Source organism: Pararoseomonas baculiformis (genome assembly GCF_017813395.1).
In the GTDB taxonomy this organism is placed as follows: Bacteria; Pseudomonadota; Alphaproteobacteria; order Acetobacterales; family Acetobacteraceae; genus Roseomonas; species Roseomonas baculiformis.
Map to the genome: position 1 here is coordinate 169,718 of NZ_JAGIZB010000003.1, position 57,671 is coordinate 227,388.

Here is a 57,671-nt window from a genome sequence, read left to right on the forward strand (position 1 = left end):
GCGCCAGCTCGATCGTCCCGCCCCGCGTGTAGGAGACGAGGCGGTAGGGGCCGGTGCCATTGGCGGCGCGGCCCTCGTTGAAATCCTGCGCCGTGGGCCAGCTTCCCTGCACGCCGCATTGCTGGTTGGCCTGGAAGTCCAGCTGCCCGGCCGGAACGATGCGCCGGGACGTGATGGCGATATTGGTCAGGTCGCTCGGCAGGAGCGGCGCGGGATCGCGGGTGACGATCCGTACCGTCATCGCATCCGGCGTTTCCACCCGGGCAAAGCCGCGGACATAGCGGGAGAAGGACTGGGTGACCTCCCCCTCGTTGTTGCGGGTCCGGCAGAAGCTGGCGACCACGTCCTCGGCGGTGAACGGGGTGCCGTCATGGAAGGTCACGCCGGGGCGGAGATGGAACAGCCAGCTCGTGTCGCTCTCGCGCTCCCATCGCGTGGCGAGGCCGGGGACGATGGACAGATCCGGCCCCGTCTCGGTCAGCGCATCGAACAGATGGGCGCGCAGCGTCGTGTTGGGCGTCAGCCCGTACTGGTGCGGATCGGCGGAGGTGGTCTCCCCCGCCATGGCGATCCGGAGATTCTGGGCGGCGGCGGGTGCCGTCCCCCCGGCCCAGGCGGCCGAGGCAGCGAACAGGGCGAGGGCGAGACGGCGCATCGGATACCTCAATCGAAGCCCATAAAGCCGGGCATGGAGGAGATCGGCGGCGCCTTCGCGAGGGCCGCGATATCGGGGATGGGGCGGCTGAGCAGCGCGTCACCGGCCACGGCCGCCTCGATGGCCGCCGCCGCACGGAGCACCAGCGCGTCGCCGCCGCGGGGACCGACGATCTGCAAACCGAAGGGCATGCCCTTCGCGTCCCGTCCCATGGGGATGGAGATGGCCGGGTGGCCCGTGAGGGTCACGATGTAGGCCATGGCCAGCCAGTGGAAATAGGTGCGGGTCTTCTCCCCATCGATCTCGGAGGGGAAGAGCTCGGACCAGGGGCGCGGCGAGATGGTGATCGCCGGGGTGATGATCAGGTCCGTGCCGGCCGCGAAGAAAGCCTGCCAGCGGTGGTAGAGCTGGGTCTGCAGCACAGAGCCGCGGGCGACATCGGCGGCGGAGTAGCCAAAACCCTCCGCCACATTGGCCCGCACATTCGGCCCGACCATGTCCGGGGTCTTCGCCACCTTCTCCGCATGGGCAGCGATGAAGTTCAGCGCGCGGAGGATCTCGAAGGCCTCGTTCGCGCCGGTGCAGTCCGGCGTCTTCTCCTCAACGCGGGCGAAGAGCGGCTCCAGCTTCGCCACTCGCTCGCGGAAGGCCTCGCGCACGGTCCGCTCGACCAGGGCGAGGCCGAAATCCTCGGTGGACGCGACGCGGAGGCTGGAGAGATCGAGCGGCTGAAGCGGCATGTAGCGCTCCGGCTTCGCCCGGACCGCCTCGCCCGGGAGGGTATAGGACAGCGGGTCCAGCTCATGGTCGCCCGCCATGGCGGCGAGCAGCAGGGCCGCATCGGGCGTGTTGTTCGCCATCGGGCCGAGCACCGGCAGGTTCTGCCAGCCCAGGAGGCGCCGCTCCGAGGAGACGAGGCCCGGGCTGGGCCGGAAGCCGACGATGCCGTTGAAGGCAGCCGGGTTGCGCAGCGAGCCACCCGTATCCGAGCCCGAGCAGATGGCGAACATGCCCGCGGCCAGGGCCGCGCCCGATCCGCCGGAGGAACCGGCCGCCGAGCGGGTCGGGTCATGCGGGTTGCCCGTCGCGCCATAGACCGCGTTCCGGGTATTCGCGCCCGCGCCGAATTCGGGTGTGTTCGTCTTGGCCGTGATCACCGCGCCCGCCGCGCGGATGCGCGCGACGGAGCTGAGATCGGCCTTCGGCACATGGTCCTTGAAGAGCGGGCTGCCGAAGGTGGTGACGAGCCCCTCCGTTTCCTCCAGGTCCTTGATTCCGATCGGAAGCCCGTGGAGGAGTCCGAGCTTGTCCCCCCGCATGACCGCTTCCTCCGCCCGGCGGGCGGCCTCGCGGGCACGCGGGTCGATCGCGACGACGGCGTTGATGGCCGGGTTCACCGCCTCGATCCGCTTCAGGCACGAATCGAGCAGCTCCACGGGGGAGAGCCGCTTCGTGCCGATCAGGCGTCGCGCTTCAAGGGCGGTGAGGTCGCAAGGCTCGGTCATCAACGCTTCCTGTCAGACGGTGGAAATGGAGGTTGGGCCTCAGTAGCCCATCGCGCAGCCATCCTTGCGCGGGTCGGACCCGCCGACGAGGATCCCGCGCTCGCGGTCGATCAGGATGGCCTGCCCGCCGCCATGCGGCTTCTTGATGAGCTTCGGCTGATGGCCGAGCGCGGCGAGCTGCGCCTTCAGCTCGGGCGGCAGGCCGGTCTCGATCTCCACGTCTCGGTGGTTGGCACCCACGCTCGGGAAGACGCGGGTCAGGTCCAGCGCCTCCTGCACGTCCAGGCCGAACTGGAAGTGGTTGGTGAGGAACCAGGTCTGGCCCATGGGCTGGTAGTGCCCGCCCATCACGCCATAGGGCATGATCGCCTTGCCGTCCTTCATCACCATGCCCGGGATGATGGTGTGCATCGGCCGCTTGCGCGGGGCGATGCAGTTCGGATGGCCCTCCTGCAGCCGGAAGCCGAAGCCGCGGTTCTGCAGCATCACGCCCGAGCCCTCGGCGAGGATGCCGGAGCCGAAACCCTCGAAAAGGGAGTTGATGAAGGAGCAGGCGTTCCCGTCCTTGTCGACGACGGTCAGGTAGACCGTGTCCTTGTGCTTCTGCCAGTCCACGTCGCCCGCCGGCGGCAGCTGCTCCATGGCCTTGTCGTCGCGGATCATGCCGCGGAGCTTGTCCAGGTAGCCGTCGGAGAGCAGCTTCTCGACCGGAACCTCCACCTGGGAGGGGTCGGCCAGGAAGGCGTCACGGTCACGATAGACGAGGCGCGCTGCCTCCATGTGGCGGTGGACGCGGGTGGCGTCGAGCGGGCCGGCCGGGTCGGGGAAGCCCTCCAGAATGCCCAGCAGCATCAGCACCAGCAGGCCGGAGCCGTTGGGCGGGCACTGGAACACCTCCATGTCCCGCCACTTGCGGGAGATCGGGTCCACGAAGTTGGCCACGTTCTGCCCCTCGGCGAAGTCCTCCTCCGTGTGGAGGCCGCCGGCGGCGCGCAGGGCGGCCACCATGTCGGCGGCGATCGCGCCGGTGTAGAAGGCGCGGGCACCGTCCTTCGCGATGGCGCGGAGGGTCTTGCCCAGTTCCGGCTGGGTGAAGCGGTCACCGAAGGCGTAGGGCTTGCCATCCTTCAGGAACCGGCGGGCCGTCTGCGGCTGGAGGGAGAGCTTGCCGACGCTGTCCTCCCAATCCGCCGAAACGCGGGAGGAGACGGCGAAGCCTTCCTCGGCATAGCGGATGGCGGGCTGCAGGATCTGGTCCAGCCCGACCTTGCCATGGGTCTTGTTCAGAAGTTCCCAGGCCGAGATGGCGCCGGGGACGGTCACGGAATGGACGGAGGTATTGACCATCTCGGTCAGCCCCGCGGCCCGCAGGGCCTCCGGCGTGGCGGCGGCCGGGGCACGGCCGGAACCGTTGATGGCGACCACCCCGCCCGAAGCCGGGGCGTAGAGGCACCAGCAATCGCCGCCGATGCCCGTGGACTGCGGCTCCACCACGGCCAGCACGGCGGCGGCGGCGATGGCGCCGTCCAGGGCATTGCCCCCGGCCCGCATGATATCGAGCGCGGCAAGCGTCGCGACGGGCATGGAGGTGGCCGCCATCGCGTTGAGGGCCATGGCCGGGCTGCGCCCGGGAAGATGGAGGTCGCGCATCTGAGGTTCCGTTCTCCCCTGGGGTCACTCCCCGCCACCGCGGGGGGCATCGGCTCGTTCCGTGGGCCGGCTCCCGCAATACGCCCCGACTCCCGGTCGCGAAAGACCATCGAGGGAGAGAATCGGCGCCGCACCCGCCGCCGCGGGACACCACATTGCCCATTCGGCATCTTTCCGGGGCGCGCCGCTTCCGGTATCGCGCCGTGATGGACGCCGCGCCCCCCGCCACCATCGCTGAATTCGACCGGATCGACATCCGCGCCGGCACCGTGATCGCCGCCGAGCCCTTCCCCGAGGCGCGCAAGCCCTCGGTCAAGCTGACCATCGATTTCGGGGAGGGCATCGGCATCCGCCGCTCCTCCGCCCAGGTCACGGTGCATTACGCGCCGGAGACGCTGATCGGGCGGCAGGTCATGGCGGTGGTGAACTTCGCCCCCCGCCGGATCGCCGGCTTCCCGAGCGAGGTGCTGGTCCTCGGCGTGCCCGACGAGGCGGGCGCGGTGGTGCTGCTGCGCCCGGACCAGGCGGTGCCGAATGGCGCCCGGATGTTCTGAACCGGAAGTTTACAAGGACCGCCTCATGGCCCCGCGCTACTACACCGTCACCTGGGACCAGCTTCACCGGGACGCCAAGGCCCTCGCCTGGCGCCTGGTCGGGAAGGGCCCGGAGAATGGCGGCTTCAAGGGCATCGTCGCCATCACCCGCGGCGGGCTGATCCCCGCCGCGATCGTCGCGCGCGAGCTGGATTGCCGCCTGATCGAGAGCGTCTCCGTCATCACCTATGACGAGGAAAAGAAGGGCGAGCCGCGCGTGGCCAAGGCGCCGGATGCCGCCGGGGATGGCACGGGCTGGCTGGTGCTGGACGACCTCGTGGATACCGGCACCACGGCGAAGGTGGTGCGGGGCATGCTGCCCGGCGCCCATTTCGCCACCATCTACGCCAAGCCGGCCGGGCGCCCGCTCGTGGACAGCTTCGTCACCGAGGTGAGCCAGGACACCTGGATCCTCTTCCCCTGGGACACCGAGCCCCAGTTCGTGGCCCCGATCGCCCGGACGGCCGGCGCCGGGGGTGCCTGATCTCATTCCCCCTCCATCCGGAGGGGGCGCCCATCCTTCCGCCGTGGCAAGGACCATCCCATGATGCGGGGCGCTCCGGCCCCGCCGGACGGGAGACAGCCACGCCATGAACGCCACGCCGCGCCCCATCGCCGCCATCCTGGACAGCCGCGCCTTCGGCGTGCTGATGCGGATCGTGCTGACCCTTCCCTACTGGGCGAGCGGCCTGGCCAAGCTGACCGATTTCAGCGGCGCCCAGGCGGAGATGAGCATGTTCGGCCTGCAGCCTGCGGCGCCCATCGCCATCGCCGTGATTGTCACCCAGCTCGTCGGCGCGGCGCTGGTCATCCATGGGCGGCATGCCTGGCTGGGTGCCGGGGCGCTCGCCATCTTCACCATCCTGACCATCTTCCTCGTCCACTCCTTCTGGACCATGTCGGGCCCGGACGCGGTGAAGGCCATGCATGTGGCGGTGGAGCATATCGGCATGTGCGGCGGCCTGGCCCTCGCCTCCATCCAGGCCCACTGGGCCCGCCGGGGCTGACCCGGATGGAGGTCCAGCGGATCGCCGCCTTCTCGGATGGCGAGTCGGGCGGCAACCCGGCCGGGGTGGTCATCGCCCCTGCCCTGCCGGATGCCGCCACCATGCAGGCCCTGGCGGCGGAGATCGGCTATTCCGAAACTGTATTCGCCGCGCCCGAGGCGGAGGCTTGGAGGGTGCGGTACTTCGCCCCCGCGATGGAGGTGCCGTTCTGCGGCCACGCGACCATCGCCCTCGGCGCCGCGCTGGCTCTGCGCCGGGGCGATGGGCGTTACGCGCTGCGGCTGAACGTCGGAACCATCAGCGTGGAAGGCTGGCGCGAGGCGGGCGGGCTGCGGGCGGCCCTGCAATCGCCACCCACCCGCAGCGCCCCGGCCGATGCCGCCCTGGTCGCCGGGACCCTTGCCCTGTTCGGGCTGGACGGATCGGCGCTGGACCATCGGATTCCGCCGGCCCTGGCCGAGGCGGGGGCGAGGCATCTCGTCCTGGCCCTGCGGGACCGGGCAGATCTGGCGGCCATGCGCTACGACCTGGCGTCCGGCCGAGCCCTGATGGAGCAGGCCGGGCTGGTCACGATCGCCCTTGTCCACGCCGCGGGCCCGGCCCTGTTCCAGGCGCGCAACGCCTTCGCCGCGGGCGGGGTGCTGGAGGACCCGGCCACCGGGGCCGCGGCGGCGGCGCTGGCCGGCTATCTGCGCGATATCGGCTGGCCGCATGGCGGTGCCATCGCCATTCACCAAGGCGACGATATGGGCATGCCCTCCCGCCTCCACGCGGCGATCACGACCGGCGCAGGGGAATCGATCCGGGTTTCGGGCCAGGCCCGGGTGATGCGCCCGGGCCCGGGCTGATCAGGCCGAGACGACCTCGTCCTTGGCAGCCAGCACCTTGTCCACGCGCCGGCCATCCATGTCCACGATCTCGAATCGCCAGCCGCCGAAGACGATGCGATCCCCTTCCTGCGGCACGCGCCGGAGCAGGGCGAGCATCAGCCCGGCCACGGTGTGATAGGTTCCGGGCTGCGGCAGGGCGGGCAGGTCGAGCCGGGCGCGCAGCTCATCGCTGGGCATCATGCCGTCCAGCAGAAGGCTGCCATCGTAACGCTCCACCGCCGGGCCCGATTCGGCCGGGATGGCAGGGGCGCCCAGCTCGCCCACGATGGCTTCCAGCAGGTCGGCGGCGGTGACCACCCCCTCGAAGGAGCCGTATTCGTCCATGACCAGGGCGAGGCCGAGCGGGTCCTGGCGGATCCGCTCCAGCGCATCAAGGGCCGAAAGATTGTCCGGCAGCACCATGGGCTGGCGCAGCACGCCCGCCACGGACATGGGCAGGCCGGAGAGAACCTGATCCAGCAGGTCCTTCGCGGCGGCCACGCCGACAACATTGTCCACGCGCCCGTCGGCGACGATGAAGCGGTTGACCGTCTCGCCCTTCAGCTTTTCGGAAACCTCCTCCGGGGTGGCGTTCCGGTCCAGCCAGGCGATTTCCGTGCGGGGGGTCATCAGGGCGCGCACGGGCTTGTCGGCCAGGCGCAGCACCCGCTCGATCATGTGGCGCTCCTCCGTTTCCAGCGCCCCGGCCTCGGCCCCCTCGGCAACCACCGCCTTTACCTCCTCTTCCGTCACGGACTGCTCGATCGTCGTGTTCGCGCCGAGAAGGCGCAGAACCAGGGCCGAGGAGTTGGAGAGCAGCCAGACGATCGGGGAGGAAACGCGGGAGAGGGCCAGCATCGGCCGGGCCACCAGGATGGCCAGCCGCTCAGGGTCCCGCAGGGCCAGCTGCTTCGGCACCAGCTCACCCAGGATGAGGGAGAGATAGGTGATCAGCATGACCACCAGGATCAGCGCCGCCTCGGTGCCATAGGGTGCCACGCCGGGGATGCGGTCCAGCACCGGGCCGAGGGTCGCGGAGAGCCGCGCGCCGCCGAAGGTGCCGGCGACCACACCCACCAAGGTGATCCCGACCTGCACCGTGGGCAGGAAGCGCTGCGGGTCCTCGGCCAGGGCCAGCGCCGCGCGCGCGCCGGTGGAGCCCGACCGCTCCAGCGCCGTGAGCCTCGCCCGGCGGGAGGAGACGATCGCCAGCTCACTCATCGCGAAGACGCCGTTCAGCAGCACCAGCAAGATGATGATGCCGATCTCCAGGAGCGCTGACATGACCGGAAAGGGGATCCTTCTGTTCGTGGATGGGCTGGCGGCGGAGAGGCCATCCTGGCCGCCCCATGATAACGCCTTGGGCCGCGGACGCCTAAGCCGGACCTGGGCAGGTGCCCCGGATGTTCTTGCTGCGCCGCAATGTTGCCCAGATTGGGCCGGATGCGCGCCGCAGCCAGGGGGGCTGATGGCACCGAGCGCAGGGGGCGCCCGAATCATGTCAGCCCGGATCGGCCGGGCGGTGATCGGGTGCCCCGCGCCGGAGCCCTTCACGCGATGAACGCGCACGCCGCACCGCGCCCCACCCGCAGCCCCGAAGCCGTCTCGGTCCCCAGCCATTCCCCGCGCGGCCTGGCCCGGCACCGCACGACCCTGGTCGTGCTGGCGCTGGTGGCCCTGGCCCATCTCGCGGCCTGGTGGACGCTGAACCGCCCCGTTCCCATGCCGGACTTCCGCGGCCAGGTGAACGGCCTGGCCTTCGCCCCCTACCAGCGCGGCCAGAGCGCCGAGGGGAACAACTGGCCAACCGCCGAGCAGATCGAGGGCGACCTTCGCCGCGTCGCGCCGCTGACCCGCCATATCCGCACCTATGCGGCCCATGGCGGGATCGAGCGGATCCCCGAACTGGCCTGGAATTCGGGCCTGGACCTCAGGATCACCCTGGGTTCCTGGCTGGACCGGCGCCTGGACCGCAACGCGGCCGAGCTGCGCCGGCTGGTGCAGGTGGCGCGGGAGAGCCGCAACGTCGAGCGCGTGCTGGTCGGCAACGAGGCGGTGCTGCGCGGCGACGTCACCCCGGCCCAGATGGTCGGCTATATCGAGCAGGTCCGCCGTCAGGTCCGCCAGCCCGTCTCCACCGCCGAGCCCTGGCATGTGTGGATGGACCATCCCGAGCTGGGCAATGCGGTGGACTACATCACCATCCACCTCCTTCCCTACTGGGAGGGGCTGCCGATTGACGACGCGCTGCGCTTCATCATGGAGAAGTTTGACGCCGTGCAGGCGCGCTTCCCCGGCAAGAAGGTCGTGATCGGCGAGGTGGGCTGGCCCTCGGACGGCGTGGCCCAGGGCGCGGCCCGCGCCACCCGCGTGAACCAGGCGCTGTTCATGCGCAGCTTCTTCAACATCGCCGAGCAGCGCGGCCTCGACTACTTCGTGATGGAAGCCTTCGACCAGCCCTGGAAGGTGTCATTCGAAGGCCGTGCCGCCGGCCACTGGGGCATGTACGACCTCGACCGCCATCAGAAGTGGCCCCTGACCGGCCCCGTGCAGGAGACGCCGGGCTGGTTCGGCTGGGCACTGGGCGCGAGCCTCCTGTCCTTCCTTGCCGCCTTCTTCTTCCTCTCCCGCCGGCCGGATATCCGCTGGCAGGGCAAGGTGCTGCTGGCCGGGCTTTCCCAGGCCTTCGTGGCGCTCGGCACCTGCGTGGTGCTGGCGATGAGCGAGACCTACATGTCCACCACCGCGGGCGTGGTCTGGTCCCTGCTGGTTGCCGGGCAGGTCCTGCTGCTCGGCCTCCTGCTCTCGGACAGCTTCGAGCTGGCGGAGACGCTGTTCGGCCGGCATGACAAGCGCCGTTGGCCCGCCCTTCCCGCCCCGGCCGGCGCGAAGCTGCCCAAGGTTTCCATCCACCTGCCCATCTGCAACGAGCCGCCGCACATGGTGCGCGACACGCTCGACGCCCTCGCCGCGCTGGACTACCCGGATTTCGAGGTGCTGGTGGTGGACAACAACACCACCGACCCTGCCCTCTGGGAGCCCGTGGCGGAGCATTGCGCGCGGCTGGGCGCCCGGTTCCGCTTCTTCCACCTGGGCAAGTGGCCCGGCTTCAAGGGCGGCGCCCTTAACTTCGCCCTGCGCGAGACAGCGCGGGATGCCGAGGTGATCGGCGTGATCGACAGCGACTACCTGGTCCGGCCGGATTGGCTGCGCCGGATGGTGCCCTTCTTCAACCGCCCGGAGGTGGGCTTCACTCAGAGCCCGCAGGACTACCGGGACGGCAACCAGGGCGTCTTCAAGCGGCTGATGTTCTGGGAGTATGCCGGTTTCTTCAAGGCGGGCATGGTCACGCGCAACGAGCGAAATGCCATCATCCAGCACGGCACCATGACCCTGATCCGCAAGTCGGCGCTGGAGCATGCGGGCGGCTGGGCCGAGTGGTGCATCTGCGAGGACAGCGAGCTCGGCCTGAAGCTGATGCGCCAGGGCTGGGAGGCCGTCTATGTGCCCGACAGCATGGGCCGCGGCGTGATGCCGGACGACTTCGCCGCCTATCGCAAGCAGCGCCACCGCTGGGCCTTCGGCGCCGTGCAGATCGTGAAGCACCACTGGAAGGCGCTGCTCAACCCGTTCGACCGCAGCCTGACCCAGGGCCAGCGCTTCCACTTCGTGATGGGCTGGTTCCCCTGGCTCGGCGATGCGCTGGGGCTGGCCTTCGTGGTCGGTGGCCTGGTCTGGTCGGTCGGCCTTACCCTGATCCCGCTGACGCGCCTTTATCCGGTCATCGACCTGTTCGGGCTGCAGATCGCCACGGAAGGGCTCCGCACGGCGCTGGTCTCCATCGGCCTGTCGGACGAGTTCCCGATCACCCTGTTCATGATCCCCAGCATCGGGCTGTTCCTCTTCAAGTTCGCCCAGATCTGGATGCTGTACCGTGCCCGCGTGGCCTGCGGCGCCTGGGACCGTCTCGGCGCGGCGCTGGGCGGGCTGGCGCTCTCCCACACCATCGGAAAGGCCGTCTGGCAGGGCTTCTTCAAGCGGCGGGCCCATTTCGCCCGGACGCCGAAGATGGAGAATGCGCCGGCGCTGGTGCAGGGGCTGATGACGGCGCGGCAGGAGGCGGTCTTCATGCTCCTCCTCTGGCTCGCCGCCGCCGGGATCACGCTGGCGCATCGCGGCGGCACCTGGGAAGCGGTCCTGTGGACCGTGATCCTCCTGGTGCAGTCCATTCCTTATCTCGCGGCCGTGTCGATGGCCCTTGTGGCCGCGGTGCCGGCGCAGCAGGCAGTGGCGCTGCCCGGCGCCGTGCCGGCCCAGTCCTCGGCCGGCCAGGCGGTGGCGCGCACCGAGATGCGGTGACGCGCTCCCCTCGGGGACGAAAGGCTACGGCCCGCCGCGGAAACCCGGCGGGCCGTTTCCATATCCGGGGGCGCGTCTCAAAATTGAACTTCGTTAACGCGGTTTGAAGATGCGCGGCCCGGATCGCTGGCGTTAAGCCTTCGGTCAGCTTTTCCGGAGTTTACCGCATGTCTGAAATCCTCCCCCTCACCCGCACCCCGCAGGACCGGCTGGAGACTGCGCTCCGGTTGCTCGCCATCGCGCAGGAGGAGCAGCGCGCGGCCGTGAACGACTTCCGCGAGAGCCTCTACACGCTGCGGGACAGCACCCAGCAGCTACAGGCCAGCCTGCATGGATGGCAGCGGCAACTTGCCGCGACCGGCCGCGACATCAACCAGGCGCGCGACGCCGTGCGCAAGCTGCAGGCCACGGCCGACGCCATGTGATCGGGCCTGCCGGTCAGAGCGGCCGTATGTGGGTGGCGGAGCGAAGCACAGCGGGCAGGAAGCCGCAGGCTTCGTAGAAGCGCCGCGCCGAGCCGGGCGAACGGACCCGGAGCGTGTTGAAGCCGTGGCTGGAAGCCGCCGCGGCGGTGGCTTCCACCAGGGCGCGCCCGACGCCTGCCCGGCGCTGGGAGGGCAGGACATAAAGGCGGCGGAGCCGGGCGATCCCGGGCTCCTCGGCATAGGGATCGCGGCTCAGGCCCAGCATCCCCGCCAGGTTGCCCGACTGCCAGGCGGCGAAGATGCCCTCGCCCGGCGCGTCGAAACGCAACGCCCCGCTCCGGAAGTCCTCCTCCAGCACGCGCAGAAGCCGCCAGCCCTCATCGAGGGCAGCGTCGCGCAGCGCCGGGAAGCCGGGGGGCAGGCCGGAGATGCGCTCCACGCGCATCGTCAGGCGCCGCGATGCACGACGTGCAGCTTGTTGCCCTCGGGGTCCCGCATATACGCGCCGTAGTAGTCGGGGGCGTAGCGCTCGCGCAAACCGGGCCGGCCCTCGTCGCTTCCGCCATGAGCGAGGGCGGCCGCATGGGCCGCATCCACCGCCGCACGGCTGGGGGCGAAGAAGGCCACCATGCAGCCATTGCCCGGGGTGGGCGGCTCACCGTCGAAGGGCTGCTGCACGTCGAAGGTGGGGTGCCGGGTGCCGGGAAGGCGGTAGCAGATGCCCCTGGGACCCGCGACCGAATCCGGGCCGCGTTCCAGGCCGAGCGGCAGCAGCACGGCGTCATAGAAGCGGGCCATCGCATCCAGGTCCCGCGCGCCGATCATCACATGGCTGAACATGACCTATCCCCAGCTCTGGTTCGCACCGGGGCGCAGGCGCAGGCCCGGGCGGAGGTTGCGGAAGGGCAGGGTCGCCGGATCGGCCACCACCGGGCCCGGCGCCGCCACGACCAGAACGCGTTCCGCGATGGGCTGGAAGTCCGCGCGGAAATGAACCGAGGACTTCACCACCACGATCTTCTCCTGCGCCGGCTCCACGCCGATATGGCGGAACAGGGCAAGGTCATAGGCCTGCATCTTCCGGCTGGTGACGATCACCCGGACGCCGCCGATCGCGATCAGGGCGCTGGGTCCGAGATCGGCGGGATTGCCGCCAGCCATGGCGCCCGTGCAGGTGAAGCGGCCATTGGAAAGGCGCAACACGCGGGCCGTGACCTCGAGCGGCGCGCCGTCGCTCTTGCCGCCGAGCCTGAGGGAGACGGTCGCCCCCTCACCCGCCCGGTGGCAGGCTGCCGCGCTCTCGGCATCGTTGATGGAACCGACCACGGCATGGCGCGCGCCCTGGCGCACGAGTTCCGCGAGCAGGCCGGTCGTGTCGCCATGGCCGCCGCCGCCCGGGTTGTCCTGTGTGTCCGCCATCACCACGGGGCGGGTGGCATTCACCTTCATCGCTTCAGCCACCGCGCGGTCGGCGGGCAGGATCTCGCCGGCAAAGTCGCGCTCGCGCCGGTTCAGCAAGGCCAGGAATTCATCGGCCGCCGCATCCGCCGCGGCTTGGTCGGCGGCATAGGCGGCGATCGCCATGCCGCAGCCCGGAAAGTCCGCGTAGGGAAAGCCGAAGCAGAAGGCCAGTTCGGACACCCCGTGCCTCGTCGCGATCCGCTCCCGCTCTGCATAGACCTCGCTCATGGGCGGAACCAGGGTGCACTGGCTGGTGATGGGCAGCCAGAAATCCACCTGGCGATAGGCGCGGGCGAAGGGCTTGCCGCGCCGGATGCGCTCCACCAGCAGCTTCAGCGCGCGCGCGCCGGCCTGTTTCATGTCCACATGCGGATAGGTCCGGAAAGGGGAGAGCGCGTCGGCGCGCTCCACCATGGCGGCCGTCAGGTTGCAATGCGGATCGAGGCTGCAGGTGATCGGCATGTCCGGCCCGGCCACCGCACGCAGGCGGCGGAGCAACTCACCCTCGGCGTCCGGGAACTCCTCAGCCACCATGGCGCCGTGCAGGTCGAGATAGATGCCGTCCAGCGGCCCCTCCGCCATGGCGGCGGTCAGGTCCGAGACGATCCAGGCCGCCACGCGCTCGAAGGCTTCCGCGGTGACCGGCCCGGCCGGATTGGCGAAGGCCCAGGAGAGCGGCGCTATCCGGAGCCCGCTGCGTTCCGCCGCATCGATCGCGCCGGCCGCGGGCACGCCCGTTGCCCGCAGGTTGTCCAGCAGGGTGGCCGGGCGCTGCGGCGCGGGCCAGCCGCCGGGTTCCGCGAAATCCTTCCAACCCGTCGCGACCGGCGCGAAGGAATGGCTTTCGTGCAGGAAGCCGCCGATGGCGATGCGCATGCTCAGGCCCTCACGATACCGGCAGTGGCGACGACCGCATCGGCCAGGACGAGCAAGCCCGCCTCGGCCCATTGCGGGGTGATACTCTCGGCCTCGTTGTGGCTAATGCCGCCATGGCAGGGGCTGAAGATCATCACGGTCGGCACCTGCCGCGCGACATAGACCGCGTCATGCCCGATGCCGGTGGGCATGTCGCGGAAGGAGATGCTGCGTGCGCGCGCCGCCTGGCGCAGGCGCTCGGCCAGCGCGGGATCGAAGGGCGTCTGCGGGAAGGCCCAGAAGGGCTTCACCTCGACCGAGACGCCGCGGGCGGCGGCGACGGCCACGGCACGCTCCCGCAGCGCGGCGGCCATGCCGTCCAGCGCGGCCTCGTCGCCATGGCGGAGATCGACGCTGAATCGCGCCACGGAGGGCACGACATTGCGGCTGGAGGGTTCGACCGCGATCCGCCCCACGGTCGCGCGCCCGTCGCCCCCCGCCTCATGCGCGATGGATTCCAGCGCCTGGACGAGGATGGAGGCCGCGACCAGCGCATCCTTGCGGTGCGACATCGCGCCGCCGGCATGCGACTCCTCGCCCGTCACCACGACATCGAACCATTGCTGCGCCAGGGCATGGGTGACCACGCCCAGATCGAGGCCCTCCCGCTCCAGGATCGGGCCCTGCTCGATATGCAGCTCGAAATAGGCTTCGAGATCCCGAAGCGCGGCCGGGTCTCCCTCGCCCTTCCAGCCGATCGCCTCCAGCGCCGCGCCGAAGCGCACGCCATCGGGATCGGTGGTGTCGAGCACCTGCTGCTCGGTGAAGGCGCCCATGGCGGCGCCGCTGCCCATCATGGGCGGCGAGAAGCGTGCGCCCTCCTCATTGGTCCAGTTGATCAGGAGGATGGGCGCCTCCGTCTCCGTGCCGGACTCGTGCAGGGCGCGCATCACCTCCAGCCCGGCGAGCACGCCCAGCACGCCGTCGAACTTCCCGCCGGTCGGCTGCGTGTCGAGATGACTGCCGATGGCGACGGGCTTGCGGGACGGATCGCGGCCGGGACGCAGCAGGGCCATGTTGCCCAGCCGGTCCGTGGTGAGGCTCAGCCCGATCTCCCTCCCCCAGCGCGCGAGCAGCGCCCTTCCCTCCGCGTCCAGGGGCGTGAGGGTCTGCCGGTTGCAGCCGCCCTTCGGCGTCGCGCCGATGCGGGCCATCTCCATCAGCGAGGCCCAGAGCCGCGCCCCGGAGAAGGGGATGTTACTCATGCCCTCTCCACTCCGCACCATTCGGCCATGAGAAGCGCGATGCTGCCGGTGATCGCGTGCATGGAGGCGAGGCCGACGCTCTCGTCGATACCGTGGATCTCCTGAGCGTCCGGCCCGAAGCAGGCCACCGGCGTATCCTGGTAGAGGGTGAAGAAGCGGCCATCGGTCAGTCCCGTGGCCGGGTATTCGCGCAGTTCGCCGCCCGAGATCTCGGCGTAGGAGCGGCGGGCGAGGCGGCAGATCTCGCTTTCCATGTCGAAGGCGCAGGGATCGGCCATGAAGCCTTTGAATTCCAGCTTCACCTGCGTGCCGCGCAGGGCGGGCTCGCCCGCCGCCTCGGCCACGATGCGCTCGATATCGGTCCTGGTCTGCGCGGCGCTGTAGCCCAGCATCACGCCCACCCGCAGCCCGATGCGGGCCCTGGTGGGCACGGAGGAGTTCCACTCCCCGCCCTCCACCGTGCCCAGATTGACGTTCACAGGGTGGTTCACGCCACGGAAGGCCGCGTGGATATTCTCGGCCCGGTTCCGCTCGTTCTCATAATCCTTGAAGCGGCGGGCAATTTGCATCGCGGCCTCGATCGCGTTGATGCCCGCATGCATGTCCCGGACATGGGTAGGGCGGCCGGTGACGGTCACCCAGGCCCAGACCACGCCGACCTCGGCCGAGTACATGGCCGCGAGCCCAGGGCCGGGTTCAGGGATCACGACCGCATCCGTCTTCGGAAGCGCAAGCATGGTGGCCAGCGCGCCGTTGCCGCTGCATTCCTCCTCGATCACCGCCTGCATCTGCACGGGGGCTGCCGGCTGGAGCCCGGCCAGCTTCAGCGCCTGGAAGGCCGTCAGGTATGACACGATGCCGGCCTTCATATCGCCGGCGCCGCGGCCATACATGCGGCCATCGCGGATAGATGGCTCATAGGGCGGGGTGATCCAGAGATCGGCCGCCCCCTCCGGCACCACATCCACATGGCCTTGCAGCGCCAGGCTGCGGCCGCGCTGCTCGCGCGGGGTGTGGAGAGCAGCGACATTGTCCCGCCCGGCATAGGAGATGAGCGGCGGCGAGAAGCCGGGATGATCCTTCAGTGCCTCCGGATCGGTCGGGATGCGGCGGGCCGCCAGGCCGAGCGACTCATAGTTCCGCGCCATCAGTTCCAGCGCGCCCGCCTCGTTCCCCAGGGTGGAGTCGCAGCGCACCAGCGCCGCGAGCCGGTCCACCGCCTCCCCTTCCAGTGCCGTCACGGCCTCTAGGATTGCGCGCTTGGCGCCGGGGTCGAGAGGGATCATCGGATTATCCTGGCGGTCGTCGAGGCGCGCAGGCTACTCGCTCGGCGCGCGCTGTCGAGGCACCGGCGCCGCCTGCGTGGACAAGCCATCGGACCACCCATAGGGTCCGGGCATGCAGGCTTTCGACCATCCGCTGGAATCGGCGCATGCGCCGCAGTTCTTCCTCATGCGCGGCGTGCTTCGCCCGAATTTCGAGGTGCCCGCCCGGGCGGCTTCCCTTCGGGAGGGGCTGAAGGCCCTCGGCATCGAGCCTGTCCTGCCCGCCCTGCCCGCCCGCGCCGCGCTGGAGCGCGTGCACGCGCCGGACTACCTGGACTGGCTGCGGGACGGCCCGGCCGAATGGGCCGCGATCCCCGGCGCGGGGGCCGAGATCGTGTCCAACATCCATCCCTCCCCCGAGATGCTCGCCCAGGGCGCCCGGCCTTCCACCAAGGCCGTTGGGAAGGCCGGTTGGTACACGGCGGACACGGCCTGCCCGGTGGGGCCCGGCACATGGCAGGCGGCCGAGGCCGCGGCGGGATGCGCCCTGGCCGCCGCCGGTATCGCCGCGAAGGGCGGCACGGCCTATGCGCTCTGCCGACCACCGGGCCATCATGCCTATGCGGCGCGGGCCGGGGGCCATTGCTACGTGAACAACGCCGCGATCGCGGCACAGGCCCTGCGCGACGCCGGCGCGACCCGGGTGGCGGTGCTGGATATCGACAGCCATCACGGCAACGGCACCCAGGGGATCTTCTGGAGCCGGGGCGACGTGCTCACCGTCTCCGTCCATGCCGACCCCGATTCCTACTATCCCTGGTTCGTCGGCCATGCGGCGGAAACCGGGGCCGGGGATGGCGCGGGCTTCAACCTGAACCTGCCGCAGCCCATGGGGACCGAGGATGCGGGCTGGCTGGAGGCGGTGGCCGCCGGCATTGCCCGCATCCGCGCCTTCGGAGCGGATGCGCTCGTGGTGTCGCTCGGCTTCGATGCGTCGGAGCACGAGCCGCTGGCGGCGCTCCGCGTCACCTCCGACGGCTTCGCCCGGGCCGGCGCGGCCGTCGCGGCGCTCGGGCTGCCCACGGCCATCATCCAGGAAGGCGGCTACAATGTGGAGGTCATCGGAGGCCTCCTCGCCCGCTTCCTGGGTGAGTGGCGCGGGTGAGCCTCGCCCGGGTCACCACCTTCTCCTTCCAGGGCGTCGAGGCGCTGCCGGTCGAGGTGCAGGTGCAGGTTTCGGCGGGGCTGCCGGCCTTCACCGTTGTCGGGCTGGCGAACAAGGCCGTGGGCGAGAGCCGGGAGCGCGTGCGCGCCGTTCTCTCCGGCCTCGGTCTCTCGCTGCCGCCGAAGCGCATCCTGGTGAACCTCGCCCCGGCCGACCTTCCGAAGGAGGGCAGCCATTTCGACCTGCCCATCGCCCTCGGGCTGCTGGCGGCCATGGGGGTGATCCCGGCGGATGAGCTGGCGCATTTCGCCGCCATGGGAGAACTCGCGCTGGACGGCTCCGTCCAGCCCGTCGCAGGCGTGCTGCCGGCGGCGCTGGCCTGCGGCGAGCGGGAACTTGGGCTGGTCTGCCCGGCCAGCCAGGGCGCCGAGGCGAGCTGGGCCGGCGCGACCGAGGCCGTGGCGGCGCCCGATCTCCGCGCGCTGATCGCTCATTTCCAGGGTCGGCAGATCCTCTCGCCGCCGACGCCGGCCGCACCCTCCGCCGATGCCGCGCGTGGCCCCTGCCTCTCGGAGGTTCGCGGACAGGAAAGCGCCAAGCGGGCCCTGGAGATCGCGGCGGCGGGCGCGCACCATCTCCTCATGATCGGTCCGCCGGGCTCGGGGAAATCCATGCTGGCCGCCCGGCTGCCGGGCCTGCTGCCTGATCTTTCCCCCGCCGAGGCGCTGGAGGTCAGCCTCATCCGCTCCGTCGCGGGCGGGTTGGAGGGCGGGCGGATCAGCCCGCGGCCGCCCTTCCGCGATCCACATCATTCAGCATCCCAGGCGGCGCTGACGGGCGGTGGGCCGAAGGCCCGGCCGGGCGAGATCAGCCTCGCGCATCGCGGCGTGCTGTTCCTGGACGAGCTGCCCGAGTTTCCCCGCCCTGCGCTGGAGGCGCTGCGCCAGCCCCTGGAAACCGGGCGGGTGATGGTGGCGCGCGCCGCGGCGCATGTGAGCTACCCGGCCCGCGTCCAGCTCGTCGCGGCAATGAACCCCTGCCGCTGCGGCTATCTCGGGGATGGCGGCCGGGAATGCGGCACGGCGCCGCGTTGCGGCGAGACCTACCAGTCCAAGCTCTCCGGCCCGCTGCTGGACCGCATCGACCTGACCATCGAGGTGCAGCCCATCCCGCCGCGCGAGCTGGCGCGGGCGCCCACGGGAGAGCCCAGTGCCGAGGTCGCCCAGCGGATCCGGGCAGCGCGGGCGCTGCAGCGCGCCCGGTATGACGGGCTGGGCATCGGCACCAATGCCGACGCACCGGTCGAGGCGATGCGCGAGGGCTTCGCGGCGGAGGCGCTGGCCATGGCGGAGAGCGCCGCGGAGCGCCTTGCCCTTTCCAGCCGCGGCTTCACCCGCACCCTGCGCGTGGCCCGCAGCATCGCCGACCTGGCCGGCGCGGCCATGGTGGCGCGGGCCCATGTCGCGGAGGCACTGGCTTTCCGGCTGCGCAAGCCGGTGGCGGGCTGAGCGGCGGGATCAGGCCGGGATCGGCCGGGTATCGTCCACCACCTTGCCGTCATTCGGCAGGCTTCCCGGCGGAACCAGCGCCACCTCGCCGCGCAGGCGGGTCACGCCGTGCAGCGCGGCCAGAAGCCGCTCGCGCAGCGCGGGATCATCGGGAGCCTCGGCGCGCAGCTCCATCCGGTCACGTCCCCCATCCTCGGAGACGACGAGGCGAAGCCGGCCCAGGCCGGGGACCTGCCGTGCCACCTCCGCGACCATCTCCGGTCGGACAAAGAGGCCGCGCACCTTGGTTGCCTGGTCCGCGCGGCCCATCCAGCCGCGGATACGCGCATTGGTCCGGCCACAGGGGCTGGCACCCGGCATGACAGCGGAAAGGTCGCCCGTGGCGAAGCGGAGCAGGGGATAGGCATCGTCGAAGACCGTGACGACCACCTCGCCCACCTCCCCATCCGGCACCGGGTCCCCTGTGCCGGGACGGACGATCTCGACGATCACCTCCTCGTCCAGGATCAGGCCTTCGCGGGCCTCGCTCTCATAGGCGATGACGCCGCATTCGGCGGTGGCATAGGACTGCAGCACCGTCAGGCCTCGATCGGCATAGAAGGCCCGCAGCGAGGGCAGATAGGCGCCGCCGGAAACATGGCCGAGGCGGAGCGACGACACGTCCAGCCCAAGCTCATCGGCCCGCTCCAGAATGGTTTTCAGGAAGTCGGGCGTGCCGGAATAGGCCCGGGGCCGAAGATGCGCCATCGCACGGGCCTGTGCCTCGGTGTTGCCCGTTCCCGCCGGGATCACGGGGCAGCCCAGGGCACGCGCACCGCCCTCCAGCATGAAGCCCGCCGGGGTGAAGTGATAGGCGAAGCAGTTCTGCATGATGTCGCCCGGGCGCAGCCCCGTGGCGTGCAGCGCGCGGGCGAAGCGGAAGGTATCCACCCCCTCCCCCTGCGGCTCGTGAATCGGCCCGGGCGAGACGAAGATGCGCGCGAGCTGCCCGACGGGGATGCCGTTCAGCCCGGCGAAGGGCGGATCGGCCGCCTGGGCGCCGATCAGGTCGGATTTGCGCGTCACGGGGAGTTGGGCGAGCGCCGCGCGTGAGGCGATCTCAGCGGGCGGCACGCCCTGCATCACCTGCCGCGCATGGGCGGAGCCGGCCACGGCACGCGCTAGGAAGCCAGGAAGCCTGGCCATGAGCTCGGCCTCGCGCCGCTCCGGCGGGCGTGCTTCCAGCGCGTCGAAGAACCCGGTCAAAGCCAGCGCTTCCGGCGCTTGTAGGATTTGAGGCCGCGGAAGGACTTCCGCTCCGCCCCGTGACCGCCGAGGTAGAACTCCTTCACGTCCTCGTTCGATGCCAGGGCATCCGCCGTTCCGTCCAGCACGACCTTGCCCTGCTCCATGACGTAGCCGTAATCGGCGACGGAGAGTGCCATCCGCGCATTCTGCTCAACCAGCAGGATCGTCACGCCCAACTCGGCATTGATCCGCCGGATGATACCGAACACCTCCTTCACCAGCAGCGGCGACAGGCCCATGGAGGGTTCGTCCATCAGGATCAGCTTCGGACGGGCCATGAGAGCACGGCCGATCGCCAGCATCTGCTGCTCCCCGCCGGAGAGATAACCGGCGAGGCCCGTGCGTTCCTTCAGGCGCGGGAAGAAGGAATAGACCATCTCGATGTCCTGCCGGATCTCCCCATCCCGGCGCGTGAAGGCGCCGAGGCGGAGATTTTCGAGGCAGGTCATGTCCGCCACGATGCGCCGGCCCTCCATCACCTGGAAGATGCCGCGCCGGACGATCTCATGCGGGTCGATGCCGTCGATCCGCTCGCCGGCGAAGCGCACCTCGCCGCGCGTCACCTCGCCCTCCTCTGTCTTGAGCAGACCGCTGATGGCCTTGAGCGTGGTGGACTTCCCGGCGCCGTTCGCGCCAAGAAGCGCCACGATCCCACCCTGCGGCACGGCCAGGGACAAACCGCGCAGCACCAGGATGACGTCGTTGTAGACGACCTCGATGTTCGAGACCTCCAGCAGAGGCGGCGCACCCTGCGCCGCCGCCGCCCGTCCCGGTTGCTGCACGGTGTCCAACATCACCAGCCCAGCAGCTCGCGCTTGCGCTCAAGCTCCACCGTGGCCACCGGCTCCAGGCGCATGGTTCCCGCGCGCATCAGCTCGGCGACCGAGCCCTGGGAGGTGTCGCCATTCACAACCGCCCGGTAGATGGCCACGCGCATCGTCCCACGGTGATCATCGGGGGTGAAGGTGGAGGGGGTGCAAACACCCTCGAAGCCCTTCGGCACCCAGTTCGTGCGCTCGTAGAAGCCCTTCTGGATGCGCTCGCCCGTGACCTGCCCGCCATTTGCGGCGGCACTGTCCATCGCCTCCACCATCAGCATCGCGGCGCAGGCGCCGGCAAGGTAGTGAACGGGGCGATAGGTGTTGCCCTGCGGGTCGGAGATGCGGCTGATCGCGCGGATCGCCTCCATCCCCGGCGCATCCTGGCCCCAGACGACCTGTGTGCGAACCGGGAAGACAACGCCATTCGCCGCGGCGCCCGCGGCCTTCATGGCGTTCTCATCCATGCCCCAGACATTGCCCATGAACTGCACCTGCACCCCCGCCGTCTGGCAGGCGCGCAGCACGGAGATGTTGGATCCGGCCGTATTGCCGAGATAGGCATAGTTCGCGCCCTGCTGCTTCAGCGTGAGGCATTGCGCGGTGTAGTCGCCGGGGGTGAGGGCGAACTGGATGGCCGGCAGGACTTCGAAGCCCAGTTCCCGCGCCATGGCCTCGCCCGCCTCCTTGGGCGAGTTCGGATAGGGGTGGTTGCCGCCCATATGGACGTATTTCGGCCGCCCCTGCCCGCCCTTCGCCTTCCAGTCATCGGCGGCCCAGCGCAGCATCCCGCGCAGGGCATCCGAGTAGGACGGGCCGAAGAAGAAGTTGTAGGGCGCCGCCTCCACGCCCTGCCGGCCGGACTTGCCGCCCGCATCGGTCAGCGCCGCGGAATAGGAGCCGGAAATGTAGGGGATACGGTCGCGGTTCACGAAGCGCACCAGCGCCTCGGTGTCCGCCGTGCCCCAGCCCTGGATCGCAACCACCCGTTCCCGCCCCGTCCAGGCCTGGTACTGGCTGACGGCGCGCGGGGCCTGGTAGCCATAGTCGAAGCCAAGCACGTTCATCTGGCGGCCGTTGATGCCGTTCCGGGTCTGGTTCACCCAGGCCAGCGTATCCGCCACGCCCTGCCCATAGGGCACGCCGACATCGGATGTGGCGCCGGAATTGTCCATCAGGTGCCCCACCGGGATGCGCTGCTGCGCCATGGCGGGAGCCGAGATGGCGAATGCCGCGGCCAGTGCGAGTGCTGCCTTCATCGTCCGTTTTCCTTCCTGTTCTTGCTTGGCGGCCGCTGTTGCGCGGCTCGTTTTCTCAATGCGAGTAGGGGTAGAGCTTCCAATACGCCTTGATCAGCCTCCATCGCCGTGCCAGCCCATCCGGCTCGAAGATGAGGAAGAGGATGATGGCGGCGCCGATGGCCATCTCCCGGAGAAAGGAGATGTTGCCGCCGATTTTCAGCATCCGGTCCAGCGCGCTGCCTGCCACCGCATCCGCGCCCGCCTGCACAACCTCCGGCAGGGCGACCATGAAGGCGGCGCCCATCAGGCTGCCCATGATGGAGCCGAGCCCGCCGATGATGACCATGCTGAGGAACTGGATGGAGAAGAGGATGTTGAACGCCTCCACGCTTACGAACAGGAGGTGGTGCGCGTAGAGGGCGCCGCCGATGCCGGCATAGAGGCTGGCGATGCCGAAGGAGAGCGTGCGGTAGTAGGCGAGGTTAATGCCCATGATCTCGGCTGAGAGATAATGGTCCCGCACCGCGACCAGGGCACGCCCGTCTCGCGTGCGCATCAGGTTCGCTGCGCCGACGAACATCAGGATGACGAAGCCGAGGACGAGGTAGAAATAGGTTTCCTCACGGTCCAGGGCAAAGCCGCCGATCGCGGGCGGCTCGGTCATCCGCCCGGCGACGCCGCCCGTGAACCACTGCGCACGGGCGAAAAAGTCCTCAAGGATGAACTGCGCCGCGAGGGTGGCGATGGCGAGATACAGCCCCTTCAGCCGCGCGGCGGGCGCACCGAAGATGAGACCAACCGCCGCGGTCATCACCCCCGCGATTGGGATGCAGAGCAGCACGGGGATGTGGAAGCTTTCATGCAGCCAGGCCGAGGAGAAGGCACCGAGGCCGAAAAAGGCCGCATGGCCGATGCTGATCTGCCCGGTGAACCCGACCAGGATGTTCAGCCCCAGTGCCGCAATCCCGAGCGTGCCGACATTGATCAGCAGGCTGAGCAGGTAGCGGTCCAGCACCAGCGGCGCGCAGCAGAGAAGCGCCAGCCCAACCCAGAGTGCGATGCGGCTTCCCTGGGTGGGGAAGATCGTCGTGTCGGCCCTGTAGCTCGTGCGGAAATCGCCCGCGGGGTTCATCACCGTCATGGGGTCAGATCCGCTCGATGTTCTTCGTGCCGAAAAGCCCGTAGGGCTTCACGAGCAGGATCAGGAGCAACGCGTAGAAGGGCGCGACCTGATACATGTTCCCCCAGTTCAGCCACTGGCTGTCGATATACTGCGCGAGGTTTTCCAGCACGCCGACGATCAGCCCGCCCAGCACCGCGCCGAGAACGGAATCCAGCCCGCCCAGGATCACCGCGGGGAACACCTTGATCCCATAGACCGAGAGCGCCGAGGACACGCCGTTGACGATGCCGACGGTCACGCCCGCCACAGCGGAAACCACGGCCGATATGGCCCAGGACATGGCAAAGACACGCGGCACGGAAATGCCGAGGGACTGCGCCACCTGCTGGTCGAAGGCCGTGGCCCGCATCGCCAGCCCGTGGCGCGAATAGCGGAAGAACCAGCCGAAGCCCGCCATGATGGCGATGGAGATGCCAAGCGAGAGCAGATAGGCCGTCTGCACCTCCAGCCCCAGCACCGCCACCCGCTCGCTGCTGAAGACCGGCGGGAAGGGCTTGGCGAACACGCCGAAGATCCACTTCATCAGGGCCTGGAAGAAGATGCCCAGGCCGATGGTGGCCATGATCACGCTGATCACGGGCTCACCGATCAACGGACGCAGCACCACCACCTGCAGGATGATGCCGAACAGCGTCATGAAGGCCAGGGTGAAGAGAAAGCCGATGGCGAAGGGGAGCTGCCATTCCGTCAGCAGCCACCAGCACACCCAGGCGCCGACGAGAAGGAACTCGCCCTGGGCGAAGTTCACCACCTGGCTCGCCTTGTAGATCAGCACGAAGGACATCGCGACGACGCCATAGAGCGCGCCGACGATCAGCCCGTTCAGCAGGAGCTGGAAGAGGAGCGTCGCGTCCATGCTCAGGCCGCCTCTCGCTGCCGCGCCGCGCCAGCCGAGGCCACCTGCAGGACGGTGCGGATCCGCTGCTTCGTGCCATCCTGGAAGGTGATGGTGGTGTCCACCGGGATGGCCTCCTCGCCCGCATAGATGGCGTCGATGATGGTTCCGTATTTCTCGTTGATCACGCCGCGGCGCACCTTCCGCGTGCGCGTCAGCTCCTCGTCATCCGCGTCCAGCTCCTTGTAGAGGAGCACGAAATCGCGGATGCGCTGCGCCGGCGGCAGGGAGGCGTTCACCTTCTCCACCTCGCCGCGAAGCAGCTCCATCACCTGCGGGCGTGCAGACAGGTCCGAATAGGTGGTGAAGGCGATCCGGTTCCGCTCCGCCCATTTGGAGACGATGGGGAAGCGGATGCAGATCAGCGCGACAAGATGCGGCCGGTCATGGCCGAGGATCACGGCCTCTGCCACATAGGGGCTGAACTTCAGCTTGTTCTCGATGAACTGCGGGCTGAACCGCTCACCGCGCGATGTGGTGGCGATGTCCTTGATGCGGTCGATCACCACGAGATGGCCGGCCTTGTCGAAATAACCTGCGTCGCCCGTGTGCAGCCAGCCATCATGCAGATCGGTTATGCCCTCCACGCCGTGATAGCCCTGGAACATGTTCGGGTGCCGCGTGATGATCTCGCCCACGCCATTCGTATCGGGCTCGTGCACGCGCAGCTCCACGCCCTTGAACGCGGTGCCCACCGTGTCGAAGTTCACGTCGCCCGGGCGGTGCAGCGTGTAGGCGCCGAGCAGCTCGGTCTGCCCGTAGAGCTGGCGCAACGGAACGCCCATGGCCTGAAAGAAGCGGAAGGTGTCCGGCCCCATGGCCGCGCCGCCCGTGGCGGCCGAGGTGAGGCGCGAGAAGCCCAGGCGATCCCGCAGGGCCCGGAAGAGCAGGATGTCCGCGAGGCGCGAGCGCCGCCCCTTCGCCTGCGCCGCGAGGCCGAGCCGCATGCCCCATTCATAGGCCCGGCGCTTGAGCGGCGAGGCATCCATCACCCGCGCTCGGACATCCGCGGCGAGCGAATCCCAGACGCGCGGAGCGAAGAGGACGAAGCTCGGGCCGATCTCGCGGAAATCCGCCATCATCGTCTCGGGCTCCTCCACGAAGGAAACCCGCATGCGCGCGACCAGGCCGAAGCCGAGCACATAGATCTGCTCCATGATCCAGGGCAGCGGCAGCACGGAGACATACTCGTCGCGCGGCCCCTTCGGATCTGCGGCGAGGTAGGTTTCGGCGTGGCGCACCAGCGCGCGGCCACAGAGCATGGCGAGCTTCGGCCGCGCGGTCGTGCCCGAGGTGGTGCAGAGGATCGCGACGCGCTCGCCATCCGTCGCATCCACCAGCCGGTCCCAGGCAGCGGGATCGGCGGCGTGGGCCGCCTCACCCCGGGCGACGAGATCCGCCAACTGTATCAGGCGGGGATCGTCATATTTCCGCATCCCGCGCGGATCGGAATAGATGATGTGCCGCAGCCCCGGTACCTGGTCCGCAATGTTGAGCAGCTTATCGACCTGCTCCTCATCCTCGGCGATCACGGCGGTGGCGCCGGCGAAGGCGAGGAGATAGCCGACTTCCTCCTCCAGCCCGTCCCGGTAAAGGCCGATGGAGCGGGCGCCGATCGCATGCGCCGCGATCTCGCCCATCACCCATTCCGGCCGGTTGTCGCCGATCAGCCCGACGACATCATCCCCATCCAGGCCCAGCGCCCGCAGGCCCAGGGCGATGGCGCGGGTGCGCGCCTCGTATTCGGCCCAGGTGAAGGAACGCCAGATCCCCAGGTCCTTCTCCCGCAGCGCCACCTCCCCGCCATGGGCGCGGGCATTGCGCCGCAGCAGGCGCGGCAGCGTGTCCTCGGCGCCGCTCATGCCGCCACCGCCTCCGCCTTCGTGGGGTCATCCTCCTCCCCCAGATAGGCCCGGCGCACATCGGGATGGGCCATGACCTCCTCGGGGCGGCCCTCCGTGAGCTTGCGCCCGAAATCCAGCACCATCACGCGGTGGGATATGTCCATAACCACTCCCATGTCGTGCTCGATCATCAGGATGGTCATGCCCCATTCCTCGTTGAGATCGAGGATGGTGCGCGCCATGTCCTCCTTCTCCTCGAGGTTCATGCCGGCCATGGGCTCGTCCAGAAGAATAAGCTTCGGGCGCAGCGCGACCGCGCGTGCCAGTTCCACGCGCTTTCGCAGGCCGTAGGAGAGCGTGCCGGCCTGTGCCTTGCGGATATGCTGGATCTCGAGGAAATCGATGATCTCCTCCACCTCACGCCGGTGTTCCAGCTCCTCGCGCTGTGCGCCGCCCATCCAGTAGGCCATGCCGCGCAGGAAGCCCGACTTCAGCAGGTGATGGCGGCCGACCATGATGTTGTCGAGCACGCTCATATGGCCGAACAGGGCGAGGTTCTGGAAGGTCCGGCCGATACCGAGCGCGGCGCGCCGGTTGGGCCGCATTCGCGTGATGTCTTGCCCATCGAACAGGACCCGCCCCTCGGTCGGGCGGTAGCGGCCGGAGACGCAGTTGACCATGGAGGTCTTGCCCGCGCCGTTCGGGCCGATGATCGAGAACACCTCGCCGCGGTTCACGGCGAAGGACACATCCGTCAGCGCCCTGATCCCGCCGAAGCGCAGGGACACGGATTCCGCCTGCAGGATTGGCGCATGCTCGCCCACCCAGACGCTCCCTCAATACTTATCGTTAAAGGGAGCATGGGGGCCCTACATCGCCCCGGCAAGGGCCTTCTGGGCGGGCGGCAGGCTGCGTGGTCCTAGCCGCGCATGGAAAGCGCCAGGACCGGGTCGTCCGTGGCCACCGCGTCCGGCGCCAGCGCAAGCATCCGCGCGATGCTGGCCTCGTGGTTCACGCCCCAGGCACCCACCCGGAGACCGGCACCGCGCAGGCTGCCCAGCAGGGCCCCGTCCATCGCGGACTCATGTGTCTCCACCATCGAGACCCCGGCCCGCCGCGCAACCGCCAGCACGCCCTCCAGGCCGATATAGCGGAGCATGGGCGGGGAGAAGAGCCAAGCCACGTTGCGCAGCCCACCGGCCTGCACGGCGGCGGCGGCAATCTCCGCCTCGAAGACGATGATCTCGGTGCGGGCGCGCAGGCCGAACCGATCCAGCGCGTCGAGCACCGCGGCGAGCAGCGCGGGATCTGGCCGGCCATGCCGGTCCGCCTTTAGCTCGACCTGCAGTCCAGCCCGGCTGGGCGCGACGAGCGCGAGAAGATCTGCCAGGCGCGGCGGCGCCTCGCCGCCAGCGCCGATCAGCCTCACCCCGGCCAGTTCGGCCGCGCTCCGCTCGGCCAGGGCGCCGCGGGCGTTGGTGGTGCGGTCCAGCGTGGCATCGTGCAGGACCATCGGCTCCCCATCCGCCGAGAGATGCACGTCGCACTCCAGGGCGTCCACCCCGGCCGCGATGGCTTGGCGGAACGCCATCATGCTGTTTTCGGGCCACAAAATGGCGCCGCCACGATGAGCGATGATCTCGGTCATTTCGGTTTCCGCTTGATCTGCACAAGGCGCGCTGAGATTGGTAGAAGGGTGCGCGGGCACCACCGGCCTTCTACGGCCAGGGCCGGTGCCCGGGAAGCCAGCAGCCATTTCCTGACGGACCCCAGCCATGACCTTATGCCTCGTCCTGCACGACCTGCCCGAGGGCGGCGCGGAGGCCATGGAGGCCTCCATCTGGGAGCTGAGCGAAAGCCACTGCATGGTGAAGGGCGCGATGCTGGTGGATACCAGCGTGTCGCCGAAATACCTGCTTTCCCATATCCGGGGCGCGCTCTCGCGGGCGGGCCTGGAGGGGAAGCTCCTGGTCACGCATGTAACGACGGACGTGCACATGTCCGGGCTCGACCGTGACATTGAAGGCTGGATCCAGGGCAGCCTGAAGGCCAATGCCGATTAGCGGTGGCCCTTAGGGCAGCCGCGCCAGGCGCTGCCCGAGAAGAGCGAAGAAACCATCTCCATCCAGGACCTCGGGCAGGGTCACGTCAGGGGATGTGGGCGTGCGGCTCCAGCGATCGATATGGGTCCGGCCGCGCCCGGGCCCGTCACCGCATTCCACCTCCACAGCCGCCTTCCCAGCATGGAAAAGGTCAGGCGCCACCAGCCAGCCGACGGCGCAGGGATCATGCAGTGGATGCCCCTCCCCGCCCATCCGGCGTGAGGGCGGCACGGCGGCCAGGATATCGCAGGCGGCCCGAAGGCAGGCGCCGCCGCCAAGGCCGCGCATCGCCGCGATCCGCGCGGGCGTGACCAGCGCCTGGGCCGTCAGCTCAAGCGTGACCAGGGTCACGGGGCATCCGGAGCGAAGGAGGATGTCCAGCGCCTCGGGATCGCTCGCCGCGTTGAACTCGGCCGAGGGCGTCCAGTTCCCCTCGCCCCAGGCTCCGGACATGAGGACGATTTCCGACACCCGGTCCGACAGCGCGGGTTCCGTCGCCAGAGCCAGGGCCAGGTTGGTCGCGGGCCCGATTCCGACCAGGGTGAAGCTTCCTGGCCGCGCCGTGCGGATCGCGTCGGCTGCCACGGCCTCCACGGGGGATGGACCCTGCGGCAGCACGATCCCTGCCAGCCCATCTGGCCCATGCACCACGCCATCACCCATGAAGCCGCCGCGCAGGGGCCGCTCAGCGCCGGGCACCACCGGCACCACCGCCCCGGCCAGCCCGACCACAGCGCAGGCGTTCTCCAGGGTGCGTGCCAGCCCGGCATTGCCGCCCGCCACCGTCACCATGCGCAGGTCGATCTCCGGCGAGGCGAGGGCCAGCCACAGGGCGAACGCGTCATCCGTGCCGGGGTCGCAATCCAGGATCACCGGGCGCCGCAGGCTTCCGCTCATGCCGCAAGCGCCGCCGCGGCCGGGCTGCAGAACCAGCCGGCGCCGCAGCCTGGGCGCGTCCGGCGCGCCTGCAGGCCGGGCCCGGGGTGAAGGTGCCGGTTCCCCAGCGAGGTCGGCATCCTCTCGGCCAATGGCTGCGGGGCCTGTGCGCGGGGCATGGGAAGGGCACTCCGTTGCGGGGGCGGCCGGCGAAGATGCCAGCCGCCACCCTTCTCGACCAGACGCCGCCAGGGCCGCAGACCCGCCTCATCTGCACTTGGCAGCGTAGCGGGCGCGTGGGCCGGAATTCTTGCCAAAGCGGGTCGCGGCGGCAGCCCGTTTCGTTCGCCGCAGCGGGATCCAGGCTCAACGAACGAATCAGAGTCGTCTCAATAATGGAGGCGGTTGCAGCGACTTGGGATCATGCCGTAAAGCGACACGACGGCTCTTCCCGTCCGATGCCGTCAGCTATGTTGCCGGAGCCCCCCTCAACAATGCCATCCGCCCTCGCAGGATCGTCGAAGCCTGTTTGCGGCGCGTCGAAGGGCCCGCGCCTTGATTCGAAGGCTTCCGCGCCGAGTGGAAGCCGCCGGATCTCATGAAGAACGCGGGCCAGCGGAGCCGATGGCGCATTCGGGAGGGTATTCCGGCAGCAGCGCCCGACGAGCATCTCCGGCGTGATAGGCGGAATGATCATCGCCGATCCGTTCCATGCCTGAACCAGTGTGAGGGCCTGTGGGCGGGGCGCAGAACGTTCCGGAGCCTCGGTGCCACTCTGTTACCGCCCCGCCTGCGCTCGCGCGCTCCTGCCGGGACACTCTCCTCCCCTCCGACGCGCCACCCCGCTCTCGACGGGGGCGGCCCATTGCTGAGATGCGGCTTTTTCATCGCGGTCCGCCCGGAATCTTTCGCGCATCGTCCCCCGGCGGATCGGGCATCTGGCGGCTCACGCAATCGCGATCTAAAGCCCGTTCAGGCAGTCACCTGGATGTCTGGGGAGGTTGCCGTGTGCCGCAGCGCCCCTGGCATGCGGCACACGGGATCACCGGCTTTGCGACACGGGCCATCAGGAAGCCCGGCAGGGGAGAACAGAGAATGGCGGGGGTGAGCGGCCCTGAGGGGCAGCCCGGCGGCCGATGCGCGGGGGCACGGTCCGCGCCATGATTTTCGCCTCTTTTGAGTTCCTCTGCCTGTTCCTGCCGCTGTTCTTCGCGGCGTACTTCCTCACGCCCTTCCGGCACCGGAACTGGACGATTCTGCTCCTCTCCTGGGCCTTTTACGCCTGGTGGCGGGTGGACTTCCTGTTCCTGCTGATCTTCTGCACGGTGTTCACCTTCTACACCGTGCGCTGGATGGATCAGGTCGGGCCCAAGACTAGATTGGGAACCGGGCTCTTCATCACGGGGCTCGTCGGCAATCTCGGCGTCCTCGCTTATTTCAAGTACGCGAATTTCGGGGTCTCCGTTTTCAACGACCTCCGCTCCGCGGCCGGTCTGGCGCCGATGCCCTGGGCCGAGATCATCCTGCCCATCGGCCTCTCCTTCTACGTGCTGCAATCGGTTTCCTACCTGACCGACATCTGGCGCGGCACCGTGCCTGTGACGCGGAAGCTGCTGGACTACGCCACCTACAAGGCGATCTTCAGCCAGCTCATCGCCGGTCCGATCGTCCGCTATGCGGAGATCAAGGACGAGCTGGTCTCCCGCCCCCACAGCCTCGCGCAGTTCGGCATGGGCGCCCGGCGCTTCATGACCGGCTTCGCCATGAAGGTCTGCCTCGCGGATACGGTGGCGCTGGTGGCGGATGCCGCCTTCGCCCTACCCAACCCAACCCTCGTCGATGCCTGGACCGGGGCGGTAGCCTACACGCTGCAGCTCTATTTCGACTTCGCGGGTTATTCCGCCATGGCGATCGGCCTGGCGCTGATGATCGGCTTCCACTTCCCCGAGAACTTCAACCATCCCTATCTGGCGGGGTCGATCCAGGGCTTCTGGCAGCGCTGGCACATGACCCTGTCGCGCTTCCTGCGCGACTATCTCTACATCTCGCTCGGCGGGAACCGGAAAGGCGCCTTCCGGACCTATCTGAACCTGTTCCTCACGATGGTGATCGGAGGCTTCTGGCACGGGGCCAACTGGACCTTCATCATCTGGGGCGCGTGGCATGGCGGCTTGCTGGCGCTGCATCGGCTCTGGCAGGGCGCCGGCAACAAGCCAATGCCCTACTGGCTGGGCAATGTGCTGACCATGCTGGCCGCCATTATCGGCTGGGTGGTGTTCCGGGCGCATGACGTCGGCAACGCCTTCACCATGTATGGCGGCATGATTGGGCTCAACGGCACGGGGCTGAGCGACGCCCTGGCCTGGCAGGTCACGCCGGACCAGTGGTGGACGATGCTCATCGCCGTGGTGATCGTGTACCTGCCGCTGCTGGGCTCCCGCCTGCCTTTCCTGCGGCCACCGGAAGCCATGGGGAGCGCGTGGCGGGTCCTGTGGGTGATCGGGCCCCTTGCGGCCTTCCTGCTCGGCGTTGTGCTGCTCTACAGCCGCGCTGCCGTGCCCTTCCTCTACTTCCAGTTCTGAGGCGCCCATGACCGAGAGCACCTGGAAGAACGCCCATGCCGCCGCCGTCCTGCAGGGCGCGGCGGCGGTGGTCCTGCTGGGGATCGGGGCATGGCAGGGTCTGTCGGCCCTATCGAGCCCGCAGGGATGGCAGCGCCTCGAATCCAACCTGACGCCGAGTGCCTTCCTCTCGGGCCGGCTGACCGGCGCCGTGAACCAGGTGCTGGCCCACCAGTTGCCAGCCGACCCGTTGCTGCGGGGCGCGGGGGCCGCCTTCCGCTACAATCTTTTCGGATCGGGTGGCCCGCAGGTGCGGGTGGGATGCGGCGAGACGCTGTTCCTGACCGAGGAACTGCGCCCCTGGCCCGGCGCGGAGCAGGCCATGGCGGAACGCGCCGACGGCGTCCTCCGGCTGCGCGAGGCCCTCGGCGCACGGGGCATCCAGCTCTCCGTGGCGGTGGTGCCGGACAAGGCGCGGGTCCAGGCGGCGGCGCTCTGCGGGGCGCCACGCTCCTCGCAATCCGCGGACCGGTACGACACCTTTGTCCAGCTGCTCCAGGGCCGCGGCGTGCAGCCGATCAGCCTCCTGCCGCCGCTCTCCGAGCAGGAGGCCCGTGGCAGCGCCTATTACCGGACCGACACCCACTGGAACCAGCAGGGTGCCCGCGCTGCAGCCGTCGCCATCGCGCGCTCGCTCGAAGCGGCGCCACTCAGCCGTGAAGACAGCTTCCGCACCACGGCCGCAGCGGAGCAGACCGAGGGCCCAGGCGACCTGTTGAGGCTGACGAGCCTTGACCAGGTGCCCGCGCCGCTGCGCCCACGCCCCGACCATCAGCACCTCGAGCGGACAGAAGCCGCCGGGGAGCAGGGCGGCGGACTTCTCGACGAGGCCCGTGCCCCGGAGGTTGCGCTGATCGGGTCCTCCTACTCGGTGAACGCAAATTTCCACGGCGCCCTCCAGGAGGCGTTGCGCAGTGCTGTCCTGAATGCGGCGACCGCTGGCGGCGGCTTCTCGGGCAGCGCGATCAGCTATTTCGCCGGGGAGTCCTTCCGCCAGTCAGCACCGCGTCTGGTCATCTGGGAAATTCCTGAGCGGGTGGTCGCCCAACCGATCACCGAGGCGGAGCGCCGTTTCATCCTGAGCCCTGGAGTGGAGGGTCGGTGAGCGACATGGCCCCTCCATACGGCGACAGGATGCCCGCCCCTGCGCTCCGGAACAGGTGGACGCCGCGGCTCATTCGCTGGTCTGCTGGGCTGGCTTCTCCTATATCTGAGACATTGAAGGAGCATGGCATGTCCGCTCGCAATTCTCGCCCGGCAGGGTCTTCGCGAGCCAGCGCTGCTCGGGTTTGCCTGGCATTGCGTGCCGGCCATCCAGCGCTTGCCGGGGGAGCTGCCCTCCTGCTCGGCGCCATCGGCCCCGCTCCTCTTATGGCCCAGTCCAGTCCGGCGGCGGTGACCCCCGCTCCGGCACCCGCCGCCGGGGCGGTGGTGAACACCTCCCCTAACGCGGCTGCGCCTGCGCCGCCGCCCCGTGCCTTCCTCATCCTGCTGGACCAGGCCAATTACTGGACGGCGCAGGGCCGCCCCGAACTCGCGCAGCAGGCACTCGACAGGCTGCTGCAACTCGATCCCAACAATCCGGACGTGCTGGCCGCATCGGCGGAAGTGGCCGCGCAGAATGGCGACCGGCCGACCGCGGAAACCTACCTCGCCCGCCTCAACCAGATCGCGCCCAACACGCCTGCGGCAATGCGCGCCGCTCAGGCCCTCAGGGCGGCGACGGTTGACCAAGCCATTCTCTCGGATGCGCGCCGGCTGTCCGAGGCCGGGCAGCGCGAGGCGGCCATGCAGCGCTACCGTGAGCTGTTCCCGAACGGGGACGTGCCGGTGCTTTTCGCGGCCGAATACTACCTGACCCTCGCCGGGACCTCGGAGCGGAATTTCGAGGAGGCGCGGCAGGGCCTGGAGCGGGCCGTGCAGCTTGCGCCCGACAATCTGGCTCTGCAGCTCTCCTACGCGCAGCTCCTCAGCTTCAACGAGGGGTACCGCATCGAGGCCGTGCGACGCCTCCGCACATTGGCCGATGCGCCTATGGCCTCGGCTGGTGCGCGGGCCACATGGCGGCAGACCCTGCTCTGGATGGGCTCGGATCCCGACACGGCGGAGATGATCGAGATCTATCTCCGAACGAATCCAGCCGACCCGGAGATTCAGGCCAAGTTCGAGGAGGCCAAGGCCACCCGCATTCCGCCCGGCGCCATCGAACGGCTCAACGCGTGGAACGGGCTCAGCGAACGGCGCTTCGATGATGCCGAGCGCGGCTTCGAGGCCGCGATCGCGTCCGACCCGACGGATGGCGAGGCCGTGTTCGGCCTGGCGATTATCCGAAAGATCCAGGAACGCTTCCCGGAGGCCCGCGAGCTGCTCGCCCGGGCCATTGAGCTCTCACCCTTGCGGCGCGAGGAATTCGAACAGCAGATCGGCGATCTGACCGCGCGGCCCGCGATTGCCACAGGCGGCGGATCGCGCGGCGGAGGCGGCCGTGGTTTCGTGGCGCCAGCGAGCGCGGCGACGCTTGCCTGGCAGAATCTCAGCCGGAACGCGCTGGACAGCGCGACGCGTCACGCGAATCAGGCCATCCGCGCCGGCGGCGCCGAACGTGCGCAGGGCGAGACGGTGCTCGGCATGGTCGCGATCCGTCAGCGCAATTACTCGGCGGCCGAGACGCGTTTCCGGAGTGCCCTCTCGATCAACCCCCGCTTTGCCGCGGCCCAGGCAGGGCTGTTCGAGGTGCTGCAGCGCCAGCGGCGCTTCGCCGAGGCGGACCGTCTCGTGTCGGAGACCGGCTACCGCCCTAACCAGGATACCCTGCTTCTGCGCGCCACCATCCTGCGCGAGGAAGCCGCGCGCACGGCGGATCCGGAGGCGAAGCTGGCCATCCTTCGCGGCGCATTGGCGGCTGATCCGAACAATGTCTGGGCCTCCTATGATGTGGCGCGCCTCCTGCGGGCGAAGGGACAGGTCGAGGAAGCCCGGCGCATTGAGCGGAGCCTCAGCGAACGCACGGCGCCCGACGCTCTGTTCGCCGCCGCCCTGCTGTCCAATGCGGATGGCCGCGTGTCAGAGACGGTGGATCGGCTCCAGTCGATCCCGCCGCGTGCCAGGACCGAGGACCCGCAGCGGCTGCTGGCCCAGAACCAGCAGGTGTTGGAGTTGCGCCGCCTTGAAAACGCGGCGCGCGGGAATCCACGTTCCGATGCCGCGCGGCGCCTCCTTGCCCTCGCGTCCCGCCCCGATCCGACCGGAGAGGTGCAGGCCGCCGTCATTCGGGCCTTCTCGCGCCTGAGCCAGACGGCGAACCTGGACCAGGCAGTCCGCCTCGCAACCTCGGCAACGGAAGGGGCTCCCCCTTCCGCGCGGCTCGCGGTGGCAGGGGCAATGCTGGAAGCCGGACGCGCGAACCAGGCCGAGACCCTGGCGGCGAGCGCCGAGCGGGATCCGGCCCTCACGGTTGATGCGCGCCGTCAGGCTGCCGCTGTCCGGAACAACTCCACCGCTGCGGCGGCGGATCGCCTGACCTATGACGGAAATCGTGGGGCCGCACTGCAACGGCTGGCGCCCGCACTGGAGCGTTCTCCGGAGAGCCCGGAAGTCCAGCTCTCCCTCGCGCGCATCTATGCCAGCACGGACCGGGCGGAGGAGGCGTCGCGAATCACCGATGGGCTGTTGCGGCAGAATCCGCGCGATGTCGCTGTGCGAAGCGTCGCGGGTGAGGCGGCAGTGGCGCAGGGTGCCTATGGACGTGCCGAGCAACTCCTGAGCGAGGGTCGCGCACTCGGCGCCGACCCGCTTCAGATGGCGCTGCTGGATGCGCGCATCGCGCGGGCACGCGGCGACGTGCTGCGTGCCCGACGCGCGCTGGAGGAAGCCGCGCGCCTGCGGGCAAGGCAGCTGCGGCCGGTCGAAGCCGATGTGAGCCTTTCTCAGCGCTGAAGAGCCCGGTCGGCTTACCGGAACGCAAAGGGGCTTCCGCAGCAGTACCAAGACTGCCGCGGAAGCCCCCTTACCTTCACCGCCGTCCGTAGAACCTCCCCCTTATGCAGGGGGAGGTTCAGTCGGTCAGCGACGCCAGGGTGTCGTGGTATCGCGCGTGACGAAGGACGTCAGCGCCTGTCCATCCGGGCGCATCAGCCAGATGCTGTACATGCCACCCGCCTCGGTGTTCTCCAGCGGAAAATTCGGCGCTGACGCCCCCTCCCCGCACCCGGCGAGGAGCTGTGCCGTCACCGGATTGACGCTGCGGCTCTTGGCCGTGCCGAATGCCACCTGGTCGAACACGGAAGGCCCCGGTGGCGCGATCTGGAGCGAAGCCGTGCCGCAGTTAGGCGCCAGATTGTAGAAGCTGAGCTTCGCGCGGGCGCGGTTGAAGTCCGCCAGGTCCACAACGGGGGTGCCGGTGATGGATCCGTCCGGCGCACGGTGCAGCAGGACCGTGTTGAAGCTGCCGGAGGCCGCGCGCAGGGTGATGCGCGCGTTGCGCCCCTGCGCACTGGCCTCGATCGTCAGTTCACGGGTTCCCACCTTCTCGGCCACGCTGTAGGGCGTAACTCGATCCTGCGTGCCCGTTCCGAGGCGCAGCGGCGGCATGAAGCCGGGGCGGACCGCCACCTCCTCGCCGAGACCGTTCACGAAGCGCACATAGGCCGAGTCTGGCGGCGGCTGAGGGTCATAGACCTGCGCCTGGCTCGGAGCGTTCTGGGCGGCAGCGGGCATCGCGGTGATCGCGACGCCCGCCAGAAGCAGCCCGAGGATCGGAAGCCGGCGCCGCATCACGCGCCGACGGCCCGGCGGAGATCGGCCAGGTACTGGTCCACCGAGATGGCGTTCTGACCCCAACCGCTGCTGGTCGGCAGGCCGGGCAGGTCGAATTCCAGCTGGACCCAGGTGATCAGCTTCGGGCGCTGCCGCTTGAAGCCCTCGCTCGCCAGATAGCTCAGGAGGATGTTGTAGGGACCGAAGTTGTTCGGCTTCCAGAAGAGCGAAACCGGCCTGTTCATCTGGTTGGAGAGCGAGGCGTGGAAGCCGTAGAGCGGCTGCGAGTAGCTGTTGCCGATCACCGCGACATCGGCGGAGTCATCAGCCACCAGCGCGGCCGCGCCGGTCGCCGCGACCGGCTCGCGGATCTGGTAGCGTTCCGGCCCGTAAGCCTGGCGCTGCGCCTCGGGCAGGTTGCGCACGAGGTCGCCGCGCCCCTGTGTCTTCACCATGGCCGGCTGCAGCTGCAGGCCGGGCCGGCTGCTGGCGGGCAGCACATTGGCCTGGGCAACAGCCTTGGCGGTTTCGGCGGCGGCCAGTTCGGCGCCCAGCGGTGTCCAGTGGGTGTCCGTCTTGAAGAAGAGCCCCTCGGCGTCGTTGGCGCGCGCGCGGAAGGCTGCGTCCAGATCGGGCACGATGGCGCCGGCCTTGCGCATTTCGGCCACGGCGGTTGCGTAGCGGCGGTCGATGTCGGCGGAGATCCGCGTGTTGTTCGGCAGGTACTGGCGGTAGGTCCGCGCCTTCGACGGCGCGAGCACATAGGCGGTCGCGATTCCCGCAGAGCGGAGGATCCCGGCGGTCTGTCCCATGACGTTCAGCGTCTGGGTCAGTTCCCGGGTATTGATCTGGTCGGTCTTGTCCCAGATCGGGAAGAGCCAGCCCTCCTTGCCGATCACCGCGGCGCCGGCGGTCTGGGCTCGCAGCCTGCCCGGAATGGCGGCGAGGCCGGCCGCACCCAAGAGGGCGCGGCGCGACACCGGCCAAGCGTTCGAACCATTGGATCCGCTCATGCGGAATGCTCCTTGGGAAGCGTCAGCGACGGGAAAGGGAACGGGGAGACGATTCGCCGAGGATCCGCGGCAACTTCGGTAAGCCCTGCGGCAGGGCCATGCGGCCCAGCATCATGGCCAACGCAACCGCGAGTATATGCCACCCCGACCCATGCCCCACCGAGAGGCTCGCTCTATACAAAATGGATGGACCGCCACTCAACCGGCTTCAAACGAATCCGTGATCGAAGGCGTCAATGCGCGCGCAGGTGATGCCGGAAAACATCCCATGGGCTGTGCATCATGGACCCATCAGGGCGTTGATGGTCGGGGCAAGGGCCGCGGAGAGCCGTGCATATCCTTCGGCGGTCAGGTGAAGGCGATCATGGGCGATCTGTTCGGAAAGGCGCCCCTGCTGATCGAGCAAGGCGTTCCCGACATCGACATAGAAGACCCAGCGCTGATCGGCGCAGCGGGAGACGAGTTCGTTCACCCGCTGATTGACGCGCCGCGCCGGGTCACTCGCATCCGCGCCCCGTGGCAGGATACCGATGATCAGCACCCTGGTGGCCGGGGAGCGCTGGCGAATGAGGCGCACGGTTTCCGCGATGCCGAGCGCGGTGTTCTCCGGCGGCGCGGAATAGGCCGCGTTGTTGGTGCCGATCAGCAGCACGGCGAGCTTGGGCTTCAGCGAGGCCGGCCACTGGCCGCCCTGGTTCAGCCGCCACAGCAGCCCCTGTGTGAAATCGCCCGCAACCCCGAAATTCACGCCGCCGCGGGATCCGTAATACTGCTCCCACACCGGCAGGTGCCAGACATGGGTGATCGAGTCCCCAAAGAAGATCATCCGCGCATAGGACATGTCGCGGCTGGCGACGCGGCTCAGCTCGGCGACGCGCGCGCGCCAGTAGGGATCCTCCAGCAATTCGGGCTTGGCCTCCCGCGGCAAGGGCTCGCGGGCCGGGATAGCCGGGCAGGCCTGCTCTCCCTGCGCCAGGGCTGGGGTCACGGCCGTGACGAGAAGCCCGCCGACGCAGAGCTTCAGAAGCGCCGAGCGCCAGCGGCGCCGATGCGCCTGCGGCCTTGGGGAACGCTGATTGGGCAGCAGGCGCGGCGGAAAAGGCATGAGGATCCCGGACATCCCGTGTCATGCCCGATCTGCCTCACCGCCGCGCAAAGTCAATGGCAGAGTGGCGCCTGTCCCCCTTGCCCTCAGGCCGCTTGGCGGAAGGGCTGCTCCTCCGGCGCATAGATACCCCGCAGGGCATCGAGGAATTCCTCCCGCCCGATCACGTCGCGCAGGCTGGAGGACAGCCGCTCGTGGTTCTCGGGCACCGCGCCCTCGAGCATCGCGCGGGTGAGGTCGGGAACGGAACCGGCGCGGAAATGCAGCCCGTCCACGCCGTCAAGCACCTTCTCGGCCATGCCGCCGATCCCCGACACCATCAGCGGCGTGCCCGCGCGACGGGCCTCCTGGATGACAACCGGGGAGTTCTCCCACCAGATCGAGGGCATGATCACCCAGCCGACCGAAGCCATCAGCGCGACCACATCGGCCGAGTCGTAGCGCCCGGCGAAGACGATCCGGTCGCCGGACGCCGTGATCGGGCGCTCCAGGCTCGGGAAGAAACGGAGCGTTTCCTCCTGCGTCGCGCCGTAGATCATCAGGCCCAGCTGCGGATCATCGGCCAGGGCGCCCGCAAAGGCGGGAATGAGAATGTCCAGCCCCTTGAACTCCGTGGGCTGGCCGAAGAAGGCGAAGCGCCCGGCCGTCCGCGCGCTGTCGCGCGAGCGGCGGGGCAGCGCCAGCAGGTCGTCGCCCAGATAGTTCTCCAGCACCGTCGCCTTGTCCGGGTTCAGCCCCCATGCGCGGTAGCGCTCGGCGATGAAGTGGCTGGGATACACATAATGATCGAAGGCACGCAGGCCGGAGATCATCATCGCCTTGCGCAGCCGCAGCCGCTCGAGCGTCTGGTCCGGGAAGCAGGTCAGGCAGCGCTGCGCCGTCTCCTTGCGGCAGAGCTCGCGGGAGCGCGTGCGGATCATCTGGCCGTGGTGGCTGCAGATGGCCAGCATCTCATGCAGGGTCACCACCATGCGCGCATCCGGCCGCGCCTCGGCCAGCTCGGCGACAAGGTCGAGCCCGACGCGCCAGTAATGATGGAAATGGTAGACGTCGCAGTTCAGCCCGGCGAGCAGCTTCACCAGCGCGCGGCGCTGCTCGGCGCTGCGCCACCACAGCCGGTCATCCTCCATGCCGCCGACAGCGTAGAGGTACTCGTTCTCGCCATAGCGGGCGACCGCCTCGCCACGATCCGCGGGCGACTGCCCGCCCGGCAGCTCGATGGCGGCGACGAAGCTCGCATCCCACCCATCGCCGGCCATGGTCTGGAACTGCCGGTAGGCCGCCGTCTCGCCGCCGCCCTTCGAGAAATCGGGATGGGCATGCGAGATCAAGCAAACGGACGATTTCTTCATCGCGGCGTCCCCGAAACCGGCACCATTTCCCAGAGCCCCTGCAGATGCTCGGCCACCAGCCCGCCCACGGCATCGGGCCGCTGGGTGGGCATGGGCAGGGCGGAGGGATCCGTGCCTCCCATCAGCGCGACCACGCGACGAAGCGTGTTCTCCATCTCACCCACTCCAGCCATGCCATGCAGCGCGACGATCATCGGCAGCCGGTCGGAAGGAAGGGCATTGGCCGTCAGCCGGGCGGGATTGCCCTCGATCGCGGCATCGACGAGCGATGCCGTGTCGATCGGGGCCACCGGGCCGGGATCGCGCGCGGCGGCTTCTAGCGCGGCGCGGGCACCGCCTTCCACCGAAACCTCCATGTGCCCCCGTCGCATCAGCCCCGCCGCGGCGCGGGAGGCCATGTCTCCGCTCAGGATTACGCGACCGAAGCGGGCCTCAAGCTGCGGGGCGATCAGGGAGATTACCCTGCTCGCGTAGTCGTCGTTGATGTCAAAGAGAAGCGCCGTTCCGCCGGGCACGGCAGGCGTGGCGGCAAGTGCCATCGCGGCCAGCTGGGCACGCAGGGTCTCCCCCCGGTCCGACAGCGCCTGGCGTACCCAGCCATGCAGCGCACCCTGGTCGGCGGCGGGAAGATCCACCCCGGAAAGGGAAAGGGCATCCAGGAATTCGGGCAGGGTACCGGGCGCCGCCTCCGCCCGGAACCACCAGCTCTGCTCGCCCCTGCGGATCTGGATCACGGCCTCGACCACCGCATCGGCGGGTGCGTCCACCACGCCGACCAGGGCGAACCCGGCCTCCAACGGCGCGCGGCGCTCGCCGATCAGCGGCAGCACATCCAGATTTCCGCCCCGGCGCCGCACCAGGGCGCAGCCCATGGTAGCCGCCCTTTCGCCGGGTTCATGGGGCAGGTTGAAGCCGCCCGAGACGACGATCTCCCCGCCGGGCAGCCGCAGGGCCGAGACACGCCGGAACTCCATGAACCAGTCGGCGCGCCCGCTCATGCGCGGCAGGCGGTCCAGCCAGGCCCGGAAGATCCCGGGCGGGCCACCTTCGGCCTCCAGCGTCTTGACCCGTTCCGGATTTCTCGCGGATCCATGAAGTAGCTGGTAGCTCGCCCCCCATTCCCGGTTGAGCGTCACCGCCTCGACATCAACGGGCAGGTCGTAGGCGAGGAGGTCGATCGCGACCTCCTGTCCGGCCAGCATCTCGCCCGAGGCGCCGATGATCAGCAGCCGCCCCGCCGCATGCCGCGGGATGTCGTGGACGAGACTGAAGCCGGAGACGGCCATTCCCTCCGGCGCCTCCACATCCCGCCGGGGATGGATGTCGAGGAGCAGGGTTTCAACCGGCTCTCCGGGGCTTCCCTCAACGCGCAGGTCCAGCACTTCCCCGGCACGATGCCGCACCCAGCCGAACACCGCGCCCTGGTCGGGCGTGATATCGCCGGCGCAGTCCAGGCCGGCCTGCAGCGCCTGTCCGAACTCGAAATACATCCGTCGCCCAGGTCCCGTGGAAGCGTGATTAGAAGGGCTGGGTTGCCCCGAAGCAAGCTTGGCCGCAACCCCCGGATGCGGCGCCCGGAACGCCACGCCTTGACCACGGGGCCCCTGCCAACCGATCCTTGGGCGAGCCCCGGGGCGCCCCCGACCATCCTTCCGAACCGACGCCCAGCGGACCAGAACGCCAGACCGATGCGCTGCCTCGTCATCTCTCCGACGCCCACGCATCCGCAGGATGCGGGCAACCGCCAGCGCATCCACGCCCTGCTCGCCGCCCTGCGCGGCTTCGGCCACCAAGTTGAATTCGCCTTCATCCAGCGTGAGGCCGTGGGGCAGGACGCCATGGAGGCAATGCGCGCCGCCTGGGATGCGCTGCACCTTATTCCGTATGACCGCACGGCAGAGAGCCCGAGCCTCGGCGAGACTTATGCCCTGGACGACTGGTTCCCGCCCTCCCTCGAGGAGGCTCTCGGCACCCTCGCCGCCGCCTCCGCCTACGACCTCGTGCTGGTCGAGTATGTCTTTCTCAGCCGCGCGCTCGAGCTCTTCCCGGCCGGCACGCTGAAGGTGCTGGACACCCATGACGTCTTCGCGGACCGCCATCTGCGGCTGCAGGCGCTCGGGCTGCCGGTCGGATTTTTTCACACGACGGTCACGGAAGAGGCGCGCGGCCTCGACCGCGCTGACCTCGTCCTCGCCATCCAGGATGACGAGCGGCAGCTTTTCGAAGAGATGACCGAGGCGCCCGTCGCCACCCTCGGCTTCATGCCGGCGGCCGATGAGCTGGAGCAGGCTCCCCATTCGGCGCTGCGCATCGGCTATTTCGGCAGCGGAAACCCGCTGAACGGGCACGCCCTCACCCGCTTCCTCGACGCGCTGGAGCCAGCAGGGCTGCCGGCGCTTGGGGCGGAGATGCGGGTCGCGGGGGGAGCCTCCCGCTATGCCGGGCCCGCCGCGCCCGGGCTGGTCCCGCTGGGCGGAGTGGGGAAGCCGGCAGATTTCTATGCGGGCATCGACCTGGTGGTGAACCCGCATGAGGGCGGGACGGGGCTGAAGATCAAAACGGTGGAAGCCCTGGCCTACGGGCTCCCGGTCATCGGGACGGCCGAGGCCTTCCGCGGACTGGGTGCCCGGGCCGGCTTCCATGCCGCGCCGGATGCCGCCGCCACCGCCGCGCTGGCCCGGCGCTGGGCGCTGGAGCCCCGCTTCCGCCAGGAGGTCGCCCGCGAAAGTGCCGCGCTCGCCGCGCGCTATGCGCGGGAGGTGCGGCGGCAGCTCGCACCCTTTCGCTCCCGCGCGGCGCTGGAGGCGCTGGTGCGGCGCCCGCGCGCCCTTCTGGTCACCGACATCCCGTTCTGGCGGGAAAGCCTGGGCAACCAGGCGCGCATCGCCGCCATGCTGCGTGCCGCCCGGGCGGAGATGGACCTGGACACCCTCTTCCTCGGGCCGCTGGAGGCCGAGGACGCCGATGCGGCCTCCGCCGTGCTGGGGCGCCGCGGGCGTCTTCTCGCTTCCCCGGGCAGCGGCGGGGATGACGTGCAGGCACCGCCACCGGCCGGCCTGCGCCTCACCCCTTTCGAGCGGCGCTCCTTCGACGCCGCGCATTTCACGGCGCTGGAAGGCGTGCTGGCCGCGGGGGGGCATGAGATCGTCATCCTCGAATACATCCGCCTCTCCTATCTGCGGCATGCCTCCCCCGCCCCGCCGATCCGCGTGCTGGACACCCATGACGTGATGTCCCTCCGCACCCGCAACTTCGAGCATTTCGGGCGGGAGCACTTCCTGCGCCTCTCCACCCTGGAGGAACTGGGCATCATGGACGGGTTCGAGCAGGTGCTCGCCATCCAGGAGGCCGAGCATGCCCTGCTGCGCGGCGCGCTGCCCGGGCGCTCGCTGCTGCTCCCGCATACCATCCCGGACCTGCCCTGCGCGGAGGCGCGCAAGGTGGTGCGGCGGATCGGGTTCCTCGGGGGCGACAGCCCCATGAACCGGGACGGCATCCGCTGGTTCATCGAGCAGGTCTGGCCGGCCATCGCCGATCTCGGTGCCGAGCTGCACGTCGCCGGGCGCGTGTGCGACGCGCTCACCACGCTGCGCGCACCCGGCCTGCGGCTGCATGGCGAGGTGGAGAGCCCGGCCGACTTCCTCGAGGACACCGATATCGGAATCAACCCCGTGTTCTATGGGGGTGGTCTGAAGATCAAGACGGTGGAGTATCTCTGCCGCGGGCTTCCCTCGGTGCTGACCGAGGAGGGCGCCTTCGGCCTCGGCGACGGGGAGGGAACCGCCTACCTCGTCGCGCGGTCCCGGGGTGAGTACGTGGCCCATCTGCGCGCCCTGATCCGGGACCCCCTGCGCCGCCGCCGCCTGGGCGAAGGCGCATTCCGCTTCGGCCGGGCGCGGTTCGGAACGCATGCTGCGCGCGCGGCGTGCCGCACCCTTGCCAGCCTCGCCATGGCCTTCCAGGAGACCACGCCGGGCCTGCATGCCGGGCACGGGCCCGCCGCGCGCGCGGCCTGATCCTTCCCAAGAGCCGCCCAGACCACCGGAGCCGACATGCCCATCGAAATCCCCAGCGACGGCCTGGACCTGCTCGCGATGCAGGAGGCCGGCGACGCGGTGGAGGCCGCCGCCGCACGGGTGCGCGCCGACGCGATTCGTGGGCGGCTGGCCCCTTCCCTTTCCGCCCTGCCCCCTCCGCTCCGCCACGCCATGGAGGCCATGATCGAGGAGGTCGCGCGTGCCTCGGCGGAGGCTGAGGCAGCGCGGCAGGCGGCGCTGGAGATGCGCCGCGAACGCGGGGAGTGGCTTCAGATCGACCCGCTGCGCCACATTCCGGAGGATCGCGGCGCCCAGCCGCCGGCAGCGCCCTCCGCCATCACCATCCATGCGGCGGATCCGGACTTCGTCGGCTTCGGCTGGCACAGCGCCGAGGGACGCGGGGACCAGAGCTGGCGCTGGAGCGGCGCGACCCCCGCGGCATCCGTGGTGGTGCCCGATCTGGGGCCGGGCACGTTGAGGGTCGAGCTCGACCTTGAGTTCCCCTTCCGCCAGGCGATCACCCCGGGCGCGCTGACCGTGCTGGCGAATGGAGAGCCGCTGGAACTCGATGTGCGCCTGCTGGAGCCGCACCGGGGAGTCTTCTCCGCCCTTTGGGCCGGCTACGGGGTGCCGGGCGCAAATCTGGGCCTTGTCCTGCTCGGCCCGCGCGCGACGGACCCGACCGGACGGGACCCGCGCGAGCTCGGCCTCGCCTTCCGCAGCGTGTCGGCCCGGCGGGTCGCCAGCAGCGCGGGCTGAGGCGGCTCAGGCCGGGGCGGGGCTTGCCCGGCCGGCGCGGGCGATCCCGACCTGGAAGTCGGTCGAGAGCTCGTTGAAGCCCCAGAAATTGCGGAGCGATGTGCGGAGGGCATTGGGCGGGCGGCGGAACCGCTCCCCGTCCGGACGGGTCACGGGGACCAACGGCGCCAGGACGCGGCGCCAGAAATCCGCGTCGGCCCAGGCATCCACCACACTCAGATGCTGGCCTGGCACGGCCTCCACGCGGCGCGCGGGGATGTCGAAGGGCGATTCATGCAGGAAGCGGGCTTCCTGCCCGAAATAGCGCGCCTCGATCAGCACGGAGGAGCTGACGCCCACCACCCGCCGGATGTCCTCCGACGCCATGAGCGCATAGACATTCTCATAGGTCAGCTGCATCCGCCGCAGCGAGAGCCCCGCCGAGAGCGCGCCGAAATCGGAATTGGCATAGGGGTGCGGCTTGAACACCACCGCGCCGTCGCCGGTGGCGGCATTCAGCTCCGCAGTGAAATCGGACAGGTTCACGATCCGCCCGCCCCGCACGAGGGACCGGTCGATCCGCGTCTGGCCGATCAGCAGCGTCTCGCCATTGATCCGGAGCTCGGGCCGGAACTTGAGCGCGGACGCCGCGAGCAGCCCGGCCGCGCCGATGAAGGCGCTTTCCTCCGCATGGTCCGCCAGCATCTCGTCGAACACGGCCGCGTCGTTCGTCTGCACGGCGAAGAACACGTCCTCAAGGAAGCGGACGGGATGGATGCCGAAATCGATGAAGGGAATGCCAAGAAGGCTGAGTATCCGCTTCATGGATTCGGCCAGCTCGAAGCCGATCACCACGGCCCCGCCGAATGCGCGCTCCATCTCCGCCAGCACCCCGTCCGGCGCGAAGGCGGAATCGAAGATCCGTGCCCAGCCGCGCCAGCTCTTCTCGGCGTCCCAGAGCTCATAGAGGCGCTCCGTATCGATGCCCCTGCCCCAGGCCACGACCTCCACCGGCAATCCCGTGGCCGCGCGCGCCTGAAGGCGGACGAGGCGGTGGAACCAGAGGATGTTCTCGGTCTGCGCGGGCCGGAAGCCCGCCTCCCCGGGGCGGAGCACATCCCCGGTGAACACGATCCGTGCGATCCCAGATGTCGCCATCGCCCCCCCTAGCCCAGCACCGGCTGCACAGGGACGGATTGCGCGAGGAAGCCGAGGAAGGCCGTTGCCGCGCGCTCCAGCGCCGGGAGGCCGTGGTTCAGCTCCGCATGCCGCCGCGCCCGGCGCCCGATGGCGCGGCGTAGCGGCTCCTCCCGCAGCAGGAGCTCAACGGCGTGGCGCAGCGTGTCGCGGCCCACCATGAAGCCATGCTGCCCCTCGGCGAAGCCGCCATGCACGGTGTCGCGATAAACGATCACGGGCAGGCCGCAGGCCATGGCCTCCACCACCGCGCGTGGGAGCCCGTCCATTTTCGACGTGTGGACCATCACGCGGCAGCGGCGGAGCAAGGCGATCACCTCCTCCTGCGGCAGGCGCCCGGTCATGGTGAGGTTCCGGGTATCCGCGACCGCCGCCTTCACCTCCGGCCGCGGCGTTCCGCCACCCACGAGCGCGACGCGCCAGGAATCGGTGAAGGGGACGACGTCCTCCTGGTTCTTCCGCTTGTCGTAGAGCCCGCCAACATTGACGATGTCATGGAGTGGCGCCTGCGCCGGCTTGGACGGCCGGCTTGCCTCCAGATCCACGTATTTCGGCATTACGAAGGCCCGGCCCGCCTCAACGAAGCGCGGGAAGTGCCGAGCCAGCTGCTCCTGGTACTCGCCGAACACGAAATCCGCCCGGTCCAGCAAGGGATCGGTGACGGAACCGCCCACGACGAAGCCGATCCGCGGCGGCGCGGCGGCGCCGGGCAGCAGCGCATCATGCAGGTCCTGGTTTACCCGGTAGCTCAGGCCTTTCAGCAGGATAGCGTCCGGGGCGAAAGCGCGCACCTCCTCCACCAGCTTCGCCGAGACCTGGCGATGGGGGATTTCCTTCGGATTGTCCGAAGGGGCGAAGCAGACGGGCACGGCCCCGTCCAGGAAGCGCTCCCGCTCCACCCCGCCGCCCGGATGCATCCGGAACACCGCGATCTCCGCCCCGCCCTCGGCGAGGAGGCGCATGAAGTGCATGTCGCGCAGCGCCCCCGCCATGGAGCGGTCGGCATGGCTCATCAGCAGCGCGACACGCATTCGCCTCCCCCTTCAGGCGGCGCTTTGGGCCGGCATGCCGCGATAGCCCTGGGGGTTACGCGCCCGCCAGGAATAGGCGGTGCCGACGATGTCATCCAGCGCGCCCAGCCGCGGGGTCCAGCCGGTCTCGCGGCGGAGCTTCTCGTTGGAGGCGACGAGCACCGCCGGGTCGCCCTCGCGCCGGGGGCCAAGGACATGGGGCACGGGCTTGCCCGCGGCCCGCTCCACCGCCGCGATCACCTCCAGGACGGAGGCACCGGTACCGCTGCCGACATTATAGCGGCAGGACGGGCCGTTCTTCAGCCGGTCGAGCACGCGGAGATGGGCATCGGCCAGGTCGGCCACATGCACGTAGTCGCGGATCGCCGTGCCATCCGGCGTCTTGTAATCCGTGCCGAACACGGTCAGCGGCGGCCCGAGGCCGAGCACCGCGTTGACGGCGTTCGGGATCAGGTGCGTCTCGGGATTGTGGTCCTCGCCCAGGCGCCCGCCGGGATCAGCGCCCGCGGCGTTGAAGTAGCGCAGGGCAGCGGAACGCAGCCCATGCACCCGGTCGGCCCATTCCAGCCCCTTCTCCGCCATGAGCTTGGATTCACCATAGGCGGAGACCGGAGCCTTCACCTCCTCCTCGTCGATGGGGATGCGCTCGGGTAGGCCGAACAGGGCGGCGGTGGAGGAGAGGACGAAGCGCATTACCCCCGCCCGCACCGCCGCATCGGCGAGCCACAGGGTGTTGCCGAGGTTCTCGGCGATGTAGCGCATCGGCTCCCGCATGCTCTCGCCCACCAGGGAGAGGGCGGCGAAATGCAGCACGCCATCGAAGCGCCATCCCGCGAAGACTTCCTCGACCGCGCGGCGGTCGGACAGCTCGCCCTCTACCAGCTCCGCCCCGGGCAGCACCGCGTTGCGATGGCCCTGGCGGAGACTGTCAAAGACCACGACCTCGTCGCCCCGGTCCAGCAGGGCCAGGACAACATGGCTGCCCACATAGCCGGCGCCGCCGGTCACCAAATATCGTGCCATCCCTCTTCCTCGGCCAGGTGGGCGCCTCCGGCGGGATGCGCGAAGAGGAACATACCTCGATCCGCGCCACCGTCGAAGCCGCTCTTCGGAACATGGCCGCGCCGCCGGGGTTTCCAGGCCAGCCCATCCATGCTGCGCTGCCGAAAGGGGCAGCGCAGCGCCGTCCATCGCAAGGGCCGGGCGGGTTGCGCAAGGGTTGTCCCGGTCAATGATCCGTTGGATGAAAGGACCCATGGCACGGACCACGCGGAAACGGCGCCTGCTGGTCCTCTTCCCCGGAGAGCGTTTCGGCGGCGCCGAGGCTCATAGCCTGCGCATCGCCGATGCGGCCCATGCGGCCGGGATGGCGGTCACCCTTGCGGCCGGGGCGGCGCTGCACCCGGCCCTGGAGGGGTCCGGGCGGGTGCTCCTCGACCATGCGCTCGCCTGGCGAAGGGGCCTGCCGGCCAGGGCCCGGCAGGCGCAGGCCGAGGCGGCCAGGGCTGCCATCGCCGAGGCCGCGCCCGAGTTGGCCCTGCTGCCCCTGCCCTGGCCCGACCAGGCCGGAGGGATGTTCGAGGCGCTGGCCGAGGCGCGCATTCCCACTCTCGTCGTCTCGCATCTCGTCCCGCATGGGGAGGAGCTACCGGGCGGGCTGGATGAGGAAGCGCTGGTCGCGGCAAAGGTCATCGCCGGGGAATGGGTGGCGGTGTCCACCCCCACTGCCAGGCGTCTGGAAGCGGTGCTCGGCCTCTCCCCTGGGCGCGTGGCCACCGTGGCCAACGGCGTCGATCCGCCACCCGTCCTGGAACCGCGCCAGTGCCGCGCCAGGTTGCGGGAGGCGCTGGGCCTGCCGGGCGATGCGGCGATCGCCCTCTTCCTGGGGCGGCTGGACGCGGCAAAGGGCGCGGACCGGCTCCCTGGCCTCGCGGAAGCCTTCACGCGCCGAACGGGCGGCGTCCTCGTCGCCGCGGGAACCGGTTCGTTGGAGGGGGAACTGGCGACGCTCGCCGGGCCGCCCCAACCGTTGCGCCTGATCGGCCATCACCCCGCGCCGGCCGAGCTCATCGCGGGCGCGGATCTTCTGGTCATGCCGTCCCGGCTCGAAGGGGCTCCCCTCGCCTTCCTTGAGGCGGCGATGCAGGGCCTCCCCGTGGTGGCCAGCCCCGAGGCGTTGGAGGCGCTCGGCCCGCGCGCCCCGGAACTGGCCGCCCTGGCCGATGCCGAGGATGTGGGAGAGATGGCCGATGCGATGGCCGCATGCCTCGACCCGCTCGGCCAGGCGCCGGCGCGCGCCGCGTCCGCCTGGCGCCTGGCCTCCGCCTGGGACGGCGCCGCGATGGCCGGTGCCTATCTGGCTCGCCTCCGACGCCTCGCGGCCCCGGCGCTTGGCGGTCCGGGAAGCGGGTGAGATAAGGCCGCACGGACCGGGCTTGGGGATGTCAGAGGCAACGGATCATCCGACGGATAGGGGCGAGGCCGCGCCTGGAGGCGGGCCGGAGGTGGCCGTGATCATCCCGGCCTGGCGGCAGCCCGCCCTGCTGGCGGAGGCCATCCTGTCCGTCCTGGCGCAGCGCGGGAGCCGCGAGGTGGCGGCCGTGGTGGTGGATGATGGCTGCCCGATGCCGGAGACCCGGGAGGTGGCGCTGGCCCTTGCCCGGGCCCATCCAGGCCGCGTGTTTCTGCTCCGCCAGGCGAATGCGGGCCTCTCCGCGGCGCGCAATGCCGGAATCGACTTTGCACTGCGTGCCTGGCCGGGCTGCCGGGCCCTGTTCATGCTCGATGCGGACAACCGGCTCGGCCCAAGGCTGATCGACCGAGCCGCAGCACTCCTGGAGGAATCCGGGCCGGGAACGGGCTGGGTCTATCCCGATTTCGACTTCTTCGGCATTGCCGAACATGCCTCGGCGGCGGGGGAACATTCGCGCTTCCTCCACTTCCTCGAAAACACCAGCGACGCCGGAAGCCTCGTCTCACGTGCCGTTTTCGAGGCGGGTCTCCGCTTCGACGAGACCATGCGCCAGGGCTTCGAGGACTGGGATTTCTGGTTGCGGGTTGCGGCGGCCGGCTTCCGCGGGCGCCACCTGCCCATGGCGGGCTTTCGCTACCGGCGCCGCGCCGGCGGGATGCGCCTGGATGCGGAGCGCCGCCGCACCGCCATCCTGGCCGGCATGCGCGGGCGGCTGCGGCGGGAACTGGACCCGCGACGCCTCCTCGCTTTGGAGGCGGCGGAGCTTCCCCGCTTCCTGCTGTTCCGCTCGGGATACGGGATGGCGGAGTCCGTGCTGGACCCGCTCCGCCCCGCCCGTGCGCCGGTTACCCGCGATGCGGCCCGGCGCGCCGTGGTAGAGGCCAGCCGCCATCCGCAGGCCGTACATGCACCGCCCTTCCTGCTGTTCGCCTCCGGCGAGGCGCTTAAGGCGCTGGCGGCCGGCAAGCTCCTGCACAACACGCTCTGGCAGGCCGAGATCCTGCTCCGCCACGCCGACGCTGTTGGGGTGAGCCTCTGGACGGAGCAGCCCGGAAGGCTGCTGCTGGAGCGCGCCGAGGGACCGCCGCCGGCAGAGGCGGCGCTGCTGCTCTTCCGCACCGAGGCCTTCGGCGAAGCCGCCGCGCTTGGCGCGGGCTTCGAGACGATGCTTCGCCGAGCCGCCCGGCTGGACGTGACCCTGCCGATCTCCCTCCCCGCAGCGCCGCCACCTGTGCTGGATGAGGCGGCAGCGGAATTCGCCGCTTTCTCCGGATGCTTCGCCACTCGCCACCCCGAGCATGGTGAGTGGCGCGGCGACTGGCGCCGCCCCCGCGCCCACGCCCACCAGGGCTATGCCGAGCTGATCGGCGCCGGTGCCGTGCTGCCCTGGCTCTCTCCGGCGGAGGGGCGCGACATCGCCATCGCCGTGCCGATCTTCGAGATGGGAGGGGTGGAGCGGGTGGTGACCAACTATGCCCGGATCCTGCGCGAGCGCGGCTGGCGCCCGCATCTGTTCGTCACCGGCAGCGATTCCGCCTGGCTTCCGCCCGATGCGCTGGCCGCCTTCGAGACGGTGCAGCTGCCCCAGCGGGGCGGGATCGAGGGGACTGACACCTCGCGGACCCATTCCGGCGCCGCCCTGCCCGGCGTGACGAATTCACGCGATGCCCTTGGCCAGTTCGCGCCGATGCACGCCATGCTGGCCACCCATTCCCATGGAGCCCACGCCCTGGCCGACGTACTGCGCGGGCTTGGCGCCATCACCATCGCCGGCCTGCATGTGATCGAGCGGGAACTGGCCGGCGCCCCGCTCGGAAACCCTCATGCGCTGCTGGCGCATGAGGATTCCTATGATGCCATCGCTGTCGTCTCCGACGGGCTGCGGCGCTGGTGCCTCGCCCAGGGTGTATCGGCCTCCAAGCTGATCCTCGTCCCGAACGGTCCGGGCCAGGCCGCCGCTCCGGAAGCCGCCGCTTCCATCATGGCAGAGCGCGAGACACGGCAGGGACCGCTCCGCGCCCTGTTTATTGGCCGGCTCGACCCGCAGAAGGGGATCGACCGGCTGCGGGACATCGTCGCCCTGACCCCCGGCATCGAGTGGCGCGCCGCGGGGCGCGCGGTGCTGGACCGGGCCCCCGAGCCGATTCCCGGCCTCGTGGTGGAACCGCCGGCCGGCCCTCGTGAGCTCGATGGGCTGCTGGGCTGGGCGGATGTGCTCGTCCTGCCCTCCCGCTTCGAGGGCTCGCCCCTGACCATCCCGGAGGCGCAGCGCATGGGCTGCGTGCCGATTGTCACCCGGACAGGCGCCGTCGGGGAGATGATCGAGGACGGGGTGGACGGCTTCCTGATATCCGGCCGCCATGATCCGGAGATCGTCTCGGCCTTCGCCGAGCGCCTGGGCGCCCTTCAGGCGGACCGGGCCACCCTGCGCGCCGCCTCCGCCTCGGCCTTCGCCCGCGCCGCCGCCCTTCCTGGCTGGGGCCAGCGCATGGCCCCTCTTCTCGACCGCATCGACAAGGCACCCCATCCGTGACCCTGCGCGCCGATCCCGCCCACCTCCCCCGCCTCGCAGGTGGCCGCCCGCTCGTGCTGGTCGCCGAGGGCGTGATGGACCCCTCGCCGCTTGCCGCACCCGCGCTCGATGTCTGGATCGTTGCGAACCGCGGCGGCGTGAACCTCCTGCTGCCGCTCGGCACGCGCGCCGGCAGCCCGGAGGCAGCGGCCGAACTGCCCTCGCCACCGGCCGGCACCCTGGCGGTGATCGCGAGCGAGAGGCTGCGCGTGGCCCCGCTCCTGCGCTGGTGGGCCGAGGCCTCGGGCCTGCCCGCACCGCCCTTCCTGTTGGCCGCCACCGGGCAGGCCGCCCTGCCGGGGTTGCTGGCTTTGCTGGCCGAATCCCTCGCCACCTCGGCCGGCCGGGAGGCGGAGGCCCTGCGGGCCGTGGTCGCAGCCCGGCAGGAGATGGAGGAAACCCGGGAGGCCATGGCCGACACGGTGCGGATGCTGGCCCATCGTCCGCCCGCCGAGCCCCGGCTGGTCCTGTCCGGCGAGGCGGGCGATGCGGCACCCGTCACCGGTGCGGCTCGGCACAAGCTGGGCACGGGGCTGGCGGGGCTGGCCGCCCTCGCGGTTCATATCGCCGGGCCTGCCACCGGGCCGGGGCTGCTGCGCCTGCGCCTCCTCGCGGCCGAGAGCGACAGGGTGGTCGGCGCCTGGGCTATCCCGGCGGCGGACCTATCGCCCGGCTGGCTCACGCTCGACCTGCCCACCCCCCTCGGCCCGCTGCGGGAGACCGCGCTACTGGAGATCGTGCCTGAAGGGGACAGCCTCCCACCCCTTTCCCGCGAGGCGCGCTGGGCCGGCGCCGAGGGCGAGCATCCGCTGGCGGTGCGGGCCTGGGCCGGCGCGCCCGGCAGTCGCTACCTCGCCCCGGCGCATTGGATGCCGGAGGAGGTCGGGCTGAGCCTCCCGCGCGCCGATATCCCACTGGCCCTTCCCGAAGCGACCTGGGAGTCGGCGCGCGCAATCGAAGGCCAGATGGACCAGGTGGCGCTCGGCGATGAGGCGCCCCGGCCGCTCCTGCGCGCGCCGGCCGGTGGCCGGGCAATCCTGCTCATCCCGTATCTGCACGCGGCGGGGCTGGACCGGGTCCGCGTTGCCTTCGCCGGGGGCGCCGCCCCGGGCGCCTCGGTCTGCCTCTGGGTACATCCGGTCGATGCCCTGCCCGAGAACCCCGCCCAGCTGGACCGGATGGCACAGGGATCGGCCACGACCGGGTGGCGGAGCCTGCCCGAGGAGGGGCTGGAGCTGGCTCTCCCGCTTTCCGCGCATCTCTCGGGCCGGGCGAGCCTTGCGGTCGGCCTGCGAGCGGGCCCGGACGGCGTTGATATAGAACTGGCCCAGGTGGCGCTCTCCGCGATTCCGATGGGGGAGGCCCTTCCGGCCCCCTCCGCCGTATCCGGCATAGCGGTGCCGGCGAGCCCGACGGCCACGGCAGCGGCCATGCCCAAAATGCCAGTACGAGAGGCGGTTCCGGCACAGCCCGCGCCCCCGACGGCCGCTGCTGTCACCGCGCCGGCTTCCGCCGTCGCTCCGGCACCCATCCCTGCCGCGGCCCCGGTGCCGGCCGCGCCGCCAGCCGAGCCGGTGCAACCGCCGAAGCTGCCGCCCGCGCCGCTGCCGATCGAGCCCGCCCCGGTCATGCGGCCCGCCCTGCCGCCCGCGCCCCAGCCGGCACCGGTCGCGCCGCCGGCTCGGCCCATTTCCATGCCGGTTTCCGTGCCGGCGCCCTTGCCTCCGGCGATGGTGCCGGCAGCCGGTGCGCCAGCGGCTCCGGAACCGCTGCGCGCCTCACCGGCGCGTGCCGTTCCAGAGGCCGCATCGTCCGCACCAGCCGCTCCGGCCGCGCCGCAGCGCGTCTACATCCCGCCCAGCTTGCCGTTGCCGCCCATGCCCCGCCCCATCGGCGCGGCGCCCCAGACCCCTGCTCCGGGCCCGGGGGCCCCAGCCCAGGCGGCGGCCCCGACTCCTTCCACCCCGCCGCGTCCCGCCGTGCCGCCAGTGCGCGCAACGCCGACCAATGTGGCGCCCGGACGTGCGCCGGCTCGCTTTGAGGCAGTGCGGCTGCATCAGCATCTGCCGGGCGAGTCCTATCGCCACCTGGACATCACCATCGCCAGCCTGGCGAGCGGCCCGATGCGCTGGGCTTCCGTGCGGGTGAAGCTAGCGAGCAAGGATGGCGAGGCGCGGCTGGAATTCCGCCAGGCAGCGGGCTGGCCTCACATGTTCCGGGACTGGCTGGGCCGGGCGAGCGACAAGTTCGGCCCTTTCCTGCGCATCACCCAGCCCGAACTGCGCGAGTTCCTCGATTCGATGAAGGATGAGCGCGACGCGGCGATGATGCAGGCCTTGTTCGCCGTGCTTCCCCGGGTGGCCGAAGACGCGGCGCGACAGGCCGGGCTGTCGGTGGCCGATACGGCCCAGTGGGTGGAGAGCGCCAAGGCGCTGCAGGACGAATCGCAGCGCACGCCAGCCTGACCGGGGGGCCGGGGAGAACCGCGCTCCCCGGCCCAGCTCGGCTCAGACCCGCTCGATCACCATGGCGATGCCCTGCCCGACGCCGATGCACATGGTGCAGAGCGCGTAGCGCCCGCCGCGCCGGTGCAGCTCATGCATGGCGGTCTGCACCAGCCGTGCACCGCTCATCCCGAGCGGATGGCCGAGGGCGATGGCCCCGCCATTGGGGTTCACATGTTCAGCGTCATCGGGCAGGCCGAGATCGCGGGTGACGGCCAGGGCCTGGGCGGCAAAAGCCTCGTTCAGCTCAATGACATCAATGTCGGCGAGCGTCAGGCCGGCCTTTTCCAGGACCTTGCGCGCGGCGGGCGCCGGGCCGAAGCCCATGATGCGGGGCGGCACCCCGGCCGTGGCGGACGCCACCACCCGGGCGCGCGGGGTAAGGCCCTGGCGCTTCGCCATGGCTTCGTCGGCCAGGATGATGGCGCAGGACCCGTCATTCACGCCCGAGGCATTGCCCGCGGTCACGCTGCCGCCCTCCTTGCGGAAGGGGGTGGGCAGCTTGGCCAGCCCCTCGGCCGTGGTCTCCGGCCGCAGATGCTCGTCCTGCTCGAAGACCACGGGGTCCCCCTTGCGGCGGGGAATGGTAACGGGAACGATTTCCTCGGCGAAGCGGCCGGCCTTTTGCGCCGCAGCGGCGCGGTGCTGGCTGCGCAGGGCGAAGGCGTCCTGGTCCGCGCGGCTGACCTGGAAATCCTGCGCGACGTTCTCGGCCGTCTCGGGCATCGAATCCACGCCGTGCCGGGCCTTCATCAACGGGTTCACGAAACGCCAGCCGATGGTGGTGTCGTAGATCTCGGCGACGCGGCCGAAGGCCTCGGTGCTCTTGCCCTGGACGAAGGGGGCGCGGGTCATGCTCTCCACCCCGCCGGCCAGCATGAAGGACGCCTCGCCCGCCTTGATGGCGCGGGCCGCGATGCCGACGGCATCCATCCCGGAGCCGCAGAGGCGGTTCACCGTGCTGCCGCCGATGCTGTCCGGCAGCCCGGCGAGAAGCAGCGCCATCCGGGCGACATTGCGGTTGTCCTCCCCGGCCTGGTTCGCGCAGCCATAGATCACATCGTCCAGCGCGGCCCAGTCCACGCCGGGATGGCGCGCCATCAGTGCCTTGAGCGGCACGGCGCCCAGGTCATCCGCCCTGACCGCGGAAAGGCCGCCGGCATATCGCCCGATGGCGGTGCGCGCCGCGTCACAGATGAAGGCTTCGGCCATGGCGTCCTCCGTTGCTGGTCCTGTCCCATGGAGGAAGCGCATCCGGGCCGGCGGGGCAAGCGCCGGCTACGGACCTCTCTCCTCGCCGGTGCTCCCCCAGGCGGCGTGCCGGGGCAGGAGCGCGGCCTGGGCGAGCCCCCGCGCCTCAGCCTCGAAAGCCAGTTGGAGGCGGCGAACCGCCCGCTCCGGAAGCACGGGGCGGGTGGTGAGAGGGCCGGGCTCGCGCGGTGGGGCCGCTCCGGGTGCGGGGGACAGGGTGCGGTGTTCCATCGGCGCAACTTGGCGCGATGATCATGAAGGCCAAGTGAATGCCCGGCCTTCCACAGCGGGTGTGTGCCCTTCCACGAAGCCGTCATCTTCCTGTAGTCTGTTTGCAACACGGGGCGGCTAACCCCGGCCCACTCCTCTCAGGGAAGGAATCACGTGATGCGGCGACGCCATCTTGCCGCCGGCGCTCTTGCGCTGGCGAGTCTCATCGGCACGGGCCCGGGCGCGCTGGCGCAGCAGCAGCCGGTCGAAATCCAGTTCTGGCACGGGTTGAACCAGCCGCTGGGCGGCATGCTCGAGCAGCTGGCCACCGATTTCAACGGTACCCAGTCCCAGTACAAGGTGGTGCCGAGCTTCCGCGGTGGCTATGCCGAGACCGTGGTGGCGGCGATCGCCGCGTTCCGCTCCAACACCGCGCCGCATATCGTCCAGATGTTCGAGGTCGGCACGGGCACGATGATGTCCGCCGGCCGGGCCATCAAGCCTTTGCACGAGCTAATCGCCGAGACCGGCGTGGCGATCGACACGCGCGACTTCATCGGCCCCGTTGCCGGCTACTACGCCGCCGCCGACGGCAAGCTGATGGCCATGCCCTTCAACAGCAGCACGGCCATCGCCTTCTACAACAAGGACATGTTCCAGCGCGCCGGGCTGGACCCGAACAGCTTCCCCGCCACATGGGAAGGCGTGGAGCAGGCCGCGCGCAAGCTGAAGGCCGCCGGCATCGCCTGCCCCATGACCACGGCCTGGCCGAGCTGGCTGATGGTGGAGCAGCTGCTGGCCATCCATGACGTGCCGCTAGCCACCCGCGCCAACGGGTTCGAGGGGCTGGACACGCAGCTGAACCTCACGAACCCCGTACTGACCAAGCACCTGACGAATCTGGTGAACTGGCAGAAGGAAGGCCTGTTCCGCTACGCCGGCCGCGACACGGCGGGCGACCCGCTCTTCCCCGCCGGTGAATGCGCCATCACCTTTGCCTCCTCCGGCCTGCGCGCCCGCATCACGCGTGAGGCCCGCTTCGAATGGGGCGCGGCCATGCTGCCCTATTACGAGGGCACCTCCCCGCGTAACTCCATCATCGGCGGCGCGGCCCTCTGGACCATGAATCGCGGCCCGAATGCCCGGCGCAGCCCGGAAGAGCTGAAGGGCGTGGCGGAGTTCTTCCGCTACATCTCCAGCCCGGCCGTGATGGCGAAGTGGCACCAGGACACCGGCTATGTCCCCGTGACCCGCTCCGCCTATGAGGCGACTAAGGCGGCCGGCTTCTACCAGCGGAACCCGGGTGCCGATGTGCCGATCGAGCAGATGCTGCGCGGCGGTGAACCCACGGCGAACAGCCGCGGCATCCGCCTGGGCGGCTTCATCGAGATCCGCAACATCATCCAGGAGGAGATGGAGCGGGCCTTCCAGGGACAGGTGACGCCGGAGCAGGCCCTGGCCAGCGCCAATACCCGCGGCAATCAGGTGCTGCGCAACTTCGAGCGCACAAACCGCAACAACTGATAGCGTTCCGCCGGGCGGGGTTGCCCCGCCCGGCGCGACGAAGGGCACCATGCAGAAAAAAGTCATCTTCCGCGGCCGCCTCCTGCCGCTGGCGCTGCTGGCGCCTCAGCTCGCGGTGACCTTCGTGTTCTTCTTCTGGCCGGCTGGCCAGGCGATCTACCAGTCCCTGCTGCGGGAGGATGCCTTCGGCTTCTCCCGCGAGTTCGTGGGGCTGGAGAACTTCCACGAGGTGCTGGCGGACCCGAACTGGGTGAACGCCGCCCTCAACACTCTTGTCTTCTCCTCCTGCGTGGCGGGACTGGCCCTCAGCCTCGCGCTTTTCCTCGCGGTGCAGGCGGATAAGTCGCTGCGCGGCGCCACGATGTATCGCAGCCTGCTCATCTGGCCCTATGCGGTGGCGCCCGCCGTGGCCGCGGTGCTCTGGCTCTTCCTTTTCCAGCCGCAGATCGGGCTGATCGGG

At 70.0% G+C, this 57,671-nt stretch carries 46 protein-coding genes (2 of these 46 running past the window's edge); 19 read left to right on the forward strand and 27 right to left on the reverse strand.

The features are described 5' to 3' along the window. The 3 genes in view from J8J14_RS04360 to J8J14_RS04370 are tightly spaced (at most 39 nt apart) and all read right to left on the reverse strand, a layout consistent with a single transcriptional unit that may run on beyond the window. Positions 1-655 carry the beginning of an ABC transporter substrate-binding protein gene (locus J8J14_RS04360; protein ID WP_209378227.1) on the reverse strand. Its footprint begins 959 nt before the window's first position, so the window shows 655 of its 1,614 coding nt (coding positions 1-655); the start codon lies at positions 653-655; its stop codon lies off the left edge, out of view. Between the two features lie 8 nt (positions 656-663). After that, the gene (locus J8J14_RS04365) at positions 664-2,160 is read right to left on the reverse strand and encodes an amidase (RefSeq protein WP_209378228.1); all 1,497 of its coding nucleotides are present in this window, start codon (positions 2,158-2,160) and stop codon (positions 664-666) included. Positions 2,161-2,199: 39 nt separating this feature from the next. Then, the gene (locus J8J14_RS04370) at positions 2,200-3,810 is read right to left on the reverse strand and encodes a gamma-glutamyltransferase family protein (protein ID WP_209378229.1); all 1,611 of its coding nucleotides are present in this window, start codon (positions 3,808-3,810) and stop codon (positions 2,200-2,202) included. 206 nt (positions 3,811-4,016) lie between these two features. On the opposite strand from J8J14_RS04370, the gene J8J14_RS04375 reads away from it, so the two are divergent. The 4 genes from J8J14_RS04375 (at position 4,017) to J8J14_RS04390 (ending at position 6,258) form a co-directional block, all read left to right on the forward strand. Then, a complete protein-coding gene (locus J8J14_RS04375; protein ID WP_209378336.1) occupies positions 4,017-4,364 on the forward strand; it encodes a tRNA-binding protein in 348 nt (115 codons plus the stop codon). Positions 4,365-4,389: 25 nt separating this feature from the next. Then, positions 4,390-4,887 (forward strand): xanthine phosphoribosyltransferase, encoded by a 498-nt coding sequence (gene gpt / locus J8J14_RS04380; protein ID WP_209378230.1) that lies wholly within the window; start codon positions 4,390-4,392, stop codon positions 4,885-4,887. A 106-nt stretch (positions 4,888-4,993) separates the two neighbouring features. Beyond that, positions 4,994-5,410: a DoxX family protein gene (locus tag J8J14_RS04385; RefSeq protein ID WP_245215367.1), complete on the forward strand. Its 417-nt coding sequence runs from the start codon at positions 4,994-4,996 to the stop codon at positions 5,408-5,410. A 5-nt stretch (positions 5,411-5,415) separates the two neighbouring features. Continuing rightward, positions 5,416-6,258 carry a PhzF family phenazine biosynthesis protein gene (locus tag J8J14_RS04390; protein WP_209378231.1) on the forward strand — a complete coding sequence of 281 codons (843 nt, stop codon included), beginning with the start codon at positions 5,416-5,418 and terminating at the stop codon, positions 6,256-6,258. Here the strand turns inward: J8J14_RS04390 and J8J14_RS04395 are convergent, their stop codons facing one another. After that, entirely contained in the window at positions 6,259-7,563 is a 1,305-nt protein-coding gene (locus J8J14_RS04395) for a hemolysin family protein (protein ID WP_209378232.1), read from the reverse strand. Between the two features lie 273 nt (positions 7,564-7,836). Between J8J14_RS04395 and J8J14_RS04400 the strand changes: the two genes are divergently transcribed. Beyond that, positions 7,837-10,638, forward strand: coding sequence for a glycosyltransferase (locus J8J14_RS04400; RefSeq protein WP_209378233.1), 2,802 nt, complete (start codon positions 7,837-7,839; stop codon positions 10,636-10,638). Positions 10,639-10,805: 167 nt separating this feature from the next. After that, entirely contained in the window at positions 10,806-11,063 is a 258-nt protein-coding gene (locus tag J8J14_RS04405; RefSeq protein ID WP_209378234.1) for a hypothetical protein, read from the forward strand. A gap of 13 nt (positions 11,064-11,076) precedes the next feature. On the opposite strand, the gene J8J14_RS04410 is transcribed toward J8J14_RS04405, so the two are convergent. Genes J8J14_RS04410 through J8J14_RS04430 form a run of 5 tightly spaced genes read right to left on the reverse strand, consistent with a single transcriptional unit; the run spans position 11,077 to position 15,930 of the window. Then, positions 11,077-11,508, reverse strand: coding sequence for a GNAT family N-acetyltransferase (locus tag J8J14_RS04410; RefSeq protein ID WP_209378235.1), 432 nt, complete (start codon positions 11,506-11,508; stop codon positions 11,077-11,079). 2 nt (positions 11,509-11,510) lie between these two features. Next, positions 11,511-11,903: a VOC family protein gene (locus J8J14_RS04415; protein WP_209378236.1), complete on the reverse strand. Its 393-nt coding sequence runs from the start codon at positions 11,901-11,903 to the stop codon at positions 11,511-11,513. Positions 11,904-11,906: 3 nt separating this feature from the next. Continuing rightward, the gene (locus J8J14_RS04420; protein WP_209378237.1) at positions 11,907-13,400 is read right to left on the reverse strand and encodes a M81 family metallopeptidase; all 1,494 of its coding nucleotides are present in this window, start codon (positions 13,398-13,400) and stop codon (positions 11,907-11,909) included. Positions 13,401-13,402: 2 nt separating this feature from the next. Continuing rightward, positions 13,403-14,644: a Zn-dependent hydrolase gene (locus J8J14_RS04425; protein ID WP_209378238.1), complete on the reverse strand. Its 1,242-nt coding sequence runs from the start codon at positions 14,642-14,644 to the stop codon at positions 13,403-13,405. Next, positions 14,641-15,930 (reverse strand): ArgE/DapE family deacylase, encoded by a 1,290-nt coding sequence (locus tag J8J14_RS04430; RefSeq protein WP_209378239.1) that lies wholly within the window; start codon positions 15,928-15,930, stop codon positions 14,641-14,643. Before J8J14_RS04430 ends, J8J14_RS04425 begins: the two co-directional genes overlap by 4 nt. A gap of 112 nt (positions 15,931-16,042) precedes the next feature. On the opposite strand from J8J14_RS04430, the gene J8J14_RS04435 reads away from it, so the two are divergent. Both J8J14_RS04435 and J8J14_RS04440 read left to right on the forward strand, forming a co-directional pair. Then, complete coding sequence (locus tag J8J14_RS04435) at positions 16,043-17,074, forward strand: histone deacetylase family protein (protein ID WP_209378240.1); 1,032 nt, start codon at positions 16,043-16,045, stop codon at positions 17,072-17,074. Further along, a complete protein-coding gene (locus J8J14_RS04440; protein WP_209378241.1) occupies positions 17,071-18,582 on the forward strand; it encodes a YifB family Mg chelatase-like AAA ATPase in 1,512 nt (503 codons plus the stop codon). The genes J8J14_RS04435 and J8J14_RS04440 overlap by 4 nt, the downstream gene beginning before the upstream one ends. 9 nt (positions 18,583-18,591) lie before the next feature. Here the strand turns inward: J8J14_RS04440 and J8J14_RS04445 are convergent, their stop codons facing one another. From J8J14_RS04445 to J8J14_RS04480, 8 genes are all read right to left on the reverse strand, one after another. Beyond that, positions 18,592-19,827, reverse strand: a complete 1,236-nt coding sequence (locus J8J14_RS04445) for a phenylacetate--CoA ligase family protein (RefSeq protein ID WP_245215368.1) — start codon at positions 19,825-19,827, stop codon at positions 18,592-18,594. Next, positions 19,824-20,663, reverse strand: a complete 840-nt coding sequence (locus J8J14_RS04450; RefSeq protein WP_209378242.1) for an ABC transporter ATP-binding protein — start codon at positions 20,661-20,663, stop codon at positions 19,824-19,826. Before J8J14_RS04450 ends, J8J14_RS04445 begins: the two co-directional genes overlap by 4 nt. Next, positions 20,663-21,946, reverse strand: a complete 1,284-nt coding sequence (locus J8J14_RS04455) for an ABC transporter substrate-binding protein (protein ID WP_209378243.1) — start codon at positions 21,944-21,946, stop codon at positions 20,663-20,665. The genes J8J14_RS04450 and J8J14_RS04455 overlap by 1 nt, the downstream gene beginning before the upstream one ends. 55 nt (positions 21,947-22,001) lie before the next feature. After that, on the reverse strand, positions 22,002-23,069 hold the full coding sequence (locus tag J8J14_RS04460; RefSeq protein WP_209378244.1) for a branched-chain amino acid ABC transporter permease: 1,068 nt from the start codon (positions 23,067-23,069) through the stop codon (positions 22,002-22,004). Positions 23,070-23,073: 4 nt separating this feature from the next. Further along, positions 23,074-23,967, reverse strand: coding sequence for a branched-chain amino acid ABC transporter permease (locus J8J14_RS04465; protein ID WP_209378245.1), 894 nt, complete (start codon positions 23,965-23,967; stop codon positions 23,074-23,076). Between the two features lie 2 nt (positions 23,968-23,969). Further along, positions 23,970-25,868 carry an AMP-binding protein gene (locus tag J8J14_RS04470; RefSeq protein ID WP_209378246.1) on the reverse strand — a complete coding sequence of 633 codons (1,899 nt, stop codon included), beginning with the start codon at positions 25,866-25,868 and terminating at the stop codon, positions 23,970-23,972. Beyond that, positions 25,865-26,674 carry an ABC transporter ATP-binding protein gene (locus J8J14_RS04475; RefSeq protein WP_209378247.1) on the reverse strand — a complete coding sequence of 270 codons (810 nt, stop codon included), beginning with the start codon at positions 26,672-26,674 and terminating at the stop codon, positions 25,865-25,867. The genes J8J14_RS04470 and J8J14_RS04475 overlap by 4 nt, the downstream gene beginning before the upstream one ends. A gap of 95 nt (positions 26,675-26,769) precedes the next feature. Next, positions 26,770-27,498: a glycerophosphodiester phosphodiesterase gene (locus J8J14_RS04480; RefSeq protein ID WP_209378248.1), complete on the reverse strand. Its 729-nt coding sequence runs from the start codon at positions 27,496-27,498 to the stop codon at positions 26,770-26,772. Positions 27,499-27,625: 127 nt separating this feature from the next. On the opposite strand from J8J14_RS04480, the gene J8J14_RS04485 reads away from it, so the two are divergent. Beyond that, complete coding sequence (locus J8J14_RS04485) at positions 27,626-27,913, forward strand: hypothetical protein (protein WP_209378249.1); 288 nt, start codon at positions 27,626-27,628, stop codon at positions 27,911-27,913. 9 nt (positions 27,914-27,922) lie between these two features. On the opposite strand, the gene J8J14_RS04490 is transcribed toward J8J14_RS04485, so the two are convergent. Further along, on the reverse strand, positions 27,923-28,849 hold the full coding sequence (locus J8J14_RS04490; protein ID WP_209378250.1) for a nucleoside hydrolase: 927 nt from the start codon (positions 28,847-28,849) through the stop codon (positions 27,923-27,925). A gap of 1,115 nt (positions 28,850-29,964) precedes the next feature. Here J8J14_RS04490 and J8J14_RS04495 point away from each other — a divergent pair. The 3 genes from J8J14_RS04495 to J8J14_RS04505 all read left to right on the forward strand — a co-directional run bounded on the left by J8J14_RS04495 (position 29,965) and on the right by J8J14_RS04505 (position 35,385). After that, positions 29,965-31,410, forward strand: coding sequence for an MBOAT family O-acyltransferase (locus J8J14_RS04495; protein WP_245215369.1), 1,446 nt, complete (start codon positions 29,965-29,967; stop codon positions 31,408-31,410). Positions 31,411-31,417: 7 nt separating this feature from the next. Next, entirely contained in the window at positions 31,418-32,554 is a 1,137-nt protein-coding gene (locus J8J14_RS04500) for an alginate O-acetyltransferase AlgX-related protein (protein WP_209378251.1), read from the forward strand. A gap of 290 nt (positions 32,555-32,844) precedes the next feature. Further along, positions 32,845-35,385, forward strand: a complete 2,541-nt coding sequence (locus J8J14_RS04505) for a tetratricopeptide repeat protein (RefSeq protein ID WP_209378252.1) — start codon at positions 32,845-32,847, stop codon at positions 35,383-35,385. Positions 35,386-35,511: 126 nt separating this feature from the next. Here the strand turns inward: J8J14_RS04505 and J8J14_RS04510 are convergent, their stop codons facing one another. The 5 genes from J8J14_RS04510 to J8J14_RS04530 all read right to left on the reverse strand — a co-directional run bounded on the left by J8J14_RS04510 (position 35,512) and on the right by J8J14_RS04530 (position 41,164). Continuing rightward, positions 35,512-36,222, reverse strand: a complete 711-nt coding sequence (locus J8J14_RS04510; RefSeq protein WP_209378253.1) for an alginate O-acetyltransferase AlgF — start codon at positions 36,220-36,222, stop codon at positions 35,512-35,514. Then, positions 36,222-37,217, reverse strand: a complete 996-nt coding sequence (locus tag J8J14_RS04515; protein ID WP_209378254.1) for an alginate O-acetyltransferase AlgX-related protein — start codon at positions 37,215-37,217, stop codon at positions 36,222-36,224. The genes J8J14_RS04510 and J8J14_RS04515 overlap by 1 nt, the downstream gene beginning before the upstream one ends. Positions 37,218-37,497: 280 nt before the next feature. Then, entirely contained in the window at positions 37,498-38,337 is an 840-nt protein-coding gene (locus tag J8J14_RS04520; RefSeq protein ID WP_245215372.1) for a GDSL-type esterase/lipase family protein, read from the reverse strand. Positions 38,338-38,408: 71 nt separating this feature from the next. Beyond that, positions 38,409-39,653 (reverse strand): glycosyltransferase, encoded by a 1,245-nt coding sequence (locus J8J14_RS04525; protein WP_209378255.1) that lies wholly within the window; start codon positions 39,651-39,653, stop codon positions 38,409-38,411. A 17-nt stretch (positions 39,654-39,670) separates the two neighbouring features. Further along, complete coding sequence (locus J8J14_RS04530; protein WP_209378256.1) at positions 39,671-41,164, reverse strand: hypothetical protein; 1,494 nt, start codon at positions 41,162-41,164, stop codon at positions 39,671-39,673. Positions 41,165-41,362: 198 nt separating this feature from the next. Between J8J14_RS04530 and J8J14_RS04535 the strand changes: the two genes are divergently transcribed. Both J8J14_RS04535 and J8J14_RS04540 read left to right on the forward strand, forming a co-directional pair. Then, positions 41,363-43,690 (forward strand): glycosyltransferase, encoded by a 2,328-nt coding sequence (locus tag J8J14_RS04535; RefSeq protein ID WP_209378257.1) that lies wholly within the window; start codon positions 41,363-41,365, stop codon positions 43,688-43,690. Positions 43,691-43,726: 36 nt separating this feature from the next. Then, the gene (locus tag J8J14_RS04540; protein ID WP_209378258.1) at positions 43,727-44,470 is read left to right on the forward strand and encodes a hypothetical protein; all 744 of its coding nucleotides are present in this window, start codon (positions 43,727-43,729) and stop codon (positions 44,468-44,470) included. A gap of 6 nt (positions 44,471-44,476) precedes the next feature. On the opposite strand, the gene J8J14_RS04545 is transcribed toward J8J14_RS04540, so the two are convergent. Genes J8J14_RS04545 through galE form a run of 3 tightly spaced genes read right to left on the reverse strand, consistent with a single transcriptional unit; the run spans position 44,477 to position 47,700 of the window. After that, entirely contained in the window at positions 44,477-45,607 is a 1,131-nt protein-coding gene (locus J8J14_RS04545) for a hypothetical protein (RefSeq protein ID WP_209378259.1), read from the reverse strand. Between the two features lie 8 nt (positions 45,608-45,615). Continuing rightward, positions 45,616-46,677 carry a glycosyltransferase family 4 protein gene (locus tag J8J14_RS04550; protein WP_209378260.1) on the reverse strand — a complete coding sequence of 354 codons (1,062 nt, stop codon included), beginning with the start codon at positions 46,675-46,677 and terminating at the stop codon, positions 45,616-45,618. Between the two features lie 12 nt (positions 46,678-46,689). Continuing rightward, complete coding sequence (gene galE, locus J8J14_RS04555; protein WP_209378261.1) at positions 46,690-47,700, reverse strand: UDP-glucose 4-epimerase GalE; 1,011 nt, start codon at positions 47,698-47,700, stop codon at positions 46,690-46,692. A 232-nt stretch (positions 47,701-47,932) separates the two neighbouring features. Here galE and J8J14_RS04560 point away from each other — a divergent pair, with 232 nt between their 5' ends. The 3 genes from J8J14_RS04560 (at position 47,933) to J8J14_RS04570 (ending at position 54,187) form a co-directional block, all read left to right on the forward strand. After that, complete coding sequence (locus J8J14_RS04560; RefSeq protein ID WP_209378262.1) at positions 47,933-49,090, forward strand: glycosyltransferase family 4 protein; 1,158 nt, start codon at positions 47,933-47,935, stop codon at positions 49,088-49,090. A 91-nt stretch (positions 49,091-49,181) separates the two neighbouring features. Next, positions 49,182-51,683 (forward strand): glycosyltransferase, encoded by a 2,502-nt coding sequence (locus J8J14_RS04565; RefSeq protein ID WP_209378263.1) that lies wholly within the window; start codon positions 49,182-49,184, stop codon positions 51,681-51,683. Beyond that, positions 51,680-54,187 carry a DUF6212 domain-containing protein gene (locus tag J8J14_RS04570; protein WP_209378264.1) on the forward strand — a complete coding sequence of 836 codons (2,508 nt, stop codon included), beginning with the start codon at positions 51,680-51,682 and terminating at the stop codon, positions 54,185-54,187. The genes J8J14_RS04565 and J8J14_RS04570 overlap by 4 nt, the downstream gene beginning before the upstream one ends. A gap of 42 nt (positions 54,188-54,229) precedes the next feature. Here the strand turns inward: J8J14_RS04570 and pcaF are convergent, their stop codons facing one another. Next, entirely contained in the window at positions 54,230-55,438 is a 1,209-nt protein-coding gene (gene pcaF, locus J8J14_RS04575) for a 3-oxoadipyl-CoA thiolase (protein WP_209378265.1), read from the reverse strand. A gap of 426 nt (positions 55,439-55,864) precedes the next feature. On the opposite strand from pcaF, the gene ugpB reads away from it, so the two are divergent. Together ugpB and ugpA are read left to right on the forward strand one after the other, a co-directional pair. Continuing rightward, the gene (gene ugpB / locus J8J14_RS04580) at positions 55,865-57,211 is read left to right on the forward strand and encodes a sn-glycerol-3-phosphate ABC transporter substrate-binding protein UgpB (RefSeq protein WP_209378266.1); all 1,347 of its coding nucleotides are present in this window, start codon (positions 55,865-55,867) and stop codon (positions 57,209-57,211) included. A gap of 49 nt (positions 57,212-57,260) precedes the next feature. After that, positions 57,261-57,671, forward strand: partial view of a sn-glycerol-3-phosphate ABC transporter permease UgpA gene (ugpA, locus tag J8J14_RS04585; protein ID WP_209378267.1) — the beginning only. It continues 471 nt past the right edge of the window; 411 of the gene's 882 nt are visible here — the first part of the coding sequence; its start codon is at positions 57,261-57,263; its stop codon lies off the right edge, out of view.

Bases quoted from the DNA above. Each gene is read 5' to 3' on its own strand.
- J8J14_RS04520 (WP_245215372.1), bottom strand. From the start codon at position 38,337: ATGTCCGGGATCCTCATGCCTTTTCCGCCGCGCCTGCTGCCCAATCAG.
- J8J14_RS04490 (WP_209378250.1), bottom strand. From the start codon at position 28,849: ATGAGCGGAAGCCTGCGGCGCCCGGTGATCCTGGATTGCGACCCCGGC.
- J8J14_RS04510 (WP_209378253.1), bottom strand. From the start codon at position 36,222: ATGCGGCGCCGGCTTCCGATCCTCGGGCTGCTTCTGGCGGGCGTCGCG.
- J8J14_RS04545 (WP_209378259.1), bottom strand. From the start codon at position 45,607: ATGGCGACATCTGGGATCGCACGGATCGTGTTCACCGGGGATGTGCTC.
- J8J14_RS04530 (WP_209378256.1), bottom strand. From the start codon at position 41,164: ATGTATTTCGAGTTCGGACAGGCGCTGCAGGCCGGCCTGGACTGCGCC.
- J8J14_RS04485 (WP_209378249.1), top strand. From the start codon at position 27,626: ATGACCTTATGCCTCGTCCTGCACGACCTGCCCGAGGGCGGCGCGGAG.
- J8J14_RS04375 (WP_209378336.1), top strand. From the start codon at position 4,017: ATGGACGCCGCGCCCCCCGCCACCATCGCTGAATTCGACCGGATCGAC.
- galE (WP_209378261.1), bottom strand. From the start codon at position 47,700: ATGGCACGATATTTGGTGACCGGCGGCGCCGGCTATGTGGGCAGCCAT.
- J8J14_RS04450 (WP_209378242.1), bottom strand. From the start codon at position 20,663: ATGTTGGACACCGTGCAGCAACCGGGACGGGCGGCGGCGGCGCAGGGT.
- J8J14_RS04435 (WP_209378240.1), top strand. From the start codon at position 16,043: ATGCAGGCTTTCGACCATCCGCTGGAATCGGCGCATGCGCCGCAGTTC.
- J8J14_RS04395 (WP_209378232.1), bottom strand. From the start codon at position 7,563: ATGTCAGCGCTCCTGGAGATCGGCATCATCATCTTGCTGGTGCTGCTG.
- J8J14_RS04460 (WP_209378244.1), bottom strand. From the start codon at position 23,069: ATGACGGTGATGAACCCCGCGGGCGATTTCCGCACGAGCTACAGGGCC.
- J8J14_RS04515 (WP_209378254.1), bottom strand. From the start codon at position 37,217: ATGAGCGGATCCAATGGTTCGAACGCTTGGCCGGTGTCGCGCCGCGCC.
- J8J14_RS04550 (WP_209378260.1), bottom strand. From the start codon at position 46,677: ATGCGTGTCGCGCTGCTGATGAGCCATGCCGACCGCTCCATGGCGGGG.
- J8J14_RS04495 (WP_245215369.1), top strand. From the start codon at position 29,965: ATGCGCGGGGGCACGGTCCGCGCCATGATTTTCGCCTCTTTTGAGTTC.
- J8J14_RS04470 (WP_209378246.1), bottom strand. From the start codon at position 25,868: ATGAGCGGCGCCGAGGACACGCTGCCGCGCCTGCTGCGGCGCAATGCC.
- J8J14_RS04415 (WP_209378236.1), bottom strand. From the start codon at position 11,903: ATGTTCAGCCATGTGATGATCGGCGCGCGGGACCTGGATGCGATGGCC.
- J8J14_RS04410 (WP_209378235.1), bottom strand. From the start codon at position 11,508: ATGCGCGTGGAGCGCATCTCCGGCCTGCCCCCCGGCTTCCCGGCGCTG.
- J8J14_RS04560 (WP_209378262.1), top strand. From the start codon at position 47,933: ATGGCACGGACCACGCGGAAACGGCGCCTGCTGGTCCTCTTCCCCGGA.
- gpt (WP_209378230.1), top strand. From the start codon at position 4,390: ATGGCCCCGCGCTACTACACCGTCACCTGGGACCAGCTTCACCGGGAC.
- J8J14_RS04430 (WP_209378239.1), bottom strand. From the start codon at position 15,930: ATGATCCCTCTCGACCCCGGCGCCAAGCGCGCAATCCTAGAGGCCGTG.
- J8J14_RS04535 (WP_209378257.1), top strand. From the start codon at position 41,363: ATGCGCTGCCTCGTCATCTCTCCGACGCCCACGCATCCGCAGGATGCG.
- pcaF (WP_209378265.1), bottom strand. From the start codon at position 55,438: ATGGCCGAAGCCTTCATCTGTGACGCGGCGCGCACCGCCATCGGGCGA.
- J8J14_RS04465 (WP_209378245.1), bottom strand. From the start codon at position 23,967: ATGGACGCGACGCTCCTCTTCCAGCTCCTGCTGAACGGGCTGATCGTC.
- J8J14_RS04540 (WP_209378258.1), top strand. From the start codon at position 43,727: ATGCCCATCGAAATCCCCAGCGACGGCCTGGACCTGCTCGCGATGCAG.
- J8J14_RS04370 (WP_209378229.1), bottom strand. From the start codon at position 3,810: ATGCGCGACCTCCATCTTCCCGGGCGCAGCCCGGCCATGGCCCTCAAC.
- J8J14_RS04455 (WP_209378243.1), bottom strand. From the start codon at position 21,946: ATGAAGGCAGCACTCGCACTGGCCGCGGCATTCGCCATCTCGGCTCCC.
- J8J14_RS04500 (WP_209378251.1), top strand. From the start codon at position 31,418: ATGACCGAGAGCACCTGGAAGAACGCCCATGCCGCCGCCGTCCTGCAG.
- J8J14_RS04420 (WP_209378237.1), bottom strand. From the start codon at position 13,400: ATGCGCATCGCCATCGGCGGCTTCCTGCACGAAAGCCATTCCTTCGCG.
- J8J14_RS04425 (WP_209378238.1), bottom strand. From the start codon at position 14,644: ATGAGTAACATCCCCTTCTCCGGGGCGCGGCTCTGGGCCTCGCTGATG.
- ugpB (WP_209378266.1), top strand. From the start codon at position 55,865: ATGCGGCGACGCCATCTTGCCGCCGGCGCTCTTGCGCTGGCGAGTCTC.
- J8J14_RS04385 (WP_245215367.1), top strand. From the start codon at position 4,994: ATGAACGCCACGCCGCGCCCCATCGCCGCCATCCTGGACAGCCGCGCC.
- J8J14_RS04400 (WP_209378233.1), top strand. From the start codon at position 7,837: ATGAACGCGCACGCCGCACCGCGCCCCACCCGCAGCCCCGAAGCCGTC.
- J8J14_RS04405 (WP_209378234.1), top strand. From the start codon at position 10,806: ATGTCTGAAATCCTCCCCCTCACCCGCACCCCGCAGGACCGGCTGGAG.
- J8J14_RS04390 (WP_209378231.1), top strand. From the start codon at position 5,416: ATGGAGGTCCAGCGGATCGCCGCCTTCTCGGATGGCGAGTCGGGCGGC.
- J8J14_RS04365 (WP_209378228.1), bottom strand. From the start codon at position 2,160: ATGACCGAGCCTTGCGACCTCACCGCCCTTGAAGCGCGACGCCTGATC.
- J8J14_RS04480 (WP_209378248.1), bottom strand. From the start codon at position 27,498: ATGACCGAGATCATCGCTCATCGTGGCGGCGCCATTTTGTGGCCCGAA.